The organism is Bradyrhizobium genosp. L (genome assembly GCF_015624485.1).
Classification (GTDB): domain Bacteria; phylum Pseudomonadota; class Alphaproteobacteria; order Rhizobiales; family Xanthobacteraceae; genus Bradyrhizobium.
Genome location: NZ_CP061378.1, coordinates 1,418,564 through 1,473,314 on the forward strand (window position 1 = coordinate 1,418,564; position 54,751 = coordinate 1,473,314).

Consider the following 54,751-nt stretch of genomic DNA (forward strand, 5'->3'; position numbering starts at 1 on the left):
TGGCGTTGCGTCGCGCCGGTCGCATCGGCATAGACCACGCCGGTCACCTTGCCGGACTGGTCGTGCTCGATCTTGATCACCATGCTGCTCGGGCGCACCTCGAGATTGCCGGTGGCCTCGCCCTTCGGGATCTCGGTGTAGAGCGTCGACCATTTGGCGCCGGACTTGCAGCCCTGGAAGCAGAAGCCGATCTGCTGGCATGAGCCGCGACCGTCGCGCGGTTCGCTGTTGATCGCCATCCGCCCGGTATGCACTTCCTTGTAGCCGAGCTTCTTGGCGCCAGCCTCCAGCACCCTGAAATTGTTGTTGCCGGGCAGGCCGGGAATGCCGTTGGTGCGGGTGACGCCCATCTTGTCCTCGGCCTTGGCGTACCACGGCTCCATCTCGGCGAGCGTGATCGGCCAGTCGATCAGATTGGCGCCGGGGATGCCGCCATAGGCCGACTTGATCCTGAACTCGTGCTCGTCGAAACGCAGCGATGCGCCGGCCCAATGCACCGTCGAGCCGCCGACCGCCTTCACGATCCAGGCCGGCAGGCCAGCGAAGTCCTTGTGGACGCGCCAGCTTCCCGATGTCGTACGCGCATCGGACCAGGCGAGCTGGGCGAAGCTGTCCCACTCGTCGTTGATGAAGTCCTGGTTCTCGATGCGCGGACCGGCCTCCAGGATCACGACCTTGACGCCCTTTTGCGCCAGCTCATTGCCGAGCGTTCCGCCGCCGGCGCCGGAGCCGACGATGACGACAACGCCGCTGTCATTCAGATCGAATTTTGCCATTGTTTCCTCCTCAGCGTTGTCGGTTCAGGCCTTCGGCAGCCAGTCGATGTCGGCGAAGCCGCGCTTGATGTAGCCGCCATGCTCGGCGGAGGAGCCCTCGTAGCCGAACCGCGGCCAGACCTCTTTCTGGTTGTAGAGGGAGACGACGAGGTCGCCGCGGATCTTCTGGAAGAAGGCGCTCTCCTCGATCTTCTGCAACAGCGCGACCCGGTCGTTCTCCCAGGCGACCTGCGCATACGGCATCTTGTGGCGGTCATTGGCTTCCTGGTCGAGGCGCGCAACGCCGTCATTGATCAGCGATTTGATCGCGGGGTCCTTGGCCGCCTTGTCATCCCATGGCTTGACGGCGGTGATGTAGTAGCTGTCGCCGAGGAAATCGTGCGGATAGATGTCGCGCGCCACCTTGAGCAGCGTCTTCATCGTCGCCGGCGTCAGCGCCGAGGCGTCCTCGGCCCAGGCATCGGTGACGCCGAGACCCGTGGACGTCGCGATCGCGACCGCGGGTGCGGCTGCGGCCGCGCCTTTGAGAAAGACACGCCGGTCGTACTTGCTGCGTCGATCGATTTCTCTCATGGTTTTCTCCGTAGATTTTTGTTTGTCATTGGATCAGCCGAAGCGCCCGCCGCGCTGGATCACCTCGATCTTGTAGCCGTCGGGATCGGCGACGAAGAAGAAGCGCGCCAGCGTCTTGCCGTCGTGCTTGAAGTCGCGCAGCGGCCCGGGCGACAGCTTCTCCTTGTCGAAGCGCGCGTGCTCGGCATCGACGTCATCGACGACGACGGCGAGATGGCCGTAGCCGTCGCCGAGCGCATACGGCTCCTTGCGGTCGAAATTGACCGTGAGCTCGACCTCGAACGGCGAAGAGGGATGGCGCAGATAGATCAGTGCGAAATCGGGGAAGCGCAGATTGTCCGCGATCTCGAGGCCGAAGGCGCGGCGGTAGAAGTCGAGCGCCTTGGCCTCGTCGAGCACGCGGATCATCGAATGCACGGGTTTCGCCATTCAGTTCAGCTCCTTCAGATAGGCGATGATCATGGCGCGGGTTTCCGGCTTGGCCTGCCGATAGGCCATCACCGCGCCGGGGATCACCGCTTGCGGATTGCTCAGCCAGGCGTCGAGGTGCGCGTCATCCCAGGCGAAATCGGCCTTGGCGAAACCGGCGGAATATTTGAAGCCCTCGGCCGTGCCGGCGTGGCGGCCGATCACCTTGTAGAGCGAGGGTCCCTGGCGCACGGAATCCGATGTGTTCGTGGTGTGGCAGGTCGCGCATTGCTGCTTGAACAATGTCGGACCATCGGGCGGCTTGGCCGCGGGCAACGGCATCTGCGCGCGCGCGATGTGCACTGCAAGCATCGCGCTGCAAAACGAGAGCCCGATGATCCATCCTGCGCGCCGCATCGCCATGGTTATCCCCGCGTGTCGCAGCAAGTGTAGGGCGCCGCCCATCGGCGGTGGTAGTAGCCGGCTGTTTCATCGGAACAAAGCGCAACCGGTTTGAAGGCGCGACGACAACAAGGTGGCGGCGTCAGCGGATACGCCGCATATGTGAAGCGCAATTCCGCGAAATGGCCGCGAAAACCCTGCACGATCTCCACACGACGCGGCTTGCATGGCGCCCGCGCCGTTTGCGACATCGTCAATGCGCGTGAGGGCAGGTCCGGCGCAGCAAACGGCGCCAGCAACCGTCGAACTGTCCCGCGCGAGCAAGATCCAGGAGCAATGGATGAAATTAGCGAAGACGATCGCGATCGCATTTGCCACGTCGGCACTGCTCGCCGGCCCGGTACTGGCGCAGGGAATGGCGCCCCAGGGCCAGACCCGCGGCGGCACCACGATGCAACAAGGTGCGCCGTCGGGCAGTGCCGACGAGGAACTCAATGCGCAGCCCGGCGCGTCGACCGACAAGGCCGGCGCCACCACGAAGAGCGGCACCAAAGGCACCGTCGGGTCCGCCAGCGGCGCGCACAAGGCGACCGGTTCCACGTCGTCGTCCGGAACGAAGAAGTATTAAGACGCGATAGCCGGGTGCAGCGTGGGTCATGCGCTGCACCCGAACCGCGCCGTTCAATCGTCGAAGCGGCGGGCGCCTCGCCCCGCCTTGACGTCGCCGCGGCGCTTCTTGCCCTCGAGGCGGCGCTGCTTGGAGCCGAACGTCGGCTTGGTCGGCCGCCGCGGTTTCGGCCGCACCAGCGATTCCTTCAGCATCTCGAGCAGCCGTTCCATCGCATCCGCCCGGTTGCGTTCCTGGGTCCGAAAGCGAAAGGCGTGGATCACGATCACGCCGTCCTTGGTCATCCGGCTGCCGGCGAGCCGCACCAGCCGCTCCGCCGCATCCGGCGGCAGTTCGATCTTGCGCGTGTCGAAGCGGAGTTGTGCCGCGGTCGAGACCTTGTTGACATTCTGTCCGCCCGGACCGGAGGCGCGGACAAAGACGATCTCGATGTCGTTCTCGTCGATCGTGAGGTCGCGGGACACCCGCAGCATGGCAGCACCAGCAGAGGAAGAATCGGCTGACGCAATGTAGCGGGTTTGCGCTGATCGTGCTTGGGCGGCGTTGATGCAGCGCTGATGACGTCTGCGATCGGAGCCCGCGGACCCCTCTCCCCAACCCTCCCCCGCAAGGGGGAGGGAGCCCTAACGCCGGTGCGTCCCTTACCGATCCCAATCTTTCGAGCGCTGCAAGTTGTGACGCGACGTGAGGTGAGCACACGTCTCCGGCTCCCTCCCCCCTTGCGGGGGAGGGTTGGGGAGAGGGGTGGCCGCAACGGCGGTGTAGAGGGAGAGCTCAGTTCGCCTTCGGCGGCGCCGATACCGGCTGCGCGGCGGCTTGCGGGGCGCGGCCGACGATGACGGTCAAAAGGCCGTCGCCCCACAGCTTCTTGGCGACGCGCTTGGTGTCGTCGAGCGTCACCGCGTCGACGATGGCGTTGCGCTTCTCGATGTAGTCGATCGGCAGTTTGTCGAGCTGGTATTGCAGCATGGCCTGCGCCAGCTTCGATGAGGTGTCGAGCGCGAGCATCTGCGAGCCCTTCAGGTACGACTTCGCCTCGTCGAGCTCCCTCTCGGTCGGGCCTTCGGTGGCGATGCGGCGGATCTCCGCCTCGATCGCATCGACGGTCTCGCCGGCGCGGTCGGCGCGGGTGCCGGTGTTGCCGATGAACAGCGACGAGTGCTCCATCCAGATCAGCGCCTCATAGACCGAATAGGCCAGCCCGCGCTTCTCGCGCACTTCCTTGTAGAGCCGCGACGACAGTCCGCCGCCGCCGAGGATGTGGTTCACCACATAAGCTGCCATGAAATCCGGATCGTGGCGGCGCACGCCGGGGCCGCCGAAGGTGACCACGGTCTGCGGCACGTCGAGCGGGATGAAGGCGCGCTGCGGCGGCTTGGTCGCGACGATGTCGGGGACCGGCGTCAGCTCGGCCTTGGCCGGCAGGGCGCCGAAGGTCTTGTCCAAGAGCTTGCCGAGCGTATCGGGATCGACGTCGCCGACCACGGCGATGCGCAGCGTGTCCTTGGCGATGATCCGGCGGGTATAGTCCTTGAGGTCCGCGATATCGATGGTCGGCACGCTCTCCAGCGTGCCGGTCGCCTGCCGTCCATAGGGATGATCGCCGAACGCGACCTCGAGGAATTTGCGGCCGGCCAGCGCCGACGGATTGGTCGATTCCCGGCGCAGGTTCGAGATCACCTGGGCGCGGATGCGTTCGACATCCTTCGGGTCGAAGTGCGGCGAGGTCAGCGCGGTGCGCAACAGCTCGTAGGCCTCGTCCTTGTTGTCCTTGAGCATGCGCAGCGAACCGCGGAAATGATCGCGCGTCGCCTGGAAGCTGAGCTCGATGGCGCGGCGGTCGAGCCGCTCGTGATAGGACTTGGAATCGAGATCGCCGGAGCCCTCGTCGAGCAGGTCGGCGACCAGATTGCCGACGCCGGGCTTGCCGGCCGGATCCTGGCCGGCGCCGCCGCTGAAGGCGTATTCCATCGCGATCAGGGGCACGGTGGCGTCCTGCACGAACCAGGCCTCGATGCCGCCGGGCGACACCAGGTGCTGGATCTTGGCCGCGGCCTGCGAGGGCGCCGATGACAGCGTCAGCAATGCGGCGCAGGCGCCGCCGATCAGCACCGTGCGACGGGTGAGAGTGCGACGCGTGAGAGTGCGGCGGGTGAGGGAATGGATCACGAGCGCTTCTCCTCGCGTTTCGCCGTCGTATCCTTGATCAGATAGCCGGTTACCGAGCGGTTCTTGTCGAGCCATTTGGCGGCGGCGGTGCGCACCTGCTCGGCGGTGACGGCGCGGATCTTTTCCGGCCAGCTCCTGATGTCGTCGATGCTGAGCCCGGTGGTCAGCGCGCCGCCATACCAGCGCGCCAGCGTCGCCTGGTTGTCCTGGGCGTAGATCGCCTCCGCGATCAGCTGGGTCTTGACCCGTTCGAGGTCCTCGGCCTTGGCGGTGTTTTGCGCGAGGTCGGCGATCACCTTGTCGATGGCGTCCTCGATCTGGGCGAACTCGACGCCGGGCTTCGGCGTCACCGAGATCGAGAATTGCGACGGATCGACCGCGGTGCCCTGGTAGCCGGCGCCGGCGGAGATCGCGAGACCCTTGTCGAGCACCAGCGAACGATAGAGATAGGAGTTGGCGCCGCCGCCCATCAATTGCGCGAGCACGTCGAGCGCCTGGCTCTCGCCGGCCGCCGCCGTGGTCGCCGAGGGCACCAGATAGTAGCGGCGCAGGCCGGGCTGCTCGACGCGCGGATCCGCCAGCGTCACGGTGCGCGGCGCCACCGGGGTCGGCTCCTGCGGCCGCACGCGCTTCTCGGGGATCGCAGGCTGCGCCGGGATCGGGCCGAAATTCTTCTCGACCAGCGGGCGGATATCTTTGACGTCGACGTCGCCGGCGATGACCAGGATGGCGTTGTTCGGGGCATAGAAGCGCTTGTAGAAGGCGAGCGCGTCCACGCGGTCGAGCTTCTCGATCTCCTGGTGCCAGCCGATCACCGGCCGGCCGTAGGGGTGATTGAGATAGAGCGCGGCCATGATCTGCTCGGTCAGCCGCGCGTCGGGATTGTTGGCGACCCGCATGTTGTATTCTTCGAGCACGACGTCGCGCTCGGGCAGCACGTTTTCGTCCTTGAGGATCAGGCCGGTCATGCGGTCGGCCTCGAACTCCATCATGGTCGGGAGCTGCTCGCGCGGCACGCGCTGGAAGTAGCCGGTGTAGTCGTTGGAGGTGAAGGCGTTCTCGTTGCCGCCGACCCGCAGCACGGTCTGCGAGAACTCGCCGGCCGGATGCTTGGCGGTGCCCTTGAACATCAGATGCTCGAGGAAATGCGCCAGCCCCGACTTGCCCGGGGTCTCGTCGGCCGAGCCGACCTTGTACCAGATCATCTGCGTCACAACAGGCGTGCGGTGATCGGGGATCACCACGACCTGCAGGCCGTTATCGAGCGTGAAGCTGGCGGGGCGTTCCGAGGTGACCGTGGTCTGGGCATGCAGGCCGCTGGTCGACAACGGGACCGTGGAGACGAATGCGGCAGCGAACAGGGCAATCGATCGGCGTGAGCGCATCATGATCCTTAATCAAAACCCCGACACAGGTCGGGGCGCGAAAGCACGGCATGGTACACGCGACGACCCGTGCCTGATGTCACGAAGCGGAGAGACGGACATCACGCCGCATTAAGCTTTGCTCATGTCAGGCGCTACGCCAACGGCCAAGCGCTTACTGGACCGGCTTTCCGGTCATGACGTCGAACTGGCCTTCCTTGGCCAGCGGGGCCATCGGTCCCGTGCCGTAGGCGAAATTCGATGACGGCGTCTGGTAGCCCGCAGGCGGCTCGGTCAGGCTGTCGCGGGTCGGCTCACCCTTGAACGGCTTCTGCTCGGAGCTGTTGCCCTTGAAGACGCCAAGCAGCCCACCGGTGTAGCCGAGCTCGGCCGGCATCAACGACGGATTCTTGGTCACGCCCGGCTCGATCGGCTCCTTGCTGGTATCGCTCGCGGTCTGCTGCTTGCGGCCCGCATCGATCTCGGCCTGGGTCAGCGGCACCGCTTCCTGCCAGGGCTCCTTCTTGACTTCCTTCTTGCGCGCCGCGATGGCGGCCTTGCGCTTGGCGATATCGGGGTCCTTCGGCCAGTTCGGCGCGTTGGCTTCCGCGGTGGAGGCCGGCGGCGGCAGGTCGAGCCTGGGCGGCACCACCAGCGGCGAACGCTCGCGGTAGTCGATGCCCTTGCTGGCCGCGCTCTTGGCGCCGAGGCCGGTCATCAGATTGTCGACGATGCGTTCTTCGAAGGTCAGGCCGTCGTCGCCGTCATCGTCATCGTCGCCGGCGCGCACCGGGCCCGCCGTCATGACGAGGCCGATCCCGGCCGCGACGAACGCCAGGCGGAGGCCGCGCAGCAGTGTCAGCCGGGACGTTTCGTTCAGGTCGTTGCGGGCCTTGGTGTTGCGCATCGCGCTATCCCCATCTCAAATTCGGCAAAGCGATCACTGGCTTAGGCACAGTTCCGCTGCATGCTGCATGTCGACCGCCGACCGGCTCCTATCGGCCGGGATCAGGGCGCTTTTGCGGCGGGGACCCCCAGCAGGGAATCATACAATAGTGCTGCCACGCCAGCAACGATGGCCACATCGGCGACGTTGAAGATGTACCAATTATAGGTTTTGCCGCTGATTTCGATATGAAACAGGGCAAAATCGACCACCGCGCCATAGGCGAAGCGGTCGATGCCGTTGCCGATGGCGCCCCCGATGATCAGGCCGAGGGAGACCGTGGCGAGCCAGGTCCGCGACCGCGCCATCCAGACCGCCAGCGCAATCACCGCGGCCACCTTGACCGCCATCAGGACGATCTGGGCCGTCGGGCTCTCGCTCTGGAACCAGCCGAAGCTGATGCCCGGATTCCAGGCCAGCACCAGGTCGAAGAACGGCGTCACCCGCACCGCTCCGAGGCGGACGATGTCGAGCACGTGGAGCAGCCAGAGTTTCGAGGCCTGGTCGGCGATCAGGGTTGCGATCGCCGCCAGCACGCCGGCGCGGAGGGGGGGATTCATCTGCGCCCCACCAAAGCCATCGTCCCCGCGAAGGCCGTAGGGCATGTACATGTCTTGTGCGACGGTTCACATGTCAGGAGCGCACCTATGGATGGGTTCCCTCCCCCCTTGCGGGGGAGGGTTAGGGAGAGGGGTAAGCCGCACGCGTGGTGTTTGTGGCTTACCCCTCTCTCCAACTCTCCCCCGCAAGGGGGGAGAGAGCCCTCCCACCGCTCGTGCGGCCCTAAGCAGGAGCGGTTGATTGAGACGTGTGCATGCCCTAGGGCGAGCGCAGAGATCCATACGCCGTGTCGGGTGTTGTTTGAATGACTCTGGGTCATCAATCGTCGTCCGTTCAGACAGCGGTGGTTATGGGTCCCGGCTTTCGCCGGGACGACGGCAGATATTAGGCCGTGATCCCCAGCGCTTTCCATTCGCGCAGCGCCTGCGCATCGCGCGGCGAGACGTCGGGATACTCAGGGTCTTCCCCGATCGTGGGCAGGATCTTCCACGACCGCGCGCACTTCGTGCCGACCGCCTTCTCGACCACCACGGCGACGCCGGGCACCGCATCGAGGCGGAAGGCGTCGGCCGGCGCTTCGCCCTCGCGCACCTCGTAGTTCGAGGTGATGCAGACTTCGGCGAGATCGACGTCGAACAGCGTCGCCAGCATGCTTCTGTCGGCGATGAAGATGACCGGCGAGGCTTCCAGCGACGACCCAATCCGCTTGGCGGCGCGTTCGAGCTCGAGCGCACCGGTGACGACGCGGCGGACGTTACGAATGGTCTCCCATTTCGCGGCGAGCGCCTCGTCGCGATACTGCGCGAGGTCCTCGGGGAACAGGGTCAGATGCACCGACGGCTCCGCGTTCGGCCGATACATCTGCCAGGCCTCTTCGGTGGTGAAGCTCATGATCGGCGCGAGCCATTTCAGGATCGCGTCGCAGAGCATGTCGATCGTGGTCAACGCCGCCTTGCGCGTCACCGAGGACGGCGGATCGCAATACAGCGTGTCCTTGCGGATGTCGAAATAGAACGCCGACAGCTCGGAGTTCATGAACGCCGCAAGGCTCGCGACCACGGTCTTGTAGTCGAACGCGGCATAGGCCTTGCGGATGGTTTCGGCATGGCCGGCGAGTTCGTGCAGCATCAGCCGCTCGAGCTCGGGCATCTCGTCCGTGGCGACCTTCTCGGTCGGCTTGTAGTGATGCAGCGTGCCGAGCATCCAGCGGATCGAGTTGCGCAGCTTGCGATAGGTCTCGATGGTGTTCTTGAGGATCTCCGGGCCGATCCGCTGGTCGTCGGCATAGTCGGTGGCGCAGACCCACAGGCGCAGGATGTCGGCGCCGGAATCCTTGATCACCTTCTGCGGCTCGACGGTGTTGCCGAGCGACTTCGACATCTTGCGGCCGTTCTCGTCTAGCGTGAAGCCGTGGGTCAGCACGATATCGTAGGGCGCACGGCCGCGGGTGCCGGCGCTCTCCAGCAGCGAGGAGTGGAACCAGCCGCGATGCTGGTCGCTTCCTTCCAGATACATCACGGTGTCGTCGCCGCCGTCGATCTTGCGGACGATGTTGCCGAGCTGCGGGAAATTCTGGCGGTCTTCCAGCACGAAGGCATGCGTGGAGCCGGAATCGAACCAGACGTCGCAGATGTCGTCGACCTTCTTCCAGTCTTCGCTCGCGCGGGACCCGAGGAAACGCTCGCGCGCGCCCGCCATGTACCAGGCGTCGGCGCCTTCCTCCATGAAGGCCTCGGCGATGCGCTGGTTGACGACCTCATCCTCCAGGATCTCGGCCGAGCCGTCGGCTTTCTCGCGCACGAATACCGCAATCGGCACGCCCCAGGCGCGCTGCCGCGAGATCACCCAGTCGGGCCGGTTGGCGATCATGCCGTTGATGCGGTTCTCGCCGGCCGGCGGCACCCATTGCGTCACCGAGATCGCATGCAGCGCGCGGGCGCGCAGCGTGTCGCCCTTCTTGGCATGGCCGTTCTCGGCGATGGGCATAGCCCCGGGCTTGCCCGGGGCGTCTACGATGGGTTTGTCCATCGCGATGAACCATTGCGGCGTGTTGCGGAAGATCACCGGCTTCTTGGAGCGCCAGGAATGCGGATACTGGTGCTTGAGCCGGCCGCGCGCCAAGAGCTTGCCGGCCTCGATCAGCGCCTTGATGACGGCTTCGTTGGCATCGCCCTTCTCGCCCTTGTCGTTGATCACGCGCTTGCCGGTGAAACCGGGCGCGTGATCGGTGAGGGCGCCGTTTTCATCGACCGTGTAGGGAATCGTGGTGTTGATGCCGCGGCTCTCGAGCTCGCGCGCATTCGCCATCCAGACGTCGAAGTCCTCGCGGCCGTGACCGGGCGCGGTGTGCACGAAGCCGGTACCGGTGTCGTCGGTGACGTGGTCGCCGGCCAGCAGCGGCACGGTGAATTCATAGCCGCCCGCGAGACCCTTCAACGGATGCGCGCATTCGACGGCATCGAGCGTGTCGGCCGGGATGTCGCGCACCTTCTCATAGGCGGTGACGCGCGCCTGCTTGAACACCTCTGCGGCGAGCGCGTCCGCGAGGATCAGGAGATCGCCGGCCTTCGCCCAATTGTCCGCCGGCGCGTCCGTGACCTTGTACAGGCCATAGCCGATCTTCGGCGAGAACGAGATCGCGCGGTTGCCGGGCAGCGTCCACGGCGTGGTGGTCCAGATCACGACCGAGGCATTGGCGAGCGCGCCATGCGCCGGCGAAGTGACCGGGAATTTCACCCATACCATATCGGAGGTGTAATCCTCGTACTCGACCTCGGCCTCGGCCAGCGCGGTCTTCTCGACCACGCTCCACATCACCGGCTTGGAGCCGCGATAGAGCGTGCCGTTGGCGGCGAACTTCATCAATTCGCGCGCGATCTGCGCCTCGGCGGGATAGCTCATCGTCTCGTAGGGATGGTCCCAGTCGCCGATGATGCCGAGCCGCTTGAACTCCTCGCGCTGCACGTTGATCCAGTGCGTCGCATAGGCACGGCATTCCCTGCGGAACGCGACCATCGCGGCGGAGTCGCGGAAGTCCGGCTTCTGCTTGCCCTTGGAGCGGTAGTTCTCCTCCTCGATCTTCCATTCGATCGGCAGGCCGTGGCAGTCCCAACCCGGCACGTAATTGGAGTCGAAGCCGAGCATCTGCTGGCTCTTGGTCACGACATCCTTGAGGATCTTGTTCAGGGCATGCCCGATATGGATGTTGCCGTTGGCATAGGGCGGCCCGTCATGCAGCACGAATTTAGCGCGGCCCTCGGCGTTCCGGCGCAGCCTGTCGTAGAGGCCGATCTCGTTCCAGTAATTCAGGATTTCCGGCTCGCGCTGCGGCAGGCCGGCGCGCATCGGGAATTCCGTCTGCGGCAAATAGAGGGTCTTCGAATAGTCTTTGGCGTCGGTCTTTTGCGGCTTGTCGGACATGGCTTGTGATCTGGGGCTCTGATCTGGCAGGTGAGGGCGCGGATACGCGATCATTCGCGGGGTGAAACGACGAAGTCCCGGTCTTGCGCCGAGCCCGTCAGGCTCAGGCGGAAGCCGGGCCGCTAATCCGTATGATGCGCCGCGAAAACATGGGGTTTTCCATAGCAGCAGGGCGAGAAAATCGCAAAGCCCCCGGGTTGGCCTGCGGGCTGTTCCGAGGGAGCCGCAGCCCACCAGGCGCACGAGACATTCAACGTCGTCCTGGCGAAAGCCAGGACCCATTACCCCAAGGGCATGTTTGTTGCGGTGCCGGGGCCACCATCCCGTTCCCGACCAAATTCAATGGAAATGGGTCCTGGCTTTCGCCAGGACGACGGGGGTGGGGAGACTGCGTGCTCTATCTCTTACCGTCCCTAAGCACCCCGCGGCCGGGCCGGATTGCCCGCCACGATCGCGCCGGGGGCGACGTCCCGCGTGACCACGCTGCCGGCCCCGACCAGGGCGCCGTCGCCGATCGTGACGCCGGGCAGGATGATGGCACCGCCGCCGATCCAGACGTCGCTGCCGATCCGGATCGGGCGGCCGAATTCCAGCCCGTCCCGCCTTGTCGCGGCGTCGCGCGGATGGTCGGCGGTATAGACCTGCACCGCGGGTCCGATCTGGGTGCGGTCACCGATCGCGACCTCGACCACATCGAGGATCACGCAATTGAAGTTGAGGAACACGCCGTCGCCGAGGCTGATGTTATAGCCATAGTCGCAGAAGAACGGCGGACGGATCACGGCATCCTTGCCGGCCCGATGGAAGCGCTCGGCAAGCAGCGCGTGCAGCTCGCCGGCCGAAGCCGCTCCCGATGCGTTGTAGCGGGCCATCCATTGTTCCGCCGCGGTGTGGTCGGCAGCGAGTTCTGCGTCGGGACGATAGAGCTCGCCCGCGAGCATCTTTTGCTTTTCAGTCTTCAACCAATCGCTCCGAGCTTCGGGAACGCGTCCGGCGCCGCGGCGAGGGTCGCGCGCGCGGTGGCGCTGTCGTCGTCCATCTGGCGTATCAACGCCTCGATGGTGTCGAATTTCAGCTCTTCGCGAATGAAACCGATGAATGCGACATCGAGCACGGTGTCGTAGAGATCGCCCTTGAAGTCGAACAGGAACACTTCGAGCAGCGGCGCGCCGTTGTCGAAGGTCGGACGGCGGCCGAAGCTCGCAACGCCGTCGAACCGCTCGGATCCGCGGCCGACCCGCACCGCATAGATGCCGTGCTTCAGCCCGCAATGCTTGTCGAGGCGGATATTGGCGGTGGGATAGCCGAGGTCGCGGCCGCGCTTCTCGCCATGGATCACCGGGCCTGTGACGAACCACGGTCCACCCAGCATCGTGGTCGCCTCGCTGATCTCGCCCTCGGCGAGCGCCATGCGGATCGCGCTCGACGACACCGGGCGCTCCTCGATGTCGACATGCGCCTGCACGTCGACCTCGATGCCGAGCCGCGGCGCTTCGCTGACCAGGAGGCTCGGCGAGCCGACGCGGCCTTTGCCGAAATGGAAGTCGTAGCCGACCGCGATCCCGCTGATGCCGAGCCGTTCGATCAGGTCATGATGAATGAAGTCCTGCGCCGTGGTGCCGGCGCGCGCTCTGTCGAAGGTCATGACCACGGCACCGGCAAGCCCGGTCGCCGCGAGCAGCCGCAGCTTGTTGGTCTCGTCCGTGAGACGGAATTGCGGAGTGTTCGGGCTGAAGAAGCTGCGCGGATGCGGCTCGAAGGTCACGGCCAGCGCCGGCACGCCGCGCGCTTTGCCCATCGCCAGCGCCGCGCCAATCACGGCGCGGTGGCCGAGATGGACGCCGTCGAAATTGCCCATCGCGACCACGGCGCCCTTCGGTATCGCGCTTGCGGGGGTGGTGTCGCGGATAACGGTAAAGCCGGTGCTCATGTCTTCGATTCTTCAGGGATTCTTAAGCATGAATGTTGCGGCCGGACCGTGACGCGGCGGCAGCGTGGAAGTCAAGCGCGGCGAAAATCGCGTCAAATCCGTAACAATCCGGATTCAGCCGGTTAACGCGCTGTTTAACGCCTGCTGTTAGTCCTTTGCCGAGAGCTGTGGTCGCGCAGAAGCGTCTTTGCATTAGAGTAGTTTGGGGGAAAAGATGGCGGTTGATTTGTCCATGCCGGTTCTGGTGGTTGATGACTACAGCACCATGATCCGCATCATCCGGAATCTTCTCAAGCAGCTCGGGTTCGAGAATATCGACGACGCCTCCGACGGCTCGGCGGCGCTGAACAAGATGCGCGGCAAGAAATACGGCCTGGTGATTTCCGACTGGAATATGGAGCCGATGACCGGCTACGACCTGCTCAAGGAAGTCCGCGCCGATCCCAATCTGGCGACCACGCCCTTCATCATGATCACGGCGGAATCCAAGACCGAGAACGTGATCGCGGCCAAGAAGGCAGGCGTCAACAACTACATCGTCAAGCCGTTCAACGCCGCCACGCTGAAGACCAAGATCGAGGCGGTCTTCCCCGACATGGCGACGGCGTAAGCGCGCCTCCAAGCATCAGCATCGTCGATTGCGTCATGCCCGGGCTCGTCCCGGGCATCCATGTTTTTGCGCCCGTCAGAGGACGGACATCGCATATGGCATTTGCGGGCTCTGGAACTGACGCCTCCACATCGTCATGGCCGGGCTTGTCCCGGCCATCCACGTCTCGCTTTGCGTGGAAACCAAGGACGTGGATGCCCGGGACAAGCCCGGGCATGACGGGCTGTGGGACGCGGTCGATATGCATATGCGATAGCTCTGCCGTCAGCGGGACGGCCGCACAATTTCGGAATATTGGAAATATATTCCCGAGTTGCCCGACGTGTCAAGCTGCCTGTCGAACGTCCGGCCGCCGCCGGCACCTTTGCATGGGGTTGTTTTCGATGTTTTGGCAGCGCACCCCAGCCGCTACCACTTCAGCTCGCGCATCAGCGCGCGCGGCGGATGGCCGAACAATTCCTTCACCGAGGCCGGATCGAGCGACTCCACGCCCTCGAACTCCTCGGAATGGATGCCACGGGTGATGAACAAGAGGTCGATGCCGAAACCATGGGCGCCGGCGAGATCGGTGCGCACGGAATCGCCGATCGCGAGCACACGCGAATGTTCGATCGGGTGCCCGCGGCGCTCAGTGGCCAGCGCCATCGCGCGCTCGTAGATCGGCCGGTGCGGCTTGCCGTAGAAGATCACCTCGCCGCCGAGCTCGCGATAGAGCTCGGCGATCGCGCCGGCGCAATAGATCAGCCGGTCGCCGCGCTCGACCACGATATCGGGATTGGCGCAGACCAGCGTCAGCTTGCGGTCGCGCGCCTTGAGCAGCATGGCGCGATAATCCTCGGCGGTCTCGGTCTCGTCGTCGAACAGGCCGGTGCAGATGATGTAGTCCGCCTGCTCCAGCGGCACCATCGGAGCATCGAGCCCGCGATGGATCGAGCTGTCGCGCTCGGGGCCGACCCAGAAGATCCTCTCGCCCGGATGATCTGCGACGAAGCTGCGCGTCAGATCGCCCGAGGAGACGATGGCATCGTAGGTCTCGTCCGCGACGCCGAGCTTGCGCAGCTGCCGCTGCACGGAATCGGCCGGCCGCGGCGCATTGGTGATCATGATGACGGTGCCGCCCTGGGCGCGGAACGCATGCAGGGCGGCGCAGGCCTCGGGGAAGGATTCGAGGCCATTATGCACGACGCCCCAGATGTCCGACAGCACGACGTCGACATCGCCGACGAGATCGCGCAGCCGCTCCGCGAAGCGCAGCGAGGTCATGATGCGGATTGCTCAGTTCGGGCCGACGGCGCGGCGCGCCAGCGCGGCATTGCCGGTCGCGCGCGGCGGTGCGGCGGGATTGGGGGCAGGTGCTGAAGTGCCGGCGCCATTGAGATCCTGTGGCCTGGTCTGCGGAGCCTCGGCGGTAGCAGATGCCCCCTCGGGCCGCAACGGCCGCGGCGGCGCGAACAGGAACCCCTGGCCGAACCGGACATCGTAGTCGAGCAGGTCGACCACGGAACGCTCGCCCTCGATCCGTTCGGCGACCAAATCGATGCCGAAGCGGCCGAGCAGGTCGGAGAAATCGGAGGGATGAATGTCCGTCGTCGCGCCATGCCTGGCGTCGAGCAGCAGCGCGGCCGGCACCTTGATGAAGCGGACGCCGCGGTCGGCGAGCTCGCGCGGCTCGAGGCGGAGGTCGGTGACGTGATCGATCGAGAAGCGGTAGCCGCGCTGCGCCAGCGCGGCGAGGTTCTCGCTCTCGACCGCCCCGAGATTGCGGAACGTGGCCTGCTTGAACTCGAGCACGAAGGACGGCGCCAGCGCGCGGTTGGCCTCGAGGAAATCGAGGCACTGGGCGAACTGCGCCGGATTGGCGAGTGTCGCCGCCGAGACGTTGCAGAACATGCCGACATCCTTGCTGCGCACCATCAGGCGGCGCAGCACCTGGACGCAGCGGAGCATCACCATGTGGTCGATGCGGCCGATCAGGCCGCCGGCTTCGGCGACGGCGATGAAATCGTCGGCAGCGAGGATCTGGTCGCGGTCGTCGCGCAGCCGCGTCACCGCCTCGTAGTAGCGCACCTTGCGCTGCGGCAGCGTCACCATCGGCTGCAGGTAGATATCGAGCCGGTTGTCCTCGATCGCGTTCCGGATCGCGGCGAGCAGCTGGCTCTGGCTGCGCGGCAATGCCGGGGCCGGTGGTGGCGGGGGTGCGGCAGCCGCGGCCGGGGCCGTTGCGACCGGCTGCAGCAAATCGTCCCGCAGCGACGGCGCCGTCTGGACCACCGGACCGGTCGCCAGCATGTCTTCATGATGGGCGACGGAGGCCGCGAGCTGCCTCACCAGTCCACCGAGTTCGCCGATCTCGGCGGTCATCGCCTGGAGCCGGTCGCCGCTGGTGGAGTTGGCCGAGGCGACGCGGCCTTCGACTGCGGCAAGCCGGCGGCCGAATTCGGCGACCTGGCGGGCGAGGTCGGCGGTCCCGCGCGAGAGATCGGCGATCTGGTTGCCGACATCATTGCGGTCGCGCAGCCGCATCGAGACCGCGTTGTAGAGGATCAGGAAGGTGAGGGCGGTGAGCGCCACGATCGCCGATTCCGATCCGCTGATGCCCGCCACCGAATACAGGACGAAGCCGAGCGAGGCTGCGACCAGCACCATGCAGATGGCGATGAAGATCGTCGAAATGCGAATCATGTCGCGCGCCAGCGCCCTTTATCGGAACAACCCCGCCCACACCTTAGCACCATTGTTGATTCGCCGGGCCAGCGATCTCTCGAACCGGCTGGAACTGCACACGATTTTCGGTTTCGCCGGGTGTCTGGCCCGTAATAGTCCGGAGCCCCCGCAGGGACGGCGGATCAGAGGTCGGCGGCGGCGATCCAGAATACCTCGCCCTCGGAGTCCTCGGTGTCGAGCCAGAGCAGCGGCAGGTTCGGATAGGCTTCCTCGAGATTGTCGCGGCCGCGGCCGATCTCGCAGAGCAGGCCGCCGTCGGGGGTGAGGTGGGCTTTCGCCTCATCGACGATGCGTCTGACGACGTCGAGCCCGTCGGCGCCGCCGTCGAAGGCGAGTTTCGGCTCGGCCCGGCACTCGCGCGGCAGCGATGCCATGCCGTCGGCATCGACATAGGGCGGGTTGGTGATGATGAGGTCGTAGCTGACGTTGCCGAGCGGCTTGAACAGGTCGCCGCGATGGAGCGTCAGGCGATCCTCAAGGCCATGGTCGGCGACATTGCGGGCGGCGACCTCAAGTGCATCCTTTGAAATGTCCACCGCATCGACCGCGGCATTGGGAAAATGACGGGCGGCGAGGATCGCAAGGCAGCCGGAGCCGGTGCAGAGGTCGAGCACGTGTTCAACCTCGTTGGCGTCCCCGATCAGCGAACTGCCGTCCTGGTCGCCGCCGAAATGCGAATCCAGCAGTTCGCCGATGAAGGAGCGCGGCACGATGGTGCGCTCGTCGACATAGAACGGCAGGCCGCGCATGTAGACCTTGTTGACGAGATAGGCGGCCGGCTTCCGCGTCGTGATGCGGCGCTCGATCAGGTCGAGGATCGCTTTGCCTTCGGCCGCGGTGACGCGCGCGGCGGCAAAGCTCTCGAACTGGTCGGGATGCAGATGCAGCGTCTCGGAGATCAGGAAGGCGGCCTCCGCCACCGGATCGGTGGTGCCGTGCGCGAACACGAGCCCGGCCGCGTTGAAGCGGCTGACGGCATAGCGCAGGAAATCGAACAAACTGACGAGCTCGCCGGCACCTACTCTCGGCGCCCTCGGCACGGCAGGACCGCGCTTCGCAGGCACTTTGCTGCGTTTGGCCATCAGGATTTGGTCCAGCGCGCGGCGGCCGCGTCGTCATGGTCGCGGGCCTCGATCCAGCTCGTGCCGCGCGCGCTTTCCTCGCGCTTCCAGAACGGCGCGTTGGTCTTGAGATAGTCCATCAGGAATTCGGCAGCCTCGAACGCGGCCTGGCGGTGCGCCGAGGCGGTCACGACGAGCACGATGTTCGCGCCAGGCGGGATGCGGCCGACGCGATGAATGACGGTGAGGCCCTGCAACGGCCAGCGCGCGAGCGCCTCGTCGGCGTGGCGCTGGATTTCGGCTTCCGCCATGCCGGGATAGTGCTCGAGCGTCAACGCCGCAATCGGCGCGCCCTGTTCGCTGCCGCGGCAGATGCCGCTGAAGCTGACGACGGCGCCGACATCGGTGCGGCCCTCGCTCAGCGCGGCGATCTCCCGCGCGACGTCGAAGTCGGCTTGCTGGATTCGGATGGTCGCAGCGACGGTCATTGAAGGTCTAGCCGCCGGTCATCGGCGGGAAGAACGCGATCTCGCGCGCGCCGGAGATCGCAGCGTCCGCCTTGACATGGGCGTGGTCGATCGCGGCGCGGATCACCGTCGGCCTCTCGAAGGCATAGGCGTAAGTCTCGCCGCGCGCGGACAGCCAGCCGATCAACTCGCCGATGGTGCGCACATCGGCGGGCGGCTCGATGGTCTCTTCAGCCTTGCCGATGCGTTCGCGGACCCAGGCGAAATACTTCACTTTCATCCCTCATCCTCCTTGATGAGGTGGTGGATGCCGGCGCGGAAATAGTCCCAGCCGGTGTAGATCGTGAAGATCGCCGACATCCACAGCAGTACGATGCCGATCAGCGTGGTCGGCGGAAAGATCTGCTCGCCGGCCTCGCCCGCGATCAAAAAGCCGATCGCGATGAGCTGGATCGTCGTCTTCCATTTCGCAAGCTTGGTGACGGGCACGCTGACCCGCAAGCCTGCGAGATATTCGCGCAGGCCCGAGACCAGGATCTCGCGGCACAGGATCACGATCGCCGCCCACAGCGTCCAGCCATGGATCGAATTGTCGGCGGCCAGCATCAGCAGCGAGGAGGCGACCAGGAGCTTGTCGGCGATCGGATCGAGCATGCGGCCGAACGCCGATTGCTGGTCCCAGATCCGGGCGTAATAGCCGTCGAGATAATCGGTGACCCCTGCGGCGATGAACACGGCCAGCGCCACCCAGCGCAGCCACAACGGGCCGTCCAGGATCGACTGCCAGTAGACGCAACCAATCACCACCGGGATCGCGGCGATCCGGGCGTAGGTCAGGATATTCGGAAGGGACAAGGTCTTGGGCTGTCCCCGGGTCGTGGCGATGTTCATCAATGCTACCAATACCGCTGAAGCTGGAAGGTCAACAGGCGGGCCCAAACATGGTCAGTCGGAGCGACGCCCTGATGACTCGGCTCTTCTTTACCCCGGCTGGGCGTGGAAAAACTCGAAAATCTTGCGGGCGCTTTCGGCGCTGACCCCGGGAACCTTGCCGAGGTCGGCGATCGAGGCCCGCTCGATCTCCTTGAGGGTTCCGAAGTGATGCAGCAAGGCACGTTTGCGCGACGGCCCGATGCCGGGGATCTCCTGCAGGCCGGCCTCGCGGATGTCCTTTTTGCGCAGCTTGCGATGCGAGCCGATCACGAAGCGGTGGGCCTCGTCGCGCAGCCGCTGGATGAAATACAGCACCGGGTCGCGCGGCTCCAGCTTGATCGCCTCGCGGTCCGGCATGAACAGGGTTTCGCGGCCGGCGTCGCGCTCCGGCCCCTTGGCGACCGCCATCAGCGCGACCTGGGTGAGCCCGAGAGTCTGGAAAGTCTCTCTCACGGCATTGAGCTGGCCCCGGCCGCCATCGATGATCACCAGATCCGGCCATTGCGGAAATGAATCGTCGTCCGGCTTGTCACTGGCCTTGGCGGCGTCGCCCTCAGGGGGCTTCAGCAGGCGCTTGAAACGCCGCTCCAGCATCTCGCGCATCATGCCGTAATCGTCGCCGGGCGTCAGCCCCTCGGACTTGATGTTGAACTTGCGATACTGGTTCTTCATGAAGCCGTCGGGCCCGGCCACGATCATCGCGCCGACCGCGTTGGTGCCCTGGATGTGGCTGTTGTCGTAGACCTCGATGCGCTTGGGCGCATGCGGCAGGCCGAGCGTCGTGACCATGGCCTCGAGCAGCCGGCTCTGGGTTGCTGTATCCGCGAGCTTGCGGCCGAGCGCCTCGCGCGCATTGGTCAGCGCGTGGGCGACCAACTCCTTCTTCTCGCCGCGCTTCGGCACCGAGACTTCGACCTTGTGGCCTGCCTTGACCGACAGCGCGTCGGCGAGCAGTGCGCTCTCCTCGATCTCGTGCGACAGCAGGATCAGTTTTGGCGGCGGCTTGTCGTCGTAGAACTGCGCCAGGAACGAGGACAGCACCTCCTCTTGCGTGAACGTCTTCTCGGCCTTCGGGAAATAGGCGCGGTTGCCCCAGTTCTGGCCGGTGCGGAAGAAGAACACCTCGACGCACGAATAGCCGCCCTCCTGGTGGATGGCGAACACGTCGGCCTCCTCCACCGTGCGCGGGTTGATGCCCTGCTGCGACTGGATCGCCGACAGCGCCGCGAGGCGGTCGCGGTAGAGCGCCGCGGTCTCGAATTCAAGCTCGCCGGAGGCCTTCTCCATCTCGGCCGCGAGCAACTCCTTCACCGCATGGCTGCGGCCCGACAGGAATTCGGTCGCCTCGCGCACCAATTCGCTGTAGCCGGGGAAATCGATCTCGCGCGTGCAGGGACCGGCGCATCGCTTGATCTGGTAGAGCAGGCAGGGTCGGGTGCGGCTCTCGAAGAAGCCGTCGGTGCAGGAGCGGATCAGGAACGCGCGCTGCAGCGCCGTGATGGTGCGGTTGACGGCGCCGGCATTGGCGAACGGGCCGAAATAGCGCCCGGGCCGCGACTGCGCGCCGCGATGTTTCAGGATCTGCGGCGCCCAATGGTCGCCGGAGATCAGGATATAGGGAAACGATTTGTCGTCGCGCAGTTGCACGTTGAAGCGCGGGCGAAGCTGCTTGATCAGGTTCGCTTCAAGCAGCAGCGCTTCGGTCTCGGTCGAGGTCGAGATGATCTCGACCTCGGTGGTGGCGGCGATCATGCGCAGGATGCGCGCCGGCAGCGGCGCGCTGGCCCGCGCATAGGACGACAGCCGCTTTTTGACGTTCTTCGCCTTGCCGACATAGAGCACGTCGTGGACGGCATTGAGCATGCGGTAGACGCCGGGCGAGGTCGGCGCGAGGCGGACCGCGTTCTCGATCGCGGCGTGGCCGACCGCGAGCCGGCCCTCGGCGATGGCTTCGGCCATCTCGTCCGCAGCGTCCGGCAGACGCGCCTCGTCCTCCTCCTCGGGGGCGGAGGTTTCCGGATCGACATCGCCGGTGTCGAGCGAGAGGTCGTTTTGCGGCAAGTCGGATTGCGAACCGCGCCGCGCCTTTGGCGGGGCCGGCGTCGGCCGCTCGGGAGAATCGTCAACCATGGCCGTAAACTAAGCGCTTGGACCGGCCCTCGCCAGCGTCGGCGGCACTGCAAACAGGAGCCGATTGCAGGCGGTTACCCGGTCGATCCGCCTCCGCGCCGGCGGTTCGGTAACGTCTCGTTAAGACTGATGAGCGGGCGGTAACCGGGCTTAACAGCCCTTTAACTTAAAACTCTCGATAAACCTTAGCGAAATAAGTGGAATTCCGTAACCACGCCGGCCACTTGGCGGCGGGTTTCGGCAGTTGCGTGGTGGAGAGTAGCAATGACCCGGTTGGTTGTGCGAGCGCTGGCTTTGATCGTGGCGGGCTGGACGACCTCGGCCGCGTCAGCCGACCTCAACTACGGTACGCCTTACACCGTCAATCAGCCGCTCAACGCCTATAGCTGGGCCGGTCCCTATCTCGGCGGCAACATCGGCTATGGCTGGGGTGCGGTCGACAACAACCCGACCAAGCCGGACGGCTTCACCGGCGGTGTCCAGGCCGGCTACAATTTCCAGAACGGCAGCCCCTTCGTGTTCGGCATCGAGGGCGACATCCAGGCCAACGCTGCGGACGACCGGTTCGCGCCGTGGAAGTTCTCCAATCCCTGGTTCGGCACCGTGCGCGGCCGCGCCGGCTACGCCGTCAACAACGTGCTGTTCTATGCGACCGGCGGTCTCGCCTTCGGCGAGCTGCGCGGCGAGACCTTCGGCGTATCGGAGTCGCACACCAATCCGGGCTGGACGCTCGGCGCCGGCGCCGAAATGGCGTTCGCCCCGCACTGGAGCGCCAAGATCGAATATCTCTACGTCGATCTGGCCAGCAGCCATTTCGCGATCACAGGCACCTCGAACGGCTACGGCTTCAACCTGGTCCGCGCCGGCATCAACTACCACTTCTGAGAAGAAAACGTCTGATATCAACTCCCGGCCGTGCCTTGCGCGGCCGGGTTTCTTTTTGCGGCGATGTTCGGAGATGCATGCAGCAAGCTGCGCGCCGCGGATCGCGCCACGGCATCCGGCCGCACGCTTCAACTGCACGGAGGCCGCCGGTGGCATCCGCATCAAGCAACTGGTTACGCGGCGAGCGCGAGCTTCGTGCTCGTCGACAGCTACATGCAGCGCTTCATCCGGATCTCATCGCGAGTTGCGCGCTCACGACGAAATCACCAGGTTGACCGCCTTCGGGCCCTTGCCCTTCTTGTCCGGCTCGACCTCGAATGTAATGCGTTGTCCTTCAGTCAAGTCCTTCAATCCCGCCCGCTCGACTGCCGTGATGTGAACGAACACATCGCGGCCGCCATCATCAGGCTTGATGAAGCCGTAGCCACGCTCTCCGTTGAAGAACTTGACTGTCCCAGTCATGGCCATCGGGAAACTCCTCCCCCGTATTGCTCCCCCGCTACGCGCACGCCGCGCAGCGGTTGACCGACATTCGCTTGTCGGAAGCCTGGCCACCTGAACAGGCCGGCGTCACGCCGCCGGTCTGCCTGGATTTTATTTCGGCCTTGTCACTCCGCCGCAACCATTCGCGGAAGCGGAACGTAAAGCCAGTCGTAACAGGATGAGCATAATACGGTTCCGCGCAGATTGCCTACGCTCAAATCGCACTTTTCAATCGGCACGGTGGATTAGGGTTTGGGCGTCTCTATTCTGAAGCGGGCCGCGCCACCTTGGCCGAGCGGCTTCTCGAGTTCGGGCAAGATCAGCTTCAACTCGTTGGCCAACGTCCACGGCGGATTCACGATCAGCAGGCCGGTGGAGACCAGGCCGCGGTCTGCTTCTTGCGGTGCCACACTGAATTCCAAACGCAAGCATTTGCCGGCGGGGCGGCTTGTTGCGGCCGCTGCTGCGACGCTGCGCGCGAGTTCGTCGGTGGCTCTCCGTGATTTTACGGGGTACCAGATCAAATAGGCGCCGGTCGGCCACTTCGCGAATGCGTCAGAAAAGCTGTTTGCCAGCCGCTCGAATTCATCCTTTGCCTCGAACGGCGGATCGATCAGCACAAGGCCGCGCCGCTCGTTCGGTGGCACGAAAGCCGGCAATGCCATCCAGCCGTCGACATCGACGACACGCGCCTGCGTGTCGCGCCGCAATGCGTCGATCAGTTGCTTGCGCGCCACGGGCTCGATCTCGCAGGCGGTGAGGCGGTCCTGTGGCCGCAACATGGCCCGCGCGATCAGAGGCGAGCCGGGATAGGCTTTGAGCTCGGACTTCGGATTGAACGCCCTGACGATATCGAGATAGGGCGCAACCAGCGGCAAGGTCTGCTCGGAAAGCCGCGCCTGCATCAGCCGCGCGATACCTGTCAGCCATTCGCCGCCGCGCTGCGCCTCGCTCGAGGTCAGGTCGTAGAGACCGGCGCCGGCATGGGTGTCGATGACGCGCAAGGCGGCCGGCTTTTCCTGCAGATAGGTCAGCATGCGCACCAGCACGATGTGCTTGATGACATCGGCGAAGCTGCCCGCGTGAAAGGCGTGTCGGTAGTTCATGAGATGATCGTGCCGCGTTTCGGGCAAAGCGCATTTTATACTTCGTCATGCCCGGGCTTGTCCCCGGCATCCACGTCTTGGCTGCTGCATCAAGAAAGACGTGGATGGCCGGGACGAGCCCGGGCATGACGCAGAGAGTGTCAGCCGCCGCGCATCGGCGGCATCAGCACCTGGTCGCGGCGGCAGGCGCGGCGGTCGATCTCCTCGCAGGAGCGGAATTGCAGATCCTTGCTGAGGCAGATCCGCACTTCGCTGAGCCGCCGGCTGTCGCAGGTCACCGAGATCGCCGAACTGCTCAGCCCCGGATTGACCTTGATGAAGGCCGCTTCCAGATCGTCGGGCGCGATCGTCCTCGGCTCCGACAGCTGGAGGAATTCCTCGGGGATCTTCACCGCGGCGCGTGCCTTGCGGATCGCCTCGAAATAGGCGCGCTCGCCCAGGCCCGAGCAGGTGCCGTGCTTGTCCCATTCGTTGTAGATCAGCCCGGGCGCCGGCATCAGGTCGAGCATCGAGGTCATGATACCGCGGGCGAGCCGCGGCGAGGGCCGCTGGCAGTATTCGGGAAAGCCGCGCTCATATTGCGGCCACAGGCCGTGCACCACGAAGGAATAGGGCCGTCCGCCGCATTGCGCCTGGGTGCCGCGGCCGTTGTTGCCGCGCTCGCTTGCCGCCTCGCAGAAGGACGGCGACCAGGACAGCGACAGCACATAGAAATCGAATTCGCCCGGCGTGTTCTGACGGCGGTCCTGCGCCGACGCCATTGCCGTGGCGCACAGGACAAAAACAATTGAAGCGAGAAATCGCGAAATGGTGACCAACCGAGGCATCAAGCGCTCCCCCAAACTCGACCGTCCGAAGCCTAGCAGGCCACTGGAACAATTCAAGAACAAAAGAAATCGTCCGCGGGCAGCAGAGCTGTCCACGAACGATCGGCTCGCCGGTCTAGCCAGAGATCAGGGCCGCGCGGCCTTGCAGGAGGGATTATAGGCCCAGTTGCGGTCAAGCCCGGTCACGCACCATTCGACGCCCTGGCCGATGCCGGAGAAGCCGCCGTCCTCGATGATCGAGTAGTGCACGGTGCGCACCTTGCCGTCGCTCAGCATCGCCTGGCCGGAGCAATAGCGGCGCGGAATGTTGTCGGACTGCCAGGGGCGGAACGCGGTCTCGTGGATGCGGTCGAAGCCGGTGATGACCAGCGGCGAATTCCAGAAGGTGGCTTCCTTCTCGTGGAATTGATCGCTAATCGTCGGCAGCGCACGCTCGCAGGGGGCTACGTTACCGTCATAGCGCGGTCCGGACAGCCAGAAATTCAGCTCAAATGGGTTGGCGGCCTGCGCCGTGCTCCCGGCAGAGGCCAGCAGGCCGATTGCGAGCGCGGCGCCAGCACCGAGCTTCTTGGCTGAAATCAACAGGTCGCGCATGGGGAATCCACCGATCATCCGATTGCCGCGGACGGTGCCGTGAAGCCCCGGCAAGGTCAAGTGCAGCGCGGCAACACCTGCGGACAAGTCCGCATCCGGCGGCCGGCTCGTTCTTTTCATGGCCGCCTGGGCACTCTATGTTGGGCCAAGCGAAATGGAGTCTGCGATGCGAAGGAAATTGGCCGCGTGCCTGGTTGCCGTTTGCGGGGTGCTGGCCGTGGTGCCGGCGCGGGCCGACTGGTTGCAGCCGGTGCCGCCCTTCAAGGGCAATGATACCGGCGGGATCATCGCCTACACGCTCGCGACCCAGGCCGATGCAAGGCAGCTGGCCGTCGATCACTGCGCCTCCTACGGCAAGGTGGTGAAATTCCTCGCGGTCAACGCCTATCCGGGCGGCTATATCTCGTTCGCCTGCCGCTGGGTGCCCTATGGCGCAGCCGGCCGGCCCTTGCGCACGCTCTATTGAGCGCGCGCTCGCATCCTTTGATCGTTGAGCCGGGAGGAACGCGCATGACGCGACAGCTCGCTTTGCTTGGTTCGGCCGTTTGCCTCGTCCTGTCGGCCGGCGCCGCCAACGCCGTCGACCTGCCCATCCGCAAGGCCGGATTGTGGGAAATGAAGATGGTGCGCAGCGGGGGCGCGATCCCGGAGATCACCATGCAGCACTGCACCGACGAGAGCACCGACAAGGAGATGAGCACGGCGGCCTCGCCGATGGCCAAGCAGATCTGCTCCAAGCAGGACATCCAGAAGACCGCGACCGGCTATGTCAGCGACAGCGTCTGTGGCATGGCCGGCATTTCGATCACTTCGCATGCCGAGATCGTCGGCGACTTCAACTCCGCCTATACGGTCAAGAGCACCTCGCATTCCGAGGGTGGTCCATCCGGCGCCCGCGACACCACGACGACCATCGAGGCGAAATGGCTCGGCGCCTGCAAGAGCGACCAGAAGCCCGGTGACATCGTCATGCCCGGCGGCATGAAGATGAACGTCAAGGACATGCAGAAGCTGAAGGACCTGCTGCCGAAGCAGCAGCCGAAGTAGCGCTGCTGCTCGCGTGTTCATATCTATCCGCATCACGCTGAGAGGATCTCAGTGGCTGCGCAACAAATTCAATGTCGTCCCCGAAAGCAGGGACCCATAACCACCGAAGTTCATAGTTGCACACCTCTGGGACGACGAGTCCCTTTCATAACACCCGCCGCGGAGTATGGGTCCCTGCTTTCGCAGGGACGACATCGAGTATGTTGGGACACCGAGAGCCATACATTCACATGCTCTCAGGATGACGGATAACAAGCCGATCGTTCCTGCTTACACCGGCACCCGCACCGCCGCGCGCAGGCCGCCCATCGGGCTTTCGCCGAGCATGATGTCGCCGCCGTGGGAGCGGGCGATGTCGCGGGCGATGGCGAGGCCGAGGCCGCTGCCGCCTTCGTCCTGGTTGCGCGCATCGTCGAGCCGCAGGAACGGCTTGAACACCTCCTCGCGCATGTTGGCGGGGATGCCGGGGCCGTCATCGTCGACCGTGATGTTGAGATAGCGGTGATCGCGCTGGCCGATGATCGAGATCGTGTTGGCGTGGCGCGCCGCGTTGGAGACGAGGTTGGCGAGGCAGCGCTTGAACGAGGCCGGCTTCACCGTGACCACCGGCAGGCCGTGGAACGCCACCGTGGCGATATGGCCGTGGCGCTCGGCATCGCCGCGCAATTCCTCCAGCGCCATGACCATGTCGGTCGGCTGCGCGACCTCGCCGGAATCGCCGCGGGCGAAGGCCAGATAGTCCTCCAGCATCATCGACATCTCGTCGACGTCCTTGCGCATCGCGTCGATCTCGGGACCTTCGCCGAGCAGCGCGAGCTCGAGCTTGAAGCGGGTCAGGATTGTGCGCAGATCGTGCGACACGCCGGCCAGCATCGCGGTGCGCTGCTCGATCGAGCGCTCGACGCGCCCTTTCATCTCGATGAAGGCCTGCGCCGCACGCCGCACCTCGCGCGCGCCGCGCGGCCGGAAGTTCGGCGCCTCGCGGCCCTTGCCGAAGCTTTCCGCCGCGTCGGCCAGTCTCAGGATCGGCTTGATCTGGTTGCGCAGGAACAGCACGGCGACGATCAGCAGGATCGTGGAGGTGCCGAGCATCCAGAAGATGAAGATCTCCGAATTGGAGGCGTAGGCCGCGCTGCGCTGCGCGAAGATCCGCATTACGGAATCGTCGAGCTGCACGCGGATCTCGACCAGATTGGACTTGCCGACGGTGTCGATCCAGAACGGACGGCTGATCTGGCGGCCGAGCTGCACCGACAGCGTCTGGTCGAGCAGCGAGAAGAACGGTTTCGGCCCCGGCGGCGGCATGTCGCCGGCGGGCAGGAAGTCGACCACGAGCTGCAGCTTCTGGGCGATATGACGCAGCTGCGCGCGGTCCTTGTCCTGCGGGTACATCTTGTAGACGTCGATCAGCGCGGCGATGTCGGACACCACGGCGGCCGACAGCCGTCGCGTCACCGTGTTCCAGTGCCGCTCCATGAACACGAAGGCGACCACGGTCTGCAGGATCACCATCGGCACGATCATGATCAGCAGCGCACGGGCATAGAGGCCGGTCGGCATCCAGCTCTTGAACGCGTTACCCATCCAGCCATTGGCCTTCGACACGCGCTGCGAGGCGTTCTTGATCAGGGTCAGGCCGGTGTCGAGCGTGCTCATGGCTGACATCTTATGGCGAGGCCACCAGGCGATAGCCGATGCCGCGCACCGCCTGCAGGAACAGCGGATTGGCCGGGTCGCGCTCGATCTTGCGGCGCAGCCGGTTGATCTGCACGTCGACCGCGCGTTCGTTGACCGTGCCGCCGCTGGTCAGCGCGGCACGCGGCACCGTCTCGCCGGGTGCGGCGGCGAGGATGCGCAGCATCTCGCGCTCGCGGTCGGTGAGATGGATGATCTCCTCGCCCTGGCGCAGCTCGCTGCGCTCGAGATGGAAGATGTAGGGGCCGAACGCGATCTGCTCGACGGTCGCGACCTGCGGCGGCGCGGTGCGCTTGAGGATGTTGCCGATGCGCAAGACCAGCTCGCGCGGCTCGAACGGTTTTGCGACGTAATCGTCGGCGCCGATCTGCAGTCCCTCGATGCGGGCCTCGGCCTCATGGCGCGCGGTCAGCATGATGATCGGCACCGAGGAGGACGAGCGGATGAAACGGGCGAGGTCGAAGCCGTTTTCGCCGGGCATCATCACGTCGAGGATGAGCAGGTCGAAATGCAGCCCGAGCAGCTTGGCGCGCGCGTCGCTGGCGCTCATCGCGGTGGTGACGCGGTAGCCTTCGCCGCACAGGAATCGCGACAGCAGGTCGCGAATGCGCCGGTCGTCGTCGACCAGCAGAAGATGCGGCGCGTCGTCGGCCGGCTCGGCCGGCGTCCGCACCATGGTTGCAGCCTGCACCACGCTCACTCCCTCGTCTTCTTGCCGCCGAAGATCGCCTCTAGCACCTTGTCGGGATCGTCGCGGTCGATCATCGCGCGCAGGAACTGGCGCACCGTCTCGACGCCGTCGGCATCGATGCCGGCGACCGCGCGATTGATGCGGTCGGTCTGCAGCCCCGCGAGCTTTGCGACCAGCGCCTCGCCCTTGGGCGTGGCGTAGAGCAGCCGTTGCCGGCGGTCGTTGTTGCCGGTCTTCTGCACGATGTAGCCCTCGTCCAGGAGCTGCTTGAGCACGCGGCCGAGCGACTGCTTGGTGATGCGCAGGACGTCGAGCAGGTCGGCCACCTTCAGGCCGGGATAGCGGGTGACGAAGTGGATAACGCGGTGGTGGGCGCGGCCGAAGCCGAATGCCTCCAACTCCTGGTCGGCGTCGCCGACAAAGTCGCGGTAGGCGAAGAACAAGAGCTCGATGACGTCCCAGCGCAGGTCGCGCCCGCCCGCTGCGGACGGCGAATGATCGCCCTCCTGCGAATCGGGTCTGGCAGCCATGCCTGGATAATTTATGTCAGTCATATTGACGTATCTTGGGTCCAATGTTACAAAACTGCATGTCATGACGAAATATTAAGTCGTTTCGTCCCCGACAACGTTTCATCGGCCTGAAAGAGCCAGCGATGGCGGTTTGGGCCGCAAATTTGACTACCGTGCGATTGTCGAGCGGCATTTCGGCAAACATACTGGACTTCGCTAATCCGCAAAAGCATGTCTAAGCGGGCATGTTGGCGCCGGAACCGGCCAAAGAGCCGGTCCTGGCGAAGTCCGGGTCAACCGGGCCTTTCGGGCCCCCGGGGGAAACAAACCGGCGCAGACGACCGCGCCGGTTGCGAGAGCGGAAAGCAGGACCATGAGTTTGAAATTCGAAATCCAGCCAGCGGCGAATGCGACCTCCGACAAGGATCGCACGGCAAAGCTCGTGGACCCCGGCTTCGGCCGCGTCTTCACCGACCACATGGCCATCGTCCACTACAACCAGGCCAAGGGCTGGCATGGCGCGCGCGTCGAATCCCGCGCCAATTTCCCGCTCGATCCGGCCGGCGCCGTGCTGCATTACGCGCAGGAGATCTTTGAGGGGCTGAAGGCCTACAAGCGCGACGATGGCGGCGTGAACCTGTTCCGCCCCGACGCCAATGCGCGCCGCTTCCGCGATTCGGCGGATCGCATGGCGATGGCGCCGCTGCCCGACGACGTCTTCATCGAGGCGGTCGAGCAGCTGGTGCGGATCGACCGCGCCTGGATCCCGGGCGGCGAGGGCAGCCTCTATCTGCGTCCCTTCATGATCGCGAGCGAGATCTTCCTCGGCGTCAAGCCGTCGGCTGAATACATCTTCTCGGTGATCGCCTCGCCGGTCGGCTCCTATTTCAAGGGCGGCCCGGCGCCGGTCTCGATCTGGGTGTCGGAGAATTACACGCGGGCTGCGGTCGGCGGCACCGGCGCGGTCAAATGCGGCGGCAACTATGCCGCAAGCCTGCGCGCGCAGGCCGAGGCGATCCAGCACGGCTGCGACCAGGTCGTGTTCCTCGATGCGGTCGAGCGCCGCTATATCGAGGAGCTCGGCGGCATGAACGTGTTCTTCGTGTTCGACGACGGCTCGCTCGCGACGCCGCCGCTCGGCACCATCCTGCCCGGCATCACCCGCGATTCGATCATCGCGCTGGCGAAAGACGCCGGTACGGTGGTGCGCGAGGAGCCCTATACGATCCAGCAATGGCGCGCGGATGCCGCCAGCGGTAGGCTGAAGGAGGCGTTCGCCTGCGGCACCGCCGCCGTGATCTCGCCGATCGGCAAGGTCTGTTCCGCCAGCGGCGATTTTTCGATCAGCGGCGGCGTCGCCGGCCCGGTCGCGATGGGCATGCGCAAGAAGCTGGTCGACATCCAGTACGGCCGCACCAACGACCCGCACAACTGGATCAGGAACGTCGCGTAATCGGCGCGCAAGTGTAAGGTGGGCACGCTGTCTCACTCCCTCGCCCCGCCCTCGCGGGGAGAGGGTGGGGTGAGGGGCTCTCTCAGTGCCGGGACTCGCGGAGAGTCCCCCTCACCCGGAACGCATCTCACGATGCGTTCCGACCTCTCCCCGCAAGCGGGGCGAGGTAAGGGACCGCGATGCCTTGCTCCGGGCCGGCTCGGCTGGTAACCCGACGTCATCCTTGTAAGGTCTCGCTCCTTACAGACCTCACGAGTCTGACATGGCCGACAAACCCAAAAAACCGCAGAAACTGAAGGCGCGCCTGCCGCGCGGGCTGGAGGATCGTGGCCCGGCCGCGATCAATGCCACGCGGGCGATGGTGGAGAAGATCCGCGCCGTCTACGAGCTCTACGGCTTCGAGCCGGTGGAGACCCCGGCGATGGAATACACTGACGCGCTCGGCAAATTCCTGCCCGACCAGGATCGTCCCAACGAGGGCGTGTTCTCGTTCCAGGACGACGACGAGCAGTGGATATCGCTGCGCTACGACCTCACAGCGCCGCTGGCGCGCTATGTCGCGGAAAATTTCGACGCGCTGCCGAAGCCGTACCGCTCCTACCGCTTCGGCTATGTGTTTCGCAACGAGAAGCCCGGCCCCGGCCGCTTCCGCCAGTTCATGCAGTTCGATGCGGATACGGTGGGCTCCGGTTCGCCGGCGGCCGACGCGGAGATCTGCATGATGGCGGCCGACACGATGCAAGCGCTCGGCATCCAGCGCGGCCAGTATCTCGTGAAGATCAACAACCGCAAGGTGCTCGACGGCGTGCTCGAGGCGATCGGTCTCGGTGGCGAGGAAAATGCTGGGCGCCGGCTCACGGTGCTGCGGGCGATCGACAAGCTCGACAAGTTTCCTGCCGACGAAGTTCGCAAGCTGCTCGGTCCCGGACGATGGGATGGCGGCGAAGAAGGCAAGGGCGACTTCACGAAGGGCGCCAACCTCAGCACGGCCGATGCCGATATCGTCTTGGCCGTCACTCAAAAGCGTGACGATTGGCGCGAGGCGATTGCAGCAGCGGACACCTATCTCGCCAGGAGCGAAATTGGACGGGCCGGTGTGAGCGAGCTCGAAGAGATTGCCAAGCTGGTCGCAGCGTCCGGCTATGGCGCGGACCAGATCAGTATCGATCCCTCCGTCGTCCGCGGCCTCGAATACTACACCGGCCCGGTCTATGAGGTTGAGCTGCTGCTCGACACCAAGGACGAGAAGGGCCGCCCGGTGCGGTTCGGCTCGGTCGGCGGCGGCGGACGCTATGATGGGCTGGTGTCGCGCTTCCGCGGCGAGCCAGTGCCGGCGACCGGCTTCTCGATCGGCGTGTCGCGGTTGCAGGCGGCGCTCACCTTGCTCGGCAAGCTCGAGACGCGGCCCGAGTTCGGACCCGTGGTCGTCACCGTGTTCGATCGCGACCGTGTCGCCGACTACCAGAAGATGGTGGCGGAGCTGCGCGCTGCGAATATCCGTGCCGAGCTTTATCTCGGCAACCCCAAGAACATGGGCAACCAGCTCAAATATGCCGATCGGCGCAACTCGCCCTGCGTGATCATCCAGGGGTCGGACGAGAAGGCGCGCGGCGAGGTGCAGGTCAAGGATTTGATCGAGGGCGCCAAGGCCGCCGCTGCGATCGCCTCGAACCAGGAATGGCGCGAAACGCGGCCGGCGCAATTCTCCTGTACCGAGGCCGATCTGGTCGCCAAGGTGCGCGAGGTGTTGGCCCGGCATGACGTGAGCTGGGGATAGCTGGATTGCCACGCGCGGGCTTGACCCGCGCAGCCATCTTCAAAATGATGCGCGCCGGCCGAACCCGGCCCTCGCCAGATTGCACGTCAACGATAACAAGGGAGTTTGTTCGATGCCCGAGATCACCGTCAGCATGGCCGCAGGCCGCACCGAGGAGCAGAAGCTCGGGATGATGCGCGACATCACCCAGGCGCTGGTGAAGAACCTCGGCGTCGATGCCGATGCGGTCGTGATCCAGATCAACGAGGCGCCGCTTCATCACAAGATGAAGGGCGGCAAGTCCTTCGTCGAGCGCGCAGCGGCTGCGAAGAAATGACGCGCGAAAGCGCGTCATCCCGGGGCGCGCATTAGCGCGAACCCGGGATCTCGATCCACAATCTCCAGATTCCGGGTTCACGCTTCGCGTGCCCCGGAATGACGAGCCAAGGCACGATGGACGCACGCGATTTCATCACGATCGGCATGAGCGCCGAGCGCATGCTGGTGGTGCCGGCGGAGCGCACGGTGGGGCACTTCGTGCCCGGCATGCCGATGGTCTATGCGACGCCGATGATGATCCTCGAAATGGAGATGGCGTCGGGCGATGCGATCCGCAGCGCGCTGCAGCCGGGCTGGGTCACGGTCGGCACCGAGGTCGACATCCGCCACCTCGCCGCAGCGCTCATCGGCGCCACGGTGCGCACCACCGCAAAAGTGATCGCAGTCGAGCGCCGCGTGATCCGCTTCGAGGTCGAGGCGTTCGAGGGCACGCGCAAGCTCGGCGAGGGCCGTCATGCGCGCGGCCTGATCAACGTCGAGACGTTCAACAAGCGGCTTGCCGGGGTGTCACGCGCGGAGCCGTAGGGTGGGTTAGCGAAGCGTAACCCACCATTTGCGCCGCGGCGACAGAAGCGGTGGGTTACGCCTCCGGCTAACCCACCCTACGGTTCAACAATCTCTACTTCGCCAATTCCTTCGAGCGCTTGGTCGCGGCTGCAATTGCGCGGGTCATCAGCGGTTGCATGCCGTCACGTGCCATCAGCACGTCGAGCGCCGCCGCAGTGGTGCCGCCGGGCGAGGTGACGTTCTGCCGCAACGTTGCGGACGGCAGGTCGGAGCGATGTAGCAGTTCGCCGGAGCCGGCGACGGTCGCCCGCGCCAGTGTCGTCGCGAGCTGCTCGGGCAGGCCGGCCGCGACGCCGGCGCGCGCGAGTTCTTCGGCGAGCAGGAACACATAGGCGGGACCGGAGCCGGAGACCGCGGTCACCGCGTCCATCAGGCCTTCATCGTCGATCCATTCGACCAGACCGGTCGCTTGCAGCAGCGCATCCGTAGTGGCGCGCTGCGCGGCAGTGACATTCTGCGCCGGCACCGCGACCGTGATGCCGCGGCCGATCGCCGCCGGCGTGTTCGGCATCGCGCGCACCACCGCGCCGCCGACCACCTCTTCCAGTGCCGCGATCGTGGTGCCGGCCATGATCGAGATCACCAGCGTCGACGGCGCGACCAACGCCTTCAGCGCCGCGCCGGCCTCGCGGAACGATTGCGGCTTCACGGCGACCACGAGCGTATCGACCGCGCCGACATCCTGCGCTTTCGGGTTGAGGCGGACGCCCTTCGCCGCAAGCGCGGAGATATCAGGCGAGACATAGGGATCGATCACCGCGACACGTTCAGGTGCCAGCCCTTGTGCGAGCCAGCCGGTCAGCATCGCGCCGCCCATCTTGCCCGCGCCCGCAAGCGCGATGGTGCCGGTGGTGTTCGTCAATGCGTTGCTTGTGCTCACAGGCGTCACCGTTCGTCGTCCCGGCCTAGTGCGCAATTGCGCACGGGGGCCGGGACCCATAACCACAGGCGGTTCTAGTGAAGCGAGCGGCAGGCCACAAGCAGTTTGCTTACCAACTGCTGCCGCGGCGTATGGGTCCCAGCCTTCGCCGGGACGACATCGTACTTGTGGCTGCTACGCCTCGCCGTCGGTCTCGAACATCGCGGCGGCCATCGCTTCTGCGGCCGGCTTGCCGGCCCACACCACGAACTGGAACGCCGGGTAATAACGCTCGCAGGCGTGGATCGCGTTGACCACCATGGCCTCGCATTGCGCGGTCGAGGCGGTCAGTCCGCCCGGCAGCACCAGCGCCTGGCGATGCATCACCATGCCGGTGTGGGTCCACAGGTCGAAATGGCCGACCCACAATTGCTCGTTGATCCCCGCGACCAGCCGCTGCACCTCGCCGCGCCGCGCCGGCGGAATCTTCATGTCGAAGGCGCAGGCGAGATGCAGTGCCTCGATCTCGCCCATCCAGGTGAAGGAGAGCTGGTAGTCGATCCAGTCGCCCTTGGAGACGATCGTCACCTCATCGTCGCCGGAACGCTCGAACGCCCAGTTGTTGTCGGTGGCGATATCCTCGACCACCGCAAGCGGGTTGTTCCGGGACTCGATGATGCTTTCGAGGAGGGACATGCCGTCTCGACCCTTGTTCTTTTGATCTCTTTGATACGCACACGGAAGCCGGCACTTGCGACAACTGCGTCGCGACCGAGTACAGTTCCTTCAAGCGGGCTTCCGAATGCCCCGGACCTGACGCGGATGAAGTGATGTGATTTGCGGAATCCGCGCAACCGCACGCCGAGTCCGTCCACAGCGAAAGCGCGCATCGTCCACAGCTGACTTCCGCCACATTTGTTAATTTGAGAACAAATCAGAATCGCAGCTGCATGCGTAAGAGTTTGTTAACTTTTTGCCGGCGCTTCGGCGCAGCGTGAATCAGCCCTCGCGGCCCGCGATGGCGTCGGGCAGGACAGCGGTGCGCTCATGGGGACCATGCAATTCGCCATGCCAATGGTGCTTGCCGGCCTGTCGCGGTTTGGTCATATTTGCGTCAGGCACGTCCATCCCGGGCGGGCCGATGTTCTCAGGGCGGGGTGAAAATCCCCACCGGCGGTAAGGGCGATGAGCCCAAGCCCGCGAGCGCCTTCTTCCGCGAAGCGGAGGAAGGGTCAGCAGATTCGGTGTGATTCCGAAGCCGACGGTTACAGTCCGGATGAAAGAGAACGGTTGCGGCAGCCCGCGCGGATTCGCGTGGGGCTCGTGTCGTTGTCCGTGTGCCCTGATTCTGGTCCTGAAAGAGGAAAGCCATGAATCAGATGTTGCAAGACCAAGACCTCCAAACCTCCGAAGCCCAAACCTCCCAAGCGGAAGCAGCCTCCGACACGCCGGCGGCTCCGCCTGCGGTCGAACATCCGCGCTTCGCAAAGCCGCAGCGCGTCGCCTTCGTGCAATCGTCCTGGCACCGCGAGGTGGTGGAGGAATGCCGCATCGCCTTCCTGAAGGAGATCGAGGCGCGACACATCACCAATATCGATGTGTTCGAGGTGCCGGGCTCGTTCGAGATCCCGCTGCATGCGCAGCTGCTGGCCAAGACGCGCCGTTACACCGCGATCGTCGCCGCAGGACTCGTCGTCGACGGTGGCATCTACCGCCACGAATTCGTCGCCGACACCGTGATCAAGGCGCTGATGGACGTACAGCTGCGCACCGAGGTGCCGGTGTTCTCCGCGGTGCTGACGCCGCAGCAATTCCACGAGACCGAGGTGCATTACGACTTCTTCCGTCGTCATTTCACCATCAAGGGTATCGAGGTCGCGGAAGCCTGCGCCAACACGCTGCTCAGCCTGGAGCGGCTGCGCGGCCAGGTCGCGGCGGGGATTGCGGGCTAGCCAGCACCAACGCAAAAACGATTCCGGCATGCGCGCCGGGATCGCTCACGTCGCCCGCGTATCGGTTATGCTTCCGGGCATAATCAAGATGCGCGGGAGGTGCTCATGGCTGAACAACATTCCTCCGATTGGCTCGGCCTTTCCGGCCGCGTGGCGGTCGTCACCGGCGGAGGCGGCGGCATCGGCCGTTCCACCGCGTTGAGTTTCGCGCGCGCCGGCGCCACGGTCGCCGCGCTTGATCGCGACGCGCGCGGGCTCGAAGAGACCAGGGCGAAGCTGCGCGAGTTCGGCGACGGCCATCTCGTCGCAAGCTGCGACACGACCAGCGCCGAGGACGTCGCGGCTGCCGCCTCGGCCGTCGAGCGCGCGCTTGGACCCTGCGGCATTCTCGTCAATACCGCCGCGGTGTTGCGCCCGGGCGGGCTCGACACGCTTTCGCTCGCGGAATGGAACGCGGTGCTCGCGGTCAATCTCACCGGCTATTTCATCTGTGCGCAGGCGTTCGGCCGCCAGATGCGCGGGGCCGGACGCGGCAGCCTGGTCCACGTCGCCTCGATCGCCGCCAGCAACGCACAGGGGCAGAGCGGTGCCTACAGCGTCAGCAAGGCCGGCGTCGTCATGCTGTCGCAGCAACTCGCCGCCGAATGGGGGCCGCACGGGCTGCGCAGCAACGTGATCAGCCCCGGCCTCGTGATCACGCCGATGAGCCAGGCCTTCTACGACACGCCCGGGGTCACCGAGCGCCGCACCGCCGTGGTGCCGCTGCGCCGGATCGGCGCGCCGCAGGACATGGCGGATGCGATCCTGTTCCTGGCGAGTGATCGGTCATCTTACGTGAATGGTGAGGAGATCATCATCGACGGCGGCTATGCGCGGACGCTGATGGGCCACGTGCCACGGCCGGGGTTTTAGCGAAGAGGTCGCCGCACACCCGGTGTCGGCCCGGTCTTGAGCCGCTTGGCAATCAATAACGGCCACCTGTGCTTTTTTGTTGCGTGATCCATTCCGACAGGGTGCTGGGTCTCGATGCTGCCGTCTTGCGATTTGGCTGGCTTGGCGTTGCCTTGATGTTGTTCCGGATGCCTTTCTCCGCAGCTGGCCTCGAAACAGCGGCCAGATTGTCGGCGGCCTCCTTTTCCAGACGCAGTTTCTTCAAGCGCGCCATCTTGTCGCGCTCCGCTTCTGCATCGGCGCTGTCGGACAACAGCGTCTTTTGGTGAGCGGTCTCGGCGGGGACGAGGAGCCCGACGATTGTTTGTTCGCCAAGCGCCTTGCAGGCTTCGAACCGATGCAGTCCCTCGACCAGAACGAAGCGATCTTCGTCGGGCCGAACGAGAATGGGAGTTTGTTGCCCGACGGCCAGAATGCTTTCCGCGATTTCCTGAACCAGCTCGGGCTTGAGAGCTTTCTTCCGTTTCACGGGAACGTAAATTCTGTCGATTGGGAAGCTTTCCGGTTTGGGCATAGCTTCACCTCCGTAGTGACCGGGCCCCATCCAGAGCACCAGGCGCCGGGTGGAAGACTTTAGGGATGAAGCGCCCCAGCGCCAAGGCAATTCCTTCGCGCCGTGGCGCAACGACCGACGTCGGCTGCCGAGAGCCACGCCCCTGCTGATGCAATGCGGTAAGATCGATGAACGCGCGACCGCTATCGTGGAGCAGGCGATGGCGCGGTTGCCTGAAACTCCCGGGCTCTGATGTCGCGGAACGATACCAGCCGTTGCCGCGTCTCGTCCCACAGCACAAGCCGCACGCACTGAAAGCTTTGCAGCAGCGTGACCTGACCGATCCCGCGCAGCTCGGGGTGGTCGTGCAGCACGCCTGGAAGCCGGTAATAGGGAATGCGACTGCAGAGATGGTGCACGTGGTGGATGCCGATATTGGCCGTGAACCAGCGCAGCAACACCGGCAGATCGTAATGAGAGCTGCCGTACAGAGCGGCCTGATGCAGGTTCCAGCGCTCGTCGCGCTGCCACGCCGTTTGCTCGAATTGATGCTGCACATAGAACAGCCATACGCCGGTGGTGGCGGCCAGCAGCATGATCGGAAGATGCACGAGCAGGAACGCCTTGAGGCCGATCAGCCAGGTCAGCGCAGCGACGATCAGGGCAATCGCGAGATTGGTCGCCATCGTGCTGGCCCAAGGCTGCCAACCGCCGCGCATCAGCCCGACCGGAAGACGGTGTTGCAGCAGAAACAGATAGGCCGGCCCCAGTCCAAACATCACCAGCGGATGGCGGTAAAGACGATATGCCAGACGGCCCCACCACGATCGGGCTCGGTACTCGCGCACCGTCAGGGTTTCGATATCGCCGATCCCGCGCCGGTCAAGGTTGCCGCTGGTCGCATGATGGATCGCATGCGTGCGGCGCCACCAGTCGTACGGCGTCAGCGTGAGCACACCAATGGCGCGGCCGACCCAGTCGTTCACCCGCCGTTTGGCGAAGAAGGTACCGTGGCCACAGTCGTGCTGGATCATGAACAGGCGCACCAGAAAGCCGGCGGCCGGAATCGCGATCAGCAACGAAGCCCAGGCGTGGCCGAGGGAGAATGTGAACCAGGCCGCGGTCCATAGCAGCACCAGCGGCAAGGCTGTGATCACCAGCTCGGTAACGCTGCGCACGAGATTTGGCGTGCGATAGCTGCCCAGAATGCGCGTCCAGCGCCGCGTGTCGAGCGCTGCCAGACCCGAGTTGTGTCCAATACTCACGTTGATATCCGACGGCTGCCGCCCGCGCACCGGGTGGTCCGAGTCCTCAGCCATGTCGTCACCCGGCTCGCAGGTTTTCTGCTCGCGTTCCACCTTCGGCGCGGCCGCAGTCGCAGATGGCTTGTTCGCTGGCAATGTGGTCGTCGACTTTCTTTGTGGTCATTGCGGTCAAGCGAGACCCGCGTGCCGACGATCCGAGGGATCGGCCCCCTGTCGTTTGATCAATTTGCAGAAGAAGGACTGAAGCGCGCGCCTGTCGGGAGTGACGCGAAACGGCCCAGATATTGTTCGGCTCAGCGCCGATTACGAGCGTCGGCCCGCATATGGAAGCGAATTGGAGCGGCGTCAAGGTCTGTCCGCGGATCCTGGCTTTCGCCAGGACGAAGAGAATTAATCGAACAGGCTCGAAACCGACTCTTCCGCGGCGGTGCGGCCGATCGCTTCGGCAATCAGGCCGGCGATCGAGATGGTGCGGATGTTCGGCGCCTTGTTGATGGCTTCGGTCGGCAGGATCGAGTCGGTGATCACCAATTCCTTCAGCCGCGACGAAGCGATGCGCGCGGCGGCGCCGCCCGACAGCACGCCGTGGGTGATGTAGGCCGAGACCTCCTTGGCGCCGTGGGCGAGCAGCGCCTCGGCCGCGTTCACCAGCGTGCCGCCGGAATCGACGATGTCGTCGACCAGGATGCAGTTGTAGCCGGAGACGTCGCCGATCACGTTCATCACCTCGGACTCGCCGGGGCGCTCGCGGCGCTTGTCGACGATCGCAAGCGGGGTGTTGATGCGCTTGGCGAGCCCGCGCGCGCGCGCCACGCCGCCGACATCGGGCGACACCACCATCGACCGCGTCAGGTCGAAGCGTTCGCGGATGTCGCGCACCATCAGAGGCGCTGCGAAGAGGTTGTCGGTCGGGATGTCGAAGAAGCCCTGGATCTGGCCGGCATGCAGGTCGAGCGTCATGACGCGGTCGACGCCGGAGTGCGAGATCAGGTTTGCGACGAGCTTGGCCGAGATCGGGGTACGCGAACCGGACCTGCGATCCTGCCTGGCGTAGCCGAAATAGGGCACTACCGCGGTGATGCGGCGCGCCGAGGAACGGCGCAGCGCGTCGGTGATGATCAGCAGTTCCATCAGATTGTCGTTGGCCGGATACGACGTCGACTGCAGGATGAACATGTCCGAGCCGCGGACGTTCTCCTGGATCTCGACGAAGATCTCCATGTCGGCGAAGCGCCGGACCACGGCCTTGGTCAGTTCGATGCCAAGTCCCTTGGCGATGTCCTGCGCCAACGCAGGATTGGAGTTGCCGGCGACGAGCTTGATTGATCCGTTCTTTGCCGACATCGATGCTTCCCCCCGCGCCTTGCTGGATACGACGTTCAGCATCTCAAGTCCCTATAGAACCGGCGGGTTTTCGTGCGCGAGGGAATATCAGGCAGGTACCTCGGCTGGCAACCCATTAGCCCGTTTCCACCCCCGTTTTCCTGGGCAAAAACCGCGCCTATCCGGGATATCGCGGGGCTTAGTTAGCGGAATATCCGAGCGCCACGGTCTCGGCTGCGGCAGGCGCCGGGGCGGCTGCGACCGCGGGACCCCGGAGATCGGGTGCCGGGGTCGGCGCGGGCGCGTCGGCCGGGCTGCCGTTGATCATGCCGGACAGGCCGCTGAGGCCGGCCTGGGCGATCTTGCGCAGCACCAGATCGTCGGCGGCGGCCCAGGCGTCGCGGCCGGCCTTGCCGGCGGGCTCCTCGCCGGACAGCCGCAGCGCACGCTGCTGATTGCTGTCGTAGACGTCCCACACCCAGGCGATCATGGTGCGGCCGCGCACCACCTGAGCCGAGAGATAGCTGCGCACGCGATAGGCGGCAGCACCTTCGCGCGACACGATCGAGAGACTGCGCAGCTTGGACTCGCTGTCGAGCACGCCGACCATGCGCTCGAACACCTGGGGCGGCGGGCCGTCGATCGATTCGAATGCGACCGTCGCGCCGCTGCTGGCCGAGGCCATCGCATAGGAGTCCGCCGGATTGCCTCCGCCGGCGGCGCAGCCGCCGAGCGTGCAAGCAACCGCAAGCCAGGCGGCGGCGATCGCGGCACGCATGGCTGTCCCAGTTTGAAGCTGGTTGTTTGACGCTTCCCTCATTCCGTCCTGCGATATCGTTAAAACGGCTTAACGTCTAGGGCAGGACGGCCACAGCGCTTAACCGATCCGACGGCCGCGCCACGAGGTTTGGGATTTCTCTGTTCAGTCAGCGAGATGGTGCTGCATGGCTGCGGTGATCCAATTCCATTCCCGGTTCGGGCTGGCGTCCGGCGATTGGCCACGCATGATGGCGACCAGCTCCCAGTAGCGGGCCGCGCGGGAATCGTGCAGCCGATATTTGGTGCGAAGCCAGTCGCGGAAGTCGAGATCCGGCTGCCGTCCCAGGAGCCGCGCCGACGTCTCCAGCCATTCGTGCGCCAGCGCCTTGCCGGTGTCCGATGTCGGCTCGAGACCATGCGCGATGGCGTCCTTCGCTCTCGCCAGCATCGGCTGGCTCGCCTTCTGCCAACTGGAGGGGTCCAGCACGTCACGATTCCAGACGTCACCGGCATTGTTGCGCATGCTGGCGATGAAGCCGGGATCGTTGAGGATTCCGGACAGCTCGATCCAGGCATCGCACTGTTCGGGCGTCGGCTCGTCGGGTAATTCAGGCACGCTCGCCTCGATCATCCGGCGCGCCCATTCCCGATCGATATTGATGCCGTCGGACACTCTCTCGAAAAAGCGCTCAACGACGTTGCGGCGCTCGGCGCGGGACAGCTGCGTCATGGTCCAGAATCTCCTCAAGTCTGCTTCGGTGAGTTGCGGTGAACGCAACGCAGCCCGCAGGGCCGAGGCGACGCGGCGCTGCGCCGCGATCTCCGCTTCCAGGGCATCGAGGCGAAGCCTCAGGGCCTCGGTCAGCGAGAGCTCCTTGGACAGGACCTCGCGGACGATGTCGAGACCGAGCCCCGCGTCGCGCAGGCAGCGGATCAGGTCGAGGCGAACCAGCTCCGCGTCGGTGAAGACGCGATAGCCGCTCGCGGTGCGGCCGGCCGGCGGGAGCAATCCCCGATCCGCGTAGAAGCGGATGTTGCGGACAGAGATGCCGCTGAGCCGTGCCGCCTCGCCGATGCTGTAGGTGCGTTGTGTCATGCGCGCGTTCTGCGGTCTCCAGCAGGTGGAGAGTCAAGACGCTTATCGCACGATGGCAGCTGAAGTGCGCGTCAGCCTTCCAGCGCGATGGCGTGGACGTGCCGGCCGTAATCGGCCTCCTTGCGGTGCACGGAACGGCGATAGCTGAAGCAGCGTTCGTCCGCATAGGTGTCGATGCCGAGATCGTCGATCATCAGCACGCCGGCATTTTCCAGCCGCATCCGGATGAAGCCGGCGAGATCGAACATCGCATGTCCGTCGCGCGCGCCGGGAATGAAGAACATGCCGTTCTCGGCGTCGGCCTCGATGAAGCGTTCGACGAATTCTTTGCCGACCTCGTAGGATTCCTGGCGGATCAGCGGGCCGATCGCGGCGACGATGCCGCCGCGATCGGCGCCGAGCTTCTCCATCGCCGCGATGGTCGCTTCCAGCACGCCGGTGAGCGCACCCTTCCAGCCGGCATGCGCCGCGCCGATCACCCGCGCATTGGGATCGACGAACAGGATCGGGCCGCAGTCGGCCGTGGTCACCGAGATCGCGACGCCTTCGGTCCGGGTCACCAGCGCATCCGCCTTCGGACGCGGCGCGCCGTCCCAAGGAGCGGTCCAAGGGCCGGTCGCGACCACGACGTCAGGCGAATGGACCTGGTGGACGCTGATCAATTGCGCCGGCGGCACGCCAAGCTGTTCGGCCATCCGCCGCCGGTTCTCGGTGACCTTGGCGGGATCATCGTTCGAGCCGAGCCCGCCATTGAGGCTCGCGTAAATGCCGTCGGAGACGCCGCCCTCGCGCGAGAAGAATGCATGGCGCAGGCCGGGAATGGCCGACAGCAGCGATGATCCCAAAGTCATGGCTATTCGGCCTCGTCAGGTTGGTCGCTCAGCCCGGCGATCGAGGTCAGGCGCGGATCGGAGACGGCCATCACCTTGAACATCGAACCCATGCCGCCGCGACCGGAATCGGTCAGGCGCTTGAGCGCGCCGGCGATATCGGCGGACATTTCCGGCGTCGCCTTCGCCATCAGCCCGGCGGCGCGCGCCTCGACGCCGAGGCGCTTGAGGAAATCGCCCTGCGTCACCGGCCCGTGCACGTGTGCGCCGACATCCTCGGCCGCGCGCGCCAGCGCCTGGAAATCGACATGGGCGGTCACATCGGCCTCGCCCGGATTCTTCAAGGGGTCGGCAAAGCTGTGGCGCGCGATCGCCTGGAAGGTGTCGCCGGCGTCGCTGCAAAGGTGGCCATAATCGATGATCAGCGCGGCGCCGTCCTGGTCGCGCATCCTGGTTGCGAGCTTCAATATCTCGGTGTCGGGCCGCCACTCGAAGATCGCGTTGAGCGGCGCGGCGCGCACCAGCGGTGGCAGCAGCACCTCGAAACGCGGCGTGGGTTCCGGCGCGGCGGCGAAATACAGCCGGCCATTGGCATCGATGCCGACCGTGCGCTCGTGCCAGCCGGTCTCGCGGCGGACCATCTGGTGGATCGGCAGCACGTCGAAATATTCGTTGGCGAGGACGACCGCGGGTCCCTCGGGCACGTCGTCGATGCTGTCGTGCCAGGTGATGTTGCGCACGCCCGACAGCGTCGCGCGCTGCTTTTCGCGCAGCACCGGGTTGACCTCGACGAGGTGGATGCTGAGTGACTGGTAAAGCGGCGGCAGCACGCGCAGCGCCCGCAGCGCGTCCGCCATCATGGTGCCGCGGCCGGGCCCGAGCTCGATCAGGCGCAGCGTCGCCGGCGAGCCGATCGCCCGCCAGATCGAGGCGCTCCACAGCCCGAGCAGCTCGCCGAACATCTGGCTGACTTCCGGCGCCGTGGTGAAATCGCCCTCGCGGCCGAGCGGATCGCGCGACAAATAGTAGCCGTGCTGCGGATGCAGCAGGCACAATTCCATGTAGCGCCAGACCGGCATCGGCCCGGACAGTTTGATCAGCTTCCTGATCTCGTCCAGCAGCGGGGAGGGTTCGCTCACGGCCTTCCTTAGGTCGAGCTTGAAATCGAACTTTGCGTCGGCCCCGCCGCCCTGCGGCGGACGGAGGCCAGGATAATGATAGCGCCGGCAATGATCATTGGCACAGACAGCAACATGCCCATGGTTAACCCGCCCCACAGGAATCCGAGCTGGGGGTCAGGCTCCCGGAACAGCTCGCCGGTGATTCGGGCAAACCCGTAAAGCGTGATGAAGCTGCCGAGGATCAGGCCGGGCCGCTTCAGCGCCCCCAGCCGGATCATGATGGCCAGCACGATAAACAGCAGGATGCCCTCGAGGCCTGCCTCGTAGAGTTGGCTCGGATGGCGCGGCAGCGGCCCGCCATTCGGGAAGATCATGGCCCAGGGCAGGCTGGGGTCGGCGGGGCGGCCCCACAATTCGCTGTTGATGAAATTAGCGATCCGGCCGAGCAGCAGCCCGATCGGCGCCACCGCAGTGGTGATGTCGCCGAGCGAGGGGATCGAGATGTCGTTGCGGCGTGCAAACAACATCACGGCTGCGACGCAGCCGAGGAAGCCGCCGTGGAAGGACATGCCGCCCTTCCACAATTCGAAGATCTCGGCGGGATGCGCGATGAAGAACGGCAGGTTGTAGAACAGCACATAGCCGGTGCGGCCGCCGAGGATGATGCCGATGGTGACCCAGAGGATGAAATCGTCGAGCTGCGGCAGCGTGATCGGCGCCGGGCCGCCCCACAGCCGCTCCTTCTTGATCAGTGAGCGGGCGTAGATCCAGCCCAGCACGATGCCGACGATGTAGGCCAGCGCATACCAGCGGATCACGATCGGTCCGAGCGAGACCGCGACGGGGTTGAACACCGGAAAGTCGATCAGCAGGAATGGCATCGTGCGTCTTGAGGCTCAGCTCACGAGGTTGCGGCGATAGAGGGCGAGCAGCCGCTCCCAATGACGTTCGGCGGCGTCGCGGTCATAGACCGGGCGCTTGGGGAAGGCAAAGCCGTGATGGGTGCCGGGGTAGATCTCCACCTCGTTGTTCGATCCCTTCATGCCGGCCCTCACCTGCTCGATGATCTCCGCCGGCGCGTAGATATCGGTCTCGGCGCAGGCGAAATAAAGTTCGGCCTTGGTCTTTTGCGCGGCGAGATGCGGGCTGTCGGGTTGGTCGGTCGCCAGATGGGTGCCGTAGATCGAGGCGGCCGCCTTGACGCGTGCCGGGAAATGCGTCGCCGCGTTCACCGCGTAGCGGCCGCTCATGCAGTAGCCGACGGTGCCGATGATCGCGGTGTTCGCGGCCTTCTGCGTCTCGGCATAGGCGAGCAGGCTTTTGGTGTCCTCCATCACCAGCGGGATGTTGAGCGAATGCATCAGCGCGAACATGCGCTTGCGTTCCGGCGATTCCGGATCGGGATTGAGCGGGCCGAGCTCCATCACGCCGGCGCGGTAATACATGTTGGGCAGCATCACGTAATAGCCGGAGGTGCCGAGCCGTCGCGCCATGTCACGCAGCTCCTCGCGGATTGCCGGTGCATCCATGTAGAAGATCACGACCGGAAACGGTCCGCCGCGCTCGGGATGGGTGATGAAGGTGGTGGTCTTGCCGTCCTTGGTCTCGATCTCGACCGTGTGCTCGATCATGGCGTTTCTGCTCGCGTTGAAGGTTGCGATTTCTGTTGTGGGTTCAATACGATTGCAAGGAAACCGGGGCATGACAAGGAGAGCCGCGGGAGGCCTGCCATTCGCGCCGCACTTGCAGGTCATGGAACGGATCGCCATTGTCTGTGGCGCGAGCCAGCGAGGAGAGTTTGCGAGATGACCCAGACCAGCAACCGGTTTTTCGACGAGATCGGCCGTCTGATGAACGATGCCGCGGGCGCCGCCCAGGGCGTCAAGCGCGAAGTCGATGCGGTCATGCGCAGCCAGGCCGAACGCATCCTGCGGGACCTCGACGTGGTCAAGCGCGAGGAATTCGATGCGGTCAAGGATATGGCCCGCCTGGCGCGCGAGGAGAACGAGGCGCTGAAGGCGAGGATCGCAGCGTTGGAAGCCAAGCTCGGCGGAGCGGCGGGAACGACGGGCTGATTTGGTGCCTTCGTCATGGCCGGGCTTGACCCGGCCATGAATCCGCTTCGAAAAGAGCCGTTTTTCTTGATGGATGCCCGGGTCAAGCCCGGGCCCGACGAGTTGGGATCGCTGCTCCCTCACGCAAGAAAATTTCCTTCATTTCCTTGTCATTTCGCCGCTTTGCGGCTAAAAGCCCGCCACGTCCGCGGCCCCCGCACCCCTGGAGGCTTGCTGTGGACTTGAGCATGGGCCGCATTGCGGCCTTTAACTTTTCAAATACAAGGACTTAACGTTATGGCGACCGTCAAGGAATTGAAGGCGACCGCGCGTCCGCAGAGCGGCAAGGGGGCCGCCCGGGCAGAGCGTCGCGCCGGGAGAGTTCCCGGAGTGATCTACGGCAACAACCAGCCCCCCGTGACCATCTCGGTCGACGACCGCGAACTGCGCCAGCGTATCCTCGCGGGCCGGTTCCTGACCACGATTTACGACATCGATCTCGAGGGCAAGAAGCACCGCGTGATTCCGCGCGACTTCCACCTCGATCCGGTGAAGGACTTTCCGATCCATGTCGACTTCATGCGGCTCGGCGAAGGCGCGACCATCCGCGTCAGCGTGCCGCTGCACATCGTGAATGGTGAAACCTCGCCCGGCGTCAAGCGCGGCGGCACCGTCAACATCGTGACCCACACGCTCGAGCTCGAGTGCGCGGTCGACAACATTCCGCAATACATCGAGGCCGATGTCGGCGCGCTCGAGATCAGCTATTCGCTGCATCTGAGCGACGTCAAGCTACCCAAGGGCGTGAAGTCGCTGACCCGCGAGGACGCCACCCTGGTCACCATCGTGCCGCCGTCGGGCTACGCCGAAGAGCAGAAGGCCGCGGCTGCGGCGGCTGCCGGCGGTGCTGCCGCTCCGGCCGCTGGTGCAGCGGCTCCGGCCGCGGCGGCGCCGGCTGCGGGTGCTGCGGCTCCGGCCGCGGCTGCCAAGGCCCCCGCTGGTGGCGACAAGAAGAAGTAATCGATCAGGTCGGCGCGCGATCATTTGATGGCGCGCCGGCACGGGATGCCGCGCCATGCGCCTCTTTGTCGGTCTCGGTAATCCCGGCGCGAAATACGCCAGCAACCGGCACAATATCGGTTTCCTGGCGGTCGACGAGATTGCACGGCGTCATGGTTTCGCACCATGGCGCCGTCGCTTTCAGGGCGAGACCTCCGAGGGCGTGCTCGACCATGAGAAGGTCGTGCTGCTGAAACCGGCCACCTACATGAACGAGTCCGGACGCGCGGTGCAGGAGGCGCAGAACTTCTTCAAGCTCGCCCCCGCCGACATCACCGTGTTCCAGGACGAGCTCGAGCTGCCGCCGGCCAAGGTGCGGGTCAAGATCGGCGGCGGCATTGCCGGCCATAACGGACTGCGCTCGATTTCGGCGCATATCGGCAACGAGTATCGCCGGGTGCGGCTCGGCATCGGTCATCCCGGCGTCAAGGAACTGGTGCACAGCCACGTGCTCTCGGACTTCGCCAAGAGCGATCGGGCGTGGGTGGAGGCGCTGTGCCAGGCCATCGCCGACAATGCCGGCCTGCTGGCGAAGGCGCAGGACGCGTCGTTTGCCAACAAGGTGCATCTGACGATGCAGGCCAAGGGATTTTTCGACAAGGATGAGAACGGCGCGCCGTGACGCGCGGCGCGTCTCCAACGGATTCGGGATGGATTATGGGATTCAAATGCGGGATCGTCGGGCTGCCTAACGTCGGCAAGTCGACGCTGTTCAATGCGCTGACCGAGACGGCGGCAGCCCAAGCGGCAAACTATCCGTTCTGCACCATCGAGCCGAATGTCGGCGAGGTTGCAGTGCCCGATCCGCGGCTCGACAAGCTTTCGGCGATCGCCAAGTCCGCGCAGATCATTCCGACCCGTCTGACCTTCGTCGACATCGCCGGCCTGGTCCGCGGCGCCTCGAAGGGCGAAGGCCTCGGCAACCAGTTTCTCGCCACCATCCGCGAGGTCGATGCGGTCGCGCATGTGGTGCGCTGCTTCGAGGATTCCGACATCACCCATGTGGAAGGCAAGATCGCACCACTGGCCGATATCGAGACCATCGAGACCGAGCTGATGCTCGCCGACCTCGATAGCCTGGAAAAGCGCGTCGACAACCTCGCGAAGAAGGCCAAGGGCAACGACAAGGACGCCAAGGAGCAGCTCGAGCTGGTCAACCGCGCCCTCGTCCTGCTGCGCGACGGCAAGCCGGCCCGCGCGCTGGAGCGCAAGCCGGAAGAGGAGCGTGCGTTCCGCATGCTCGGCCTCCTGACCTCGAAGCCGGTGCTTTACGTCTGCAATGTCGAGGAAGGTTCGGCCAAGGACGGCAATGATTTCTCAAAGGCGGTGTTCGAGCACGCCAGGAAGGAGGGGGCCGTTGCCGTCGTGATCTCCGCCAAGATCGAGTCCGAGATCGCGACGCTGTCGCGCGAGGAGCGGGTCGATTTCCTCGATACGCTTGGCCTCGAAGAAGCCGGTCTCGACCGCCTGATCCGTGCCGGCTATGAGCTGCTCCATCTCATCACCTATTTCACCGTCGGCCCGAAGGAAGCGCGTGCCTGGACCATCGACCGGGGGACCAGGGCACCCGGCGCAGCCGGCGTGATCCATACCGACTTCGAGAAGGGCTTCATTCGCGCCGAGACCATCGCCTATGACGATTACATCGCAGGCAATGGCGAAGCCGGCGCGCGCGATGCCGGCAAGCTGCGGCTCGAAGGCAAGGACTATGTCGTCGCCGATGGCGACGTGATGCATTTCAGGTTCAATACCTGACCGCGATTTCGCGGCGATCTCTCTCTCCCACGTCGTCCCGGGCAAGCAAAGCGCGACCCGGGACCCATAACCACAGGATTGCATTGTTAGAGCGGGCTGTAGCCACAGCATCGCGCAACAATCACCTGTTGTGGTTATGGGTCCCTGCTTTCGCAGGGACGACATCGAGTGTGCAATTCACCGATCCGCGCGGCCGATCACGTCCATCAGCTCGGTGATCTTGCGCCGCTGGTCGGCCTTGTCGCCGGACGAGATGGCGTGCTCCACGCAATGTGCGACATGGTCGCGTAGCACCTCCTCCTCGACACGGCGCAGCGCCGCGCGCGCGGCGGCGATCTGTGTCACCACGTCGATGCAGTAACGGTCCTCCTCGACCATGCCGGCGAGGCCGCGGATCTGACCCTCGATCCGTTTGAGCCGTTTCAAGCAGGATGACTTGATCTCTTCGCGCATAAGCGTCATATACCCCCCTAGGGTATGCAAATCAAGAGGCCGGGATACCGGTCGAGGAAGAGTCTCGTGGCACAAATCGAGCACGACCATTCGCACGCGCGTCATCACGACCATCACGGCGCAGCCGCGCATTCCTGCTGCGGCGGCAAGCATGATCACGGCGACAAGCCGGCCGAGACGGCGTTCGCGATCGATCCGGTTTGCGGCATGAAGGTCAATCCGGCGACCGCCAAGCACCGCTTCAGCTACCAGGACGAGGAGTACCTGTTCTGCAGCGGCCGTTGCCGCGAACGCTTCGAGGCCGAGCCCGAAAAGTTTCTCAAACCCCGCGAGCCGGAGCCGCCGGCGCCGGCCGGCACGATCTACACCTGCCCGATGCATCCCGAGGTGCGCCAGGTCGGCCCTGGCAGTTGCCCGATCTGCGGTATGGCGCTGGAGCCCGAGCATATCTCGCTCGACGACGGCCCCGATCCTGAAATGATCGACATGACCAGGCGGTTCTGGATCGCGCTGGCGCTGACGCTACCGGTGTTCGTGCTGGAGATGGGCAGTCACCTCGGGTTGATGCACCTGGTGCCGCAGGGCTGGTCGAACTGGATCTCGTTCGTGTTGGCGACGCCGGTGGTGCTGTGGGCCGGCGCGCCGTTCTTCGTGCGGGGCTGGCAGTCGCTGGTCACCCGCAATCTCAACATGTTCACGCTGATCGCGATCGGCACCGGCGTTGCCTACGTCTACAGCGTGGTGGCCACGCTCGCACCGCAGCTTTTCCCGGCTGCGTTCCGCGACATGCATGGCGCTGTCGCGGTGTATTTCGAGGCGGCGGCCGTGATCACCGTGCTGGTGCTGCTCGGCCAGGTGCTGGAGCTGCGGGCCCGTGCGCAGACGTCGGGCGCGATCCGGGCGCTGCTCGGCCTTGCGCCCAAGATCGCACGGCGCATTACCGATCATGGCGATGAGGACATCGACATTGACGCAATCAAGATCGGCGATCGGCTCCGCGTCCGGCCTGGCGAGAAGGTGCCGATCGATGGCGTCGTCGTCGAAGGCCGCGCCGTGATCGACGAATGCATGGTCACCGGTGAATCGATGCCGGTTACCAAAGGCGAAGGCGACGCCGTGATCGGTGGCACCGTCAACCAGAGCGGCGGCCTCGTGATGCGTGCCGAGAAGATTGGCCGCGATACCATGCTATCGCGCATCGTCGACATGGTGGCGAAGGCGCAGCGCTCGCGCGCGCCGATCCAGCGGCTGGCCGATCGCGTCGCCGGCTGGTTCGTGCCGGCGGTGATTGCCGCGGCAGTGCTGGCCTTCGTCGCGTGGATGAGCTTCGGGCCTGAGCCGCGTTTCACCTTCGCGCTGGTGGCCGCTGTCACGGTGCTGATCATCGCCTGCCCCTGCGCGCTCGGGCTGGCGACACCGATGTCGATCATGGTCGGCGTCGGCCGCGGCGCGCATGCCGGCGTCCTGATCCGCGACGCGCAGGCGCTGGAGCGGATGGAGGCGGTCGATACGCTCGTCATCGACAAAACCGGCACGCTGACCGAAGGCAAGCCGAAGGTCACGCGCATCATTGCCGCCGAGGGTTTTGACGAGAGCGGCTTGCTGCGGCTTGCCGCCAGCGTCGAGCAGGGCAGCGAGCATCCGCTGGCTCAGGCGATCCTGGCCGCAGCAAAGGAGCGCAAGCTCGCAGCCGTCGCCGTCAGCGATTTCGCGTCGCCCTCCGGCAAGGGCGCGACCGGCTCGGTCGGAGGACGGCAGATCGCGCTCGGCAATGCCGTGCTGATGGCGGAGTTGAAGGTCGCAACCGCGGCTCTGGATCAGGCGGCGGAGGCCGCGCGCCGCGATGGCGCCACCGCGATCTATGTCGCGGTCGATGGCCGCATCGCCGGCGTGATCGCGATCGCCGATCCGGTCAAGGCGTCGGCGCAGAGCGCGCTACGCGAGTTGCGTGCCGCCGGCCTGCGCATCGTGATGCTGACCGGCGACAACGAGACCACCGCGCGTGCCGTGGCAAATGTGCTCGGCATCGACGAGGTCGAGGCCGGCGTGCTGCCGGAGCGCAAGAGCGAGGTCGTGCAGCGGCTGCGCGGCGAGGGCCGCATCGTCGCGATGGCCGGCGACGGCATCAACGACGCGCCGGCGCTGGCGGCCGCCGACGTCGGCATCGCGATGGGCGGCGGCACGGATGTCGCGATCGAGAGCGCCGGCATCACCCTGCTGACCGGCGACCTGATGGGACTGGTCCGCGCACGCCGATTGTCTGTCGCGACGATGCGCAACATCCGCCAGAACCTGGCGTTCGCCTTCGTCTACAACGCTGCCGGCGTTCCGATCGCGGCGGGCGTGCTCTATCCGTTGTTCGGCCTCCTGCTGTCCCCGATGGTTGGCGCCGCCGCGATGGCGCTGTCCTCGGTCAGCGTCATCGGGAACGCGCTGCGGCTGTCCAGAGTGAAGCTGGACTGAAGTTTTCTCCCACTCCCCGCACGGACGGAGAGAGCAGAGTGCGTCGCCCGGATGAAGCGCAGCGAAATCCGGCGCTGCCCGCCATCCAGGCTACGGGATTAGGCCGGCTGCAGCACAGAGGCCCGCCGCTCCATTTCGGCATCGAGCCAGCTCGCCAGATCCGCGCTCACGTCGACCATCGGCAGCCGCACCTCCGCGCTGTCGATCAACCCCTGCCGCCACAGCCAGTGCTTGGCCGGCGCGGGGCTCGGCTCGGCGAACAGCAGGCGGGTGAGGCCCGCGACCTTCCGCCATGCGGCCAGCGCCGCATCGCGATTGCCCTGCTTCAGCAGCGTGCGGATCGAGGCGAAGCTGTCGGTCTCCAGATGCGCCGACAGCAGGATCGCGCCGTCGGCGCCGTCGGAGAGCGCGTCGAAGGTCTGCGCATCCTCGCCGGTCAGTACGCGAAAGCCGGCCGGCCGCCGGTTCAGGAAATCGATCGACTGCGCGCGGTCGGCGCAGCAATCCTTCATGCCGACGATGTTCGGATGTTCGGCGAGCGCCAGCAGCGTCTCGTTGGTCAGGTTCACCGCCGTGCGGTAGGGAATGTTGTAAAGCACGATCGGCAACGCCGCGTGATCGGCGAGCGCGTTGAAGTGCTGCAACAGCCCGCGCTGCGTCGGGCGGATGTAGTAGGGGCTCGCGATCAGATAGCCGCTGATCGGCCAATCGCATGTCTCGTCCAGCGTCTCCTTCATCCGCGCGGTGCTCGCGCCGGAAAGCCCGAGACAGACCGGCAACTGGCGGGAGCTGGCAGCGAGTTCGGCCAGCACCACGCTCACCAGCCCTTCGAGCTCATCCATGCTGAGCGCCATGCCTTCACCGGAGGTTGCACCGAGGATGAAGCCGTCGATCGGGCCGCCGGCATAGTGCCGCACCAGACGGCGCAGCGAGGTGACGTCGAGCTCGCCGTCGCGAAACGGCGTGATCAAGGGCAGCCAGAGGCCCTGCAATTGCTGGTGTAGGTCGGTCATGTTCCATCTCCTTGGGAAGGCAAGCCGGAGACGGGACCAATAAAAAACCCCGTCCAGGCGGCGGGGTTTCGGGATCGGTTGAATGCGAAGGTGATCTTATCGCGCGCGATCTCGTGTCCCCGGGAGGGGAGCTTTTTTCGACGACAGAACGGCGCACGAAGTCGTGATCATCGGACAATGATGCTGCGCCGCGCGGTTGTTGTCAATGCTCGCTTGAACCACAACCCGCGGACGTTGTGTCGCGTTATCGTCGCCCGGACATGACGCCGAAATGAAAAAAAGCCGGGCTCAATAGAGCCCGGCTTAAGGTATTGGCCACGTGAGGCCGACACAATCACCTTCCAAGAGGGATTACTGAACTTCCGCGCCACTGGAGGAGGGGGACATATGCGCGACGCGAACGCTCAGCGTATGAGCACTATGATCCCCATCGACGCCATGCGGCAACCATCCAGGTCGCATGTCAGACATGCGGAGTCTTGGGGGACCTTGGGGTGGGTGTCGAGACCACCCGTGCCGAGACCACGGGTGCCGAGACGTGAGGGCTTCCTGCGCAGCGCAGGCTCCGTATAACGAAGCCGTATAAGGGCCGCTAATCAGGACGGCCAGCGCTGCGCCTTGCTGACCACGAAGTCGCGGAACACCTGCACCCGTGCCACCGTCTTCAGCTCTTCCGGATAGACGAAGTAGGTGTCGAGCGCGATCGAGTCGGACTCGCCGAACAGCTGCACGAGGTTGTTCTGCTCGACCAGATAATCCGGCAGCGCGGCGATGCCGAGGCCCTGCTGGCAGGCGCGCACCAACCCCAGGATGTTGTTGACCTTGAAGTAGGGTTCGCGCGGCCCGGAGCCGTTGCGGCCGGCGTCGATCAGCCAGCTGCGGTTCTGCAGATGCGGGGGCACCTGGGCGTCGCCCAGCATGATGATGCGGTGCGAGTCGAGATCGTCGAGCGTCCGCGGCGTGCCGAAGCGCTTGACGTATTCCGGCGAGCAATAGGCGTGGAAGCCGATCGAGAACAGCTTGCGCTGGATCAGGTCGGGCTGGGTCGGCTTGCGGGTTCGGATCGCGACGTCGGCCTCGCGCATCGACAGATCGAGATCCTCGTCGGTGACGATCAGCGAGATCCTGATGTCCGGATAGAGCGCAACGAACTCGTCGAGCCGCGGGATCAGCCAGTTGATGCCGAGCGCCGGCGGCGTCGTGATCTTGAGATCGCCGCTCGGGCGCTCGCGGCTGTCGGTGAGCTTGGCGCGCGCCGCTTGCAGCTGCATGAACACGTCATGCGCGGTGCGGAACAAGAGGTCGCCCTGCTCGGTGAGGATCAGGCCGCGGGCGTGGCGGTGGAACAGCGAGACCGAGAGCTCCTGCTCCAGCGCCGAGACCTGGCGGGAGACCGCCGATTGCGAAAGTCCAAGCTGCTCGCCGGCATGCGTGAAGCTGCCCGCTTCCGCTGCTGCGTGAAACACCTTCAGCTTGTCCCAATCCATATCCGTAAATCCGTCGCGAGATCGTGCCATGGTTATTCCGCCGCTGCGCGATCGCTCGCGCGAAGTGCCAGGAAGCGTTCCGCCTCGAGCGCCGCCATGCAGCCGAGGCCGGCGGCGGTGACCGCCTGGCGAAAGGTTTCATCCGCCACGTCGCCGGCAGCGAACAGGCCGGGCACCGAGGTCGCGGTCGAATTCGGCGCCACCTCGACATAGCCCGACGGTTTCAGTTTGATCTGGCCTTTGACGAGCTCCGTCGCCGGCGCGTGGCCGATCGCGACGAACACGCCGTCGGTCTTGAGCTCCGTCAGCGCGCCGGTCTTGACGTTCTTGAGGCGGACATGGGTGACCTTGTTCGGGTTCTCGGTGCCGCAGATCTCGTCAACGGTCGCATCCCAGACCACCTTGATCTTGGGATGCTTGAACAGCCGCTCCTGCAGGATGCGCTCGGCACGGAAGTGATCGCGGCGATGCACGATGGTGACCTGCGAGGCATGGTTGGTGAGGTACAGCGCTTCCTCGACCGCGGTATTGCCCCCGCCGACCACCACGACCTCCTTGTTGCGATAGAAGAAGCCATCGCAGGTCGCGCAGGCCGATACGCCGCCGCCCTGGAACTTGGCTTCCGAGGGGATGCCGAGCCAGCGCGCCTGGGCGCCGGTGGCGAGCACCACGGTCTCGGCGAGGTAGACGTCGCCGGAATCGCAGGTCAGGCGGAACGGCCGCTGCGAGAGGTCGAGCTTGCTGACGAGGTCGGTGACGAT

57 protein-coding genes and 1 riboswitch (2 of these 58 cut by a window edge) are annotated in these 54,751 nt (G+C 65.2%); of the genes, 16 read left to right on the top strand and 41 right to left on the bottom strand.

What is annotated here, in order from left to right:
- The 4 genes in view from IC762_RS06625 to IC762_RS06640 are tightly spaced (at most 33 nt apart) and all read right to left on the bottom strand, a layout consistent with a single transcriptional unit that may run on beyond the window.
- Positions 1–776 carry the 5' end (the start) of a GMC family oxidoreductase gene (locus IC762_RS06625; RefSeq protein WP_195787893.1) on the bottom strand. 793 nt of this gene lie to the left of the window's left edge, so the window shows 776 of its 1,569 coding nt (coding positions 1–776); its start codon is at positions 774–776; its stop codon lies off the left edge, out of view.
- A 24-nt stretch (positions 777–800) separates the two neighbouring features.
- Positions 801–1,349: a gluconate 2-dehydrogenase subunit 3 family protein gene (locus tag IC762_RS06630; RefSeq protein WP_195787895.1), complete on the bottom strand. Its 549-nt coding sequence runs from the start codon at positions 1,347–1,349 to the stop codon at positions 801–803.
- A gap of 33 nt (positions 1,350–1,382) precedes the next feature.
- Positions 1,383–1,778, bottom strand: coding sequence for a VOC family protein (locus tag IC762_RS06635; protein WP_195787897.1), 396 nt, complete (start codon positions 1,776–1,778; stop codon positions 1,383–1,385).
- Positions 1,779–2,099 carry a c-type cytochrome gene (locus IC762_RS06640; RefSeq protein WP_195790019.1) on the bottom strand — a complete coding sequence of 107 codons (321 nt, stop codon included), beginning with the start codon at positions 2,097–2,099 and terminating at the stop codon, positions 1,779–1,781.
- 400 nt (positions 2,100–2,499) lie between these two features.
- Here IC762_RS06640 and IC762_RS06645 point away from each other — a divergent pair, with 400 nt between their 5' ends.
- Positions 2,500–2,787: a hypothetical protein gene (locus IC762_RS06645; RefSeq protein WP_195787899.1), complete on the top strand. Its 288-nt coding sequence runs from the start codon at positions 2,500–2,502 to the stop codon at positions 2,785–2,787.
- A 53-nt stretch (positions 2,788–2,840) separates the two neighbouring features.
- Here the strand turns inward: IC762_RS06645 and arfB are convergent, their stop codons facing one another.
- From arfB to IC762_RS06685, 8 genes are all read right to left on the bottom strand, one after another.
- Positions 2,841–3,260 (bottom strand): alternative ribosome rescue aminoacyl-tRNA hydrolase ArfB, encoded by a 420-nt coding sequence (gene arfB / locus IC762_RS06650; protein ID WP_195787901.1) that lies wholly within the window; start codon positions 3,258–3,260, stop codon positions 2,841–2,843.
- Between the two features lie 301 nt (positions 3,261–3,561).
- Positions 3,562–4,956 (bottom strand): M16 family metallopeptidase, encoded by a 1,395-nt coding sequence (locus IC762_RS06655; protein ID WP_433995877.1) that lies wholly within the window; start codon positions 4,954–4,956, stop codon positions 3,562–3,564.
- Positions 4,953–6,344, bottom strand: coding sequence for a M16 family metallopeptidase (locus tag IC762_RS06660; protein WP_195787903.1), 1,392 nt, complete (start codon positions 6,342–6,344; stop codon positions 4,953–4,955). Before IC762_RS06660 ends, IC762_RS06655 begins: the two co-directional genes overlap by 4 nt.
- Before the next feature lie 151 nt (positions 6,345–6,495).
- Positions 6,496–7,227, bottom strand: a complete 732-nt coding sequence (locus IC762_RS06665) for a hypothetical protein (protein WP_195787905.1) — start codon at positions 7,225–7,227, stop codon at positions 6,496–6,498.
- Positions 7,228–7,328: 101 nt separating this feature from the next.
- The gene (gene lspA, locus IC762_RS06670; protein ID WP_195787907.1) at positions 7,329–7,826 is read right to left on the bottom strand and encodes a signal peptidase II; all 498 of its coding nucleotides are present in this window, start codon (positions 7,824–7,826) and stop codon (positions 7,329–7,331) included.
- 385 nt (positions 7,827–8,211) lie between these two features.
- Positions 8,212–11,247 (bottom strand): isoleucine--tRNA ligase, encoded by a 3,036-nt coding sequence (gene ileS, locus IC762_RS06675; RefSeq protein ID WP_195787909.1) that lies wholly within the window; start codon positions 11,245–11,247, stop codon positions 8,212–8,214.
- Between the two features lie 413 nt (positions 11,248–11,660).
- Positions 11,661–12,188 carry a sugar O-acetyltransferase gene (locus tag IC762_RS06680; RefSeq protein ID WP_210338458.1) on the bottom strand — a complete coding sequence of 176 codons (528 nt, stop codon included), beginning with the start codon at positions 12,186–12,188 and terminating at the stop codon, positions 11,661–11,663.
- A 17-nt stretch (positions 12,189–12,205) separates the two neighbouring features.
- Entirely contained in the window at positions 12,206–13,177 is a 972-nt protein-coding gene (locus tag IC762_RS06685) for a bifunctional riboflavin kinase/FAD synthetase (protein ID WP_195787913.1), read from the bottom strand.
- A gap of 214 nt (positions 13,178–13,391) precedes the next feature.
- On the opposite strand from IC762_RS06685, the gene IC762_RS06690 reads away from it, so the two are divergent.
- Positions 13,392–13,787: a response regulator gene (locus IC762_RS06690; RefSeq protein WP_016844467.1), complete on the top strand. Its 396-nt coding sequence runs from the start codon at positions 13,392–13,394 to the stop codon at positions 13,785–13,787.
- Between the two features lie 408 nt (positions 13,788–14,195).
- Here IC762_RS06690 and IC762_RS06695 read toward each other — a convergent pair whose 3' ends face one another.
- From IC762_RS06695 to uvrC, 7 genes are all read right to left on the bottom strand, one after another.
- On the bottom strand, positions 14,196–15,050 hold the full coding sequence (locus IC762_RS06695; RefSeq protein WP_195787914.1) for a TIGR01459 family HAD-type hydrolase: 855 nt from the start codon (positions 15,048–15,050) through the stop codon (positions 14,196–14,198).
- 12 nt (positions 15,051–15,062) lie between these two features.
- Entirely contained in the window at positions 15,063–16,469 is a 1,407-nt protein-coding gene (locus IC762_RS06700) for an EAL domain-containing protein (protein ID WP_195787916.1), read from the bottom strand.
- Positions 16,470–16,633: 164 nt separating this feature from the next.
- Entirely contained in the window at positions 16,634–17,593 is a 960-nt protein-coding gene (gene prmB / locus IC762_RS06705; RefSeq protein ID WP_195787918.1) for a 50S ribosomal protein L3 N(5)-glutamine methyltransferase, read from the bottom strand.
- Positions 17,593–18,060 carry a molybdenum cofactor biosynthesis protein MoaE gene (locus tag IC762_RS06710; RefSeq protein ID WP_195787920.1) on the bottom strand — a complete coding sequence of 156 codons (468 nt, stop codon included), beginning with the start codon at positions 18,058–18,060 and terminating at the stop codon, positions 17,593–17,595. The genes prmB and IC762_RS06710 overlap by 1 nt, the downstream gene beginning before the upstream one ends.
- A gap of 7 nt (positions 18,061–18,067) precedes the next feature.
- Positions 18,068–18,319, bottom strand: coding sequence for a molybdopterin converting factor subunit 1 (moaD, locus tag IC762_RS06715; protein WP_195787922.1), 252 nt, complete (start codon positions 18,317–18,319; stop codon positions 18,068–18,070).
- Positions 18,316–18,930 carry a CDP-diacylglycerol--glycerol-3-phosphate 3-phosphatidyltransferase gene (gene pgsA, locus IC762_RS06720; RefSeq protein WP_195787924.1) on the bottom strand — a complete coding sequence of 205 codons (615 nt, stop codon included), beginning with the start codon at positions 18,928–18,930 and terminating at the stop codon, positions 18,316–18,318. The genes moaD and pgsA overlap by 4 nt, the downstream gene beginning before the upstream one ends.
- A gap of 90 nt (positions 18,931–19,020) precedes the next feature.
- Complete coding sequence (uvrC, locus tag IC762_RS06725; protein ID WP_195787925.1) at positions 19,021–21,102, bottom strand: excinuclease ABC subunit UvrC; 2,082 nt, start codon at positions 21,100–21,102, stop codon at positions 19,021–19,023.
- A gap of 264 nt (positions 21,103–21,366) precedes the next feature.
- On the opposite strand from uvrC, the gene IC762_RS06730 reads away from it, so the two are divergent.
- Positions 21,367–21,987 (top strand): outer membrane protein, encoded by a 621-nt coding sequence (locus IC762_RS06730; RefSeq protein WP_195787927.1) that lies wholly within the window; start codon positions 21,367–21,369, stop codon positions 21,985–21,987.
- 252 nt (positions 21,988–22,239) lie between these two features.
- Here the strand turns inward: IC762_RS06730 and IC762_RS06735 are convergent, their stop codons facing one another.
- From IC762_RS06735 to IC762_RS06750, 4 genes are all read right to left on the bottom strand, one after another.
- A complete protein-coding gene (locus IC762_RS06735) occupies positions 22,240–22,455 on the bottom strand; it encodes a cold-shock protein (RefSeq protein WP_028350729.1) in 216 nt (71 codons plus the stop codon).
- 260 nt (positions 22,456–22,715) lie between these two features.
- Positions 22,716–23,576, bottom strand: a complete 861-nt coding sequence (locus IC762_RS06740) for a 23S rRNA (adenine(2030)-N(6))-methyltransferase RlmJ (RefSeq protein WP_195787929.1) — start codon at positions 23,574–23,576, stop codon at positions 22,716–22,718.
- A 140-nt stretch (positions 23,577–23,716) separates the two neighbouring features.
- Positions 23,717–24,337: a ribonuclease T2 family protein gene (locus IC762_RS06745; protein WP_195787930.1), complete on the bottom strand. Its 621-nt coding sequence runs from the start codon at positions 24,335–24,337 to the stop codon at positions 23,717–23,719.
- A 192-nt stretch (positions 24,338–24,529) separates the two neighbouring features.
- Positions 24,530–24,997, bottom strand: coding sequence for a hypothetical protein (locus IC762_RS06750; protein WP_195787932.1), 468 nt, complete (start codon positions 24,995–24,997; stop codon positions 24,530–24,532).
- 166 nt (positions 24,998–25,163) lie between these two features.
- On the opposite strand from IC762_RS06750, the gene IC762_RS06755 reads away from it, so the two are divergent.
- Both IC762_RS06755 and IC762_RS06760 read left to right on the top strand, forming a co-directional pair.
- Positions 25,164–25,463, top strand: coding sequence for a hypothetical protein (locus IC762_RS06755; protein ID WP_195787934.1), 300 nt, complete (start codon positions 25,164–25,166; stop codon positions 25,461–25,463).
- A gap of 44 nt (positions 25,464–25,507) precedes the next feature.
- Entirely contained in the window at positions 25,508–26,044 is a 537-nt protein-coding gene (locus tag IC762_RS06760) for a DUF3617 domain-containing protein (RefSeq protein ID WP_195787936.1), read from the top strand.
- Positions 26,045–26,314: 270 nt separating this feature from the next.
- Here the strand turns inward: IC762_RS06760 and IC762_RS06765 are convergent, their stop codons facing one another.
- The 3 genes from IC762_RS06765 to IC762_RS06775 are packed head-to-tail and all read right to left on the bottom strand — an operon-like array spanning position 26,315 to position 28,960.
- Positions 26,315–27,700: an ATP-binding protein gene (locus tag IC762_RS06765; protein ID WP_195787938.1), complete on the bottom strand. Its 1,386-nt coding sequence runs from the start codon at positions 27,698–27,700 to the stop codon at positions 26,315–26,317.
- Between the two features lie 10 nt (positions 27,701–27,710).
- Positions 27,711–28,415, bottom strand: coding sequence for a response regulator (locus IC762_RS06770; protein WP_433995897.1), 705 nt, complete (start codon positions 28,413–28,415; stop codon positions 27,711–27,713).
- 20 nt (positions 28,416–28,435) lie between these two features.
- Positions 28,436–28,960, bottom strand: a complete 525-nt coding sequence (locus IC762_RS06775; protein WP_195787941.1) for a MarR family winged helix-turn-helix transcriptional regulator — start codon at positions 28,958–28,960, stop codon at positions 28,436–28,438.
- Between the two features lie 355 nt (positions 28,961–29,315).
- Between IC762_RS06775 and IC762_RS06780 the strand changes: the two genes are divergently transcribed.
- From IC762_RS06780 to IC762_RS06795, 4 genes are all read left to right on the top strand, one after another.
- Entirely contained in the window at positions 29,316–30,395 is a 1,080-nt protein-coding gene (locus tag IC762_RS06780) for a branched-chain amino acid aminotransferase (RefSeq protein WP_195787943.1), read from the top strand.
- A gap of 262 nt (positions 30,396–30,657) precedes the next feature.
- A complete protein-coding gene (gene hisS, locus IC762_RS06785; RefSeq protein ID WP_195787945.1) occupies positions 30,658–32,172 on the top strand; it encodes a histidine--tRNA ligase in 1,515 nt (504 codons plus the stop codon).
- 112 nt (positions 32,173–32,284) lie between these two features.
- Positions 32,285–32,488: a tautomerase family protein gene (locus tag IC762_RS06790; protein ID WP_024581090.1), complete on the top strand. Its 204-nt coding sequence runs from the start codon at positions 32,285–32,287 to the stop codon at positions 32,486–32,488.
- A 116-nt stretch (positions 32,489–32,604) separates the two neighbouring features.
- On the top strand, positions 32,605–33,015 hold the full coding sequence (locus IC762_RS06795; RefSeq protein ID WP_195787947.1) for a thioesterase family protein: 411 nt from the start codon (positions 32,605–32,607) through the stop codon (positions 33,013–33,015).
- A 94-nt stretch (positions 33,016–33,109) separates the two neighbouring features.
- On the opposite strand, the gene proC is transcribed toward IC762_RS06795, so the two are convergent.
- Positions 33,110–33,997 (bottom strand): pyrroline-5-carboxylate reductase, encoded by an 888-nt coding sequence (gene proC / locus IC762_RS06800; protein ID WP_195790021.1) that lies wholly within the window; start codon positions 33,995–33,997, stop codon positions 33,110–33,112.
- A gap of 114 nt (positions 33,998–34,111) precedes the next feature.
- A complete protein-coding gene (locus IC762_RS06805) occupies positions 34,112–34,612 on the bottom strand; it encodes a YbjN domain-containing protein (RefSeq protein WP_195787948.1) in 501 nt (166 codons plus the stop codon).
- A 443-nt stretch (positions 34,613–35,055) separates the two neighbouring features.
- A riboswitch (FMN riboswitch) is annotated at positions 35,056–35,208 on the top strand.
- A gap of 78 nt (positions 35,209–35,286) precedes the next feature.
- Here IC762_RS06805 and IC762_RS06810 point away from each other — a divergent pair.
- Together IC762_RS06810 and IC762_RS06815 are read left to right on the top strand one after the other, a co-directional pair.
- Positions 35,287–35,868: a 6,7-dimethyl-8-ribityllumazine synthase gene (locus IC762_RS06810; RefSeq protein ID WP_195787950.1), complete on the top strand. Its 582-nt coding sequence runs from the start codon at positions 35,287–35,289 to the stop codon at positions 35,866–35,868.
- Positions 35,869–35,973: 105 nt separating this feature from the next.
- On the top strand, positions 35,974–36,780 hold the full coding sequence (locus tag IC762_RS06815; protein WP_195787952.1) for an SDR family NAD(P)-dependent oxidoreductase: 807 nt from the start codon (positions 35,974–35,976) through the stop codon (positions 36,778–36,780).
- 52 nt (positions 36,781–36,832) lie between these two features.
- Here IC762_RS06815 and IC762_RS06820 read toward each other — a convergent pair whose 3' ends face one another.
- The 9 genes from IC762_RS06820 to IC762_RS06860 all read right to left on the bottom strand — a co-directional run bounded on the left by IC762_RS06820 (position 36,833) and on the right by IC762_RS06860 (position 45,337).
- Entirely contained in the window at positions 36,833–37,333 is a 501-nt protein-coding gene (locus IC762_RS06820) for a ParB N-terminal domain-containing protein (protein ID WP_195787954.1), read from the bottom strand.
- A 182-nt stretch (positions 37,334–37,515) separates the two neighbouring features.
- Positions 37,516–38,631, bottom strand: coding sequence for a fatty acid desaturase (locus tag IC762_RS06825; RefSeq protein WP_195790022.1), 1,116 nt, complete (start codon positions 38,629–38,631; stop codon positions 37,516–37,518).
- 336 nt (positions 38,632–38,967) lie between these two features.
- Positions 38,968–39,921 carry a ribose-phosphate pyrophosphokinase gene (locus IC762_RS06830; RefSeq protein ID WP_195787956.1) on the bottom strand — a complete coding sequence of 318 codons (954 nt, stop codon included), beginning with the start codon at positions 39,919–39,921 and terminating at the stop codon, positions 38,968–38,970.
- A 178-nt stretch (positions 39,922–40,099) separates the two neighbouring features.
- The gene (locus IC762_RS06835; protein ID WP_195787958.1) at positions 40,100–40,720 is read right to left on the bottom strand and encodes a hypothetical protein; all 621 of its coding nucleotides are present in this window, start codon (positions 40,718–40,720) and stop codon (positions 40,100–40,102) included.
- A gap of 102 nt (positions 40,721–40,822) precedes the next feature.
- On the bottom strand, positions 40,823–41,755 hold the full coding sequence (locus tag IC762_RS06840; RefSeq protein ID WP_195787960.1) for a MerR family transcriptional regulator: 933 nt from the start codon (positions 41,753–41,755) through the stop codon (positions 40,823–40,825).
- Between the two features lie 71 nt (positions 41,756–41,826).
- Positions 41,827–42,606, bottom strand: coding sequence for a peptidoglycan editing factor PgeF (gene pgeF / locus IC762_RS06845; protein WP_195787961.1), 780 nt, complete (start codon positions 42,604–42,606; stop codon positions 41,827–41,829).
- Between the two features lie 2 nt (positions 42,607–42,608).
- The gene (locus IC762_RS06850; protein WP_195790023.1) at positions 42,609–43,664 is read right to left on the bottom strand and encodes a class I SAM-dependent methyltransferase; all 1,056 of its coding nucleotides are present in this window, start codon (positions 43,662–43,664) and stop codon (positions 42,609–42,611) included.
- 68 nt (positions 43,665–43,732) lie between these two features.
- A complete protein-coding gene (gene lgt, locus IC762_RS06855; RefSeq protein ID WP_195787963.1) occupies positions 43,733–44,587 on the bottom strand; it encodes a prolipoprotein diacylglyceryl transferase in 855 nt (284 codons plus the stop codon).
- A 15-nt stretch (positions 44,588–44,602) separates the two neighbouring features.
- Positions 44,603–45,337, bottom strand: a complete 735-nt coding sequence (locus IC762_RS06860; RefSeq protein ID WP_195787965.1) for a dienelactone hydrolase family protein — start codon at positions 45,335–45,337, stop codon at positions 44,603–44,605.
- Between the two features lie 174 nt (positions 45,338–45,511).
- Here IC762_RS06860 and IC762_RS06865 point away from each other — a divergent pair, with 174 nt between their 5' ends.
- The 4 genes from IC762_RS06865 to ychF all read left to right on the top strand — a co-directional run bounded on the left by IC762_RS06865 (position 45,512) and on the right by ychF (position 48,574).
- Positions 45,512–45,781, top strand: coding sequence for an accessory factor UbiK family protein (locus tag IC762_RS06865; protein ID WP_195787967.1), 270 nt, complete (start codon positions 45,512–45,514; stop codon positions 45,779–45,781).
- 276 nt (positions 45,782–46,057) lie between these two features.
- Positions 46,058–46,780, top strand: a complete 723-nt coding sequence (locus IC762_RS06870; protein ID WP_195787969.1) for a 50S ribosomal protein L25/general stress protein Ctc — start codon at positions 46,058–46,060, stop codon at positions 46,778–46,780.
- 55 nt (positions 46,781–46,835) lie between these two features.
- Positions 46,836–47,441: an aminoacyl-tRNA hydrolase gene (gene pth, locus IC762_RS06875; protein WP_195787971.1), complete on the top strand. Its 606-nt coding sequence runs from the start codon at positions 46,836–46,838 to the stop codon at positions 47,439–47,441.
- Positions 47,442–47,476: 35 nt separating this feature from the next.
- Positions 47,477–48,574, top strand: coding sequence for a redox-regulated ATPase YchF (gene ychF, locus IC762_RS06880; protein WP_195787972.1), 1,098 nt, complete (start codon positions 47,477–47,479; stop codon positions 48,572–48,574).
- Positions 48,575–48,751: 177 nt separating this feature from the next.
- Here the strand turns inward: ychF and IC762_RS06885 are convergent, their stop codons facing one another.
- Positions 48,752–49,027 (bottom strand): metal-sensitive transcriptional regulator, encoded by a 276-nt coding sequence (locus IC762_RS06885; protein ID WP_195790024.1) that lies wholly within the window; start codon positions 49,025–49,027, stop codon positions 48,752–48,754.
- Positions 49,028–49,051: 24 nt separating this feature from the next.
- Here IC762_RS06885 and IC762_RS06890 point away from each other — a divergent pair, with 24 nt between their 5' ends.
- Complete coding sequence (locus tag IC762_RS06890) at positions 49,052–51,490, top strand: heavy metal translocating P-type ATPase (RefSeq protein WP_433995878.1); 2,439 nt, start codon at positions 49,052–49,054, stop codon at positions 51,488–51,490.
- Between the two features lie 98 nt (positions 51,491–51,588).
- Here IC762_RS06890 and IC762_RS06895 read toward each other — a convergent pair whose 3' ends face one another.
- The 3 genes from IC762_RS06895 to trxB form a co-directional block, all read right to left on the bottom strand.
- Positions 51,589–52,503: a 4-hydroxy-tetrahydrodipicolinate synthase family protein gene (locus IC762_RS06895; RefSeq protein WP_195787974.1), complete on the bottom strand. Its 915-nt coding sequence runs from the start codon at positions 52,501–52,503 to the stop codon at positions 51,589–51,591.
- Between the two features lie 596 nt (positions 52,504–53,099).
- A complete protein-coding gene (locus tag IC762_RS06900) occupies positions 53,100–54,020 on the bottom strand; it encodes a LysR family transcriptional regulator (RefSeq protein ID WP_195787975.1) in 921 nt (306 codons plus the stop codon).
- Positions 54,021–54,022: 2 nt separating this feature from the next.
- Positions 54,023–54,751 carry the 3' portion of a thioredoxin-disulfide reductase gene (gene trxB / locus IC762_RS06905; protein WP_195787976.1) on the bottom strand. Its footprint extends 237 nt past the window's final position, so only the last 729 of its 966 coding nucleotides appear in the window; the start codon falls outside the window, past its right edge; it ends in the stop codon at positions 54,023–54,025.

Excerpts from the sequence above, each read along its gene's own strand:
- ileS (WP_195787909.1), bottom strand. The coding sequence starts at position 11,247 with ATGTCCGACAAGCCGCAAAAGACCGACGCCAAAGACTATTCGAAGACC.
- IC762_RS06870 (WP_195787969.1), top strand. The coding sequence starts at position 46,058 with ATGGCGACCGTCAAGGAATTGAAGGCGACCGCGCGTCCGCAGAGCGGC.
- IC762_RS06640 (WP_195790019.1), bottom strand. The coding sequence starts at position 2,099 with ATGCCGTTGCCCGCGGCCAAGCCGCCCGATGGTCCGACATTGTTCAAG.
- IC762_RS06850 (WP_195790023.1), bottom strand. The coding sequence starts at position 43,664 with ATGCCGGTCTGGCGCTACATGGAATTGTGCCTGCTGCATCCGCAGCAC.
- IC762_RS06820 (WP_195787954.1), bottom strand. The coding sequence starts at position 37,333 with ATGCCCAAACCGGAAAGCTTCCCAATCGACAGAATTTACGTTCCCGTG.
- IC762_RS06885 (WP_195790024.1), bottom strand. The coding sequence starts at position 49,027 with ATGCGCGAAGAGATCAAGTCATCCTGCTTGAAACGGCTCAAACGGATC.
- IC762_RS06690 (WP_016844467.1), top strand. The coding sequence starts at position 13,392 with ATGGCGGTTGATTTGTCCATGCCGGTTCTGGTGGTTGATGACTACAGC.
- IC762_RS06665 (WP_195787905.1), bottom strand. The coding sequence starts at position 7,227 with ATGCGCAACACCAAGGCCCGCAACGACCTGAACGAAACGTCCCGGCTG.
- IC762_RS06840 (WP_195787960.1), bottom strand. The coding sequence starts at position 41,755 with ATGACACAACGCACCTACAGCATCGGCGAGGCGGCACGGCTCAGCGGC.
- pth (WP_195787971.1), top strand. The coding sequence starts at position 46,836 with ATGCGCCTCTTTGTCGGTCTCGGTAATCCCGGCGCGAAATACGCCAGC.
- arfB (WP_195787901.1), bottom strand. The coding sequence starts at position 3,260 with ATGCTGCGGGTGTCCCGCGACCTCACGATCGACGAGAACGACATCGAG.
- prmB (WP_195787918.1), bottom strand. The coding sequence starts at position 17,593 with ATGGCCAAACGCAGCAAAGTGCCTGCGAAGCGCGGTCCTGCCGTGCCG.
- IC762_RS06815 (WP_195787952.1), top strand. The coding sequence starts at position 35,974 with ATGGCTGAACAACATTCCTCCGATTGGCTCGGCCTTTCCGGCCGCGTG.
- IC762_RS06755 (WP_195787934.1), top strand. The coding sequence starts at position 25,164 with ATGCGAAGGAAATTGGCCGCGTGCCTGGTTGCCGTTTGCGGGGTGCTG.
- IC762_RS06900 (WP_195787975.1), bottom strand. The coding sequence starts at position 54,020 with ATGGCACGATCTCGCGACGGATTTACGGATATGGATTGGGACAAGCTG.
- IC762_RS06735 (WP_028350729.1), bottom strand. The coding sequence starts at position 22,455 with ATGGCCATGACTGGGACAGTCAAGTTCTTCAACGGAGAGCGTGGCTAC.
- IC762_RS06830 (WP_195787956.1), bottom strand. The coding sequence starts at position 39,921 with ATGTCGGCAAAGAACGGATCAATCAAGCTCGTCGCCGGCAACTCCAAT.
- IC762_RS06695 (WP_195787914.1), bottom strand. The coding sequence starts at position 15,050 with ATGACCTCGCTGCGCTTCGCGGAGCGGCTGCGCGATCTCGTCGGCGAT.
- IC762_RS06680 (WP_210338458.1), bottom strand. The coding sequence starts at position 12,188 with ATGCTCGCGGGCGAGCTCTATCGTCCCGACGCAGAACTCGCTGCCGAC.
- IC762_RS06685 (WP_195787913.1), bottom strand. The coding sequence starts at position 13,177 with ATGAGCACCGGCTTTACCGTTATCCGCGACACCACCCCCGCAAGCGCG.
- IC762_RS06740 (WP_195787929.1), bottom strand. The coding sequence starts at position 23,576 with ATGAACTACCGACACGCCTTTCACGCGGGCAGCTTCGCCGATGTCATC.
- IC762_RS06730 (WP_195787927.1), top strand. The coding sequence starts at position 21,367 with ATGACCCGGTTGGTTGTGCGAGCGCTGGCTTTGATCGTGGCGGGCTGG.
- pgsA (WP_195787924.1), bottom strand. The coding sequence starts at position 18,930 with ATGAACATCGCCACGACCCGGGGACAGCCCAAGACCTTGTCCCTTCCG.
- IC762_RS06760 (WP_195787936.1), top strand. The coding sequence starts at position 25,508 with ATGACGCGACAGCTCGCTTTGCTTGGTTCGGCCGTTTGCCTCGTCCTG.
- IC762_RS06780 (WP_195787943.1), top strand. The coding sequence starts at position 29,316 with ATGAGTTTGAAATTCGAAATCCAGCCAGCGGCGAATGCGACCTCCGAC.
- IC762_RS06805 (WP_195787948.1), bottom strand. The coding sequence starts at position 34,612 with ATGTCCCTCCTCGAAAGCATCATCGAGTCCCGGAACAACCCGCTTGCG.
- IC762_RS06860 (WP_195787965.1), bottom strand. The coding sequence starts at position 45,337 with ATGATCGAGCACACGGTCGAGATCGAGACCAAGGACGGCAAGACCACC.
- lgt (WP_195787963.1), bottom strand. The coding sequence starts at position 44,587 with ATGCCATTCCTGCTGATCGACTTTCCGGTGTTCAACCCCGTCGCGGTC.
- IC762_RS06825 (WP_195790022.1), bottom strand. The coding sequence starts at position 38,631 with ATGGCTGAGGACTCGGACCACCCGGTGCGCGGGCGGCAGCCGTCGGAT.
- IC762_RS06745 (WP_195787930.1), bottom strand. The coding sequence starts at position 24,337 with ATGGCGTCGGCGCAGGACCGCCGTCAGAACACGCCGGGCGAATTCGAT.
- moaD (WP_195787922.1), bottom strand. The coding sequence starts at position 18,319 with ATGAAAGTGAAGTATTTCGCCTGGGTCCGCGAACGCATCGGCAAGGCT.
- IC762_RS06700 (WP_195787916.1), bottom strand. The coding sequence starts at position 16,469 with ATGATTCGCATTTCGACGATCTTCATCGCCATCTGCATGGTGCTGGTC.
- IC762_RS06765 (WP_195787938.1), bottom strand. The coding sequence starts at position 27,700 with ATGAGCACGCTCGACACCGGCCTGACCCTGATCAAGAACGCCTCGCAG.
- IC762_RS06635 (WP_195787897.1), bottom strand. The coding sequence starts at position 1,778 with ATGGCGAAACCCGTGCATTCGATGATCCGCGTGCTCGACGAGGCCAAG.
- IC762_RS06810 (WP_195787950.1), top strand. The coding sequence starts at position 35,287 with ATGAATCAGATGTTGCAAGACCAAGACCTCCAAACCTCCGAAGCCCAA.
- pgeF (WP_195787961.1), bottom strand. The coding sequence starts at position 42,606 with ATGACTTTGGGATCATCGCTGCTGTCGGCCATTCCCGGCCTGCGCCAT.
- IC762_RS06770 (WP_433995897.1), bottom strand. The coding sequence starts at position 28,415 with ATGGTGCGGACGCCGGCCGAGCCGGCCGACGACGCGCCGCATCTTCTG.
- IC762_RS06835 (WP_195787958.1), bottom strand. The coding sequence starts at position 40,720 with ATGAGGGAAGCGTCAAACAACCAGCTTCAAACTGGGACAGCCATGCGT.
- IC762_RS06790 (WP_024581090.1), top strand. The coding sequence starts at position 32,285 with ATGCCCGAGATCACCGTCAGCATGGCCGCAGGCCGCACCGAGGAGCAG.
- hisS (WP_195787945.1), top strand. The coding sequence starts at position 30,658 with ATGGCCGACAAACCCAAAAAACCGCAGAAACTGAAGGCGCGCCTGCCG.
- IC762_RS06895 (WP_195787974.1), bottom strand. The coding sequence starts at position 52,503 with ATGACCGACCTACACCAGCAATTGCAGGGCCTCTGGCTGCCCTTGATC.
- IC762_RS06865 (WP_195787967.1), top strand. The coding sequence starts at position 45,512 with ATGACCCAGACCAGCAACCGGTTTTTCGACGAGATCGGCCGTCTGATG.
- IC762_RS06775 (WP_195787941.1), bottom strand. The coding sequence starts at position 28,960 with ATGGCTGCCAGACCCGATTCGCAGGAGGGCGATCATTCGCCGTCCGCA.
- IC762_RS06795 (WP_195787947.1), top strand. The coding sequence starts at position 32,605 with ATGGACGCACGCGATTTCATCACGATCGGCATGAGCGCCGAGCGCATG.
- IC762_RS06750 (WP_195787932.1), bottom strand. The coding sequence starts at position 24,997 with ATGCGCGACCTGTTGATTTCAGCCAAGAAGCTCGGTGCTGGCGCCGCG.
- uvrC (WP_195787925.1), bottom strand. The coding sequence starts at position 21,102 with ATGGTTGACGATTCTCCCGAGCGGCCGACGCCGGCCCCGCCAAAGGCG.
- IC762_RS06890 (WP_433995878.1), top strand. The coding sequence starts at position 49,052 with ATGCAAATCAAGAGGCCGGGATACCGGTCGAGGAAGAGTCTCGTGGCA.
- IC762_RS06660 (WP_195787903.1), bottom strand. The coding sequence starts at position 6,344 with ATGATGCGCTCACGCCGATCGATTGCCCTGTTCGCTGCCGCATTCGTC.
- IC762_RS06710 (WP_195787920.1), bottom strand. The coding sequence starts at position 18,060 with ATGACCGTCGCTGCGACCATCCGAATCCAGCAAGCCGACTTCGACGTC.
- IC762_RS06645 (WP_195787899.1), top strand. The coding sequence starts at position 2,500 with ATGAAATTAGCGAAGACGATCGCGATCGCATTTGCCACGTCGGCACTG.
- lspA (WP_195787907.1), bottom strand. The coding sequence starts at position 7,826 with ATGAATCCCCCCCTCCGCGCCGGCGTGCTGGCGGCGATCGCAACCCTG.
- proC (WP_195790021.1), bottom strand. The coding sequence starts at position 33,997 with ATGGGTCCCGGCCCCCGTGCGCAATTGCGCACTAGGCCGGGACGACGA.
- ychF (WP_195787972.1), top strand. The coding sequence starts at position 47,477 with ATGGGATTCAAATGCGGGATCGTCGGGCTGCCTAACGTCGGCAAGTCG.
- IC762_RS06630 (WP_195787895.1), bottom strand. The coding sequence starts at position 1,349 with ATGAGAGAAATCGATCGACGCAGCAAGTACGACCGGCGTGTCTTTCTC.